Below are 55,522 nucleotides of genomic sequence, written 5' to 3'. Positions count from 1 at the left end.
AACAGCCGTACCTGGCGGTTGTAATTCGAGATGTTGGTATCCACCAGACTCCGATAAGGCAACCGTCAAGATACCCGATCAGGCCCTTCACGTGATATGTCATCGGAAAGATGTCGCAGAGAGCGGGGACTGGAGAAAGCACAGGTCGGAGGTCCTATACCTGCCTCATCGGCGACCGGTGAGACCGCCCGAGCGTCAGATGAGCGTCAAGAGAGCCGGATCCACGCCTCTGCTGGTTGGGCTCGGCATCCATATACACCCGTGGCCAACCTCGGCGCGAAGGGTTCGGGGAATTGGCCCCGAAGTGTGAGGGGGTGGCGCTGCCAGGTTGCAGATCGCCCCATCTTGGCGGTCCACACACAGCCCTTCGAGGCGGAGTCCGCAGCCGTGAAGTACTCATTGACGGAGCGGTAGGCTGAGTTGCTCGGTCAGATCGCTGCAGTGTCCAGCGGCATGCCTGGCGGTCCCAGGGGTTCGAACACGGCTTGGGCTCTTCAGCAGCGGGGGCCTGATCATGCAGAGCCGGCATGGTGCGGTGGTGACCACGGACGGCTGGTACTTCCTCAAGCATGGCTAGCATCCCAATCTGAACTGGGGCGCCGGGCGACCCTCGACTAACTCACTGGTCTTTACACGGAGTCGGAGCTACGGATCCGCCTGCCCCGCGCGTTGTGCGACACACCGGACGCGGCCCTCGGGGCGAACGGTCCATACGGCCTCGAACCGTACCCGCCCCACCAGCACCGGAGCCTGCCGATCGGCCCGAACCCCACACTCGCCGTGCTGCACCTGGGCATTGACGGGTTCAAGCCGTACAACGTGCGCCACGGCCGGGGCCACCGAGGACGCCGCGGTCGTGGAGATCGCCAGCCGGCTCCGGAGTGAGCTGGAGCGCGAGCGGAGTGAGGGCAGGCCAGGAGCCCGCGTTCCTCGCCCGGATACAAGAAGACGAGTCCGTTGCCCTCACCCCGGACCTGGACAAGGCTCCCGCCGAGACGCTGGTGGCCCGACTGCACCAAGCTCTCCGTACTGGCCCCTGGAGGCGACCGGCATCCTGTGCTGGGCGACCTGCGGCACAACCGCCGACCAGGTGCTGGGGCGCTCGGGTGAGCTGCTCCACGGCAGGAAGCTCCTCCGCGGACCTGCCCGGACGTGACGCATGGACTCTCGCGACGGCCTGTAGGCCCTGTCTCCTAGACCATCTGCAGACTGGAGCGTTTGCGAGTGGTCCATGGTTGTGCCGTCAGGATTCCGCCCAACGCTGCCTCTAGCTCCGTACTACGCGGGTCACTCATTTGCGCGGCACCCGAGCTTGATCACGATCCTCAGGTGATCGTGCTTCGGCAGGTCCTACAACGGCCGGCGACGAGGATCCGCATGCCGTGCGGGGGAACGCGTGGCAGCAGCCCCGCGATGCTGTGGCCGTCGGGACCGGTGGTCACGCCGCGGTCCTCGTCCAGCCCATCCACCACGAGCACGAACCGTCGGCCGCGCGCCGCCCACCCCTGTGCGGCCCGGTGCAGCGCGAGCAGCATCTGCTCGTCGCGCGTGGCGGGGGTGCTCAGCGGCTCCGCCTCGCCCAGCATGGCGTACACCTGCCGCTGGACGACCTCGCAGCAGGCCGCCGCGTCGTTCTGTGCGGCCATGCGGGAGGTGATGAAGAACGACACGGCATCGACGCCGGGTGGAGGGTGCAGGACGAAGTGCGCCAGCAGGGCGGTCTTTCCCGACCACGCCGGGGCCACCCAGCGCCAGTAGCTGGCGCTGGGGCAGTCCGCGGAGACATCGTGCGCGCTGAAGGCGGCCAGCTGGGCGAGTTCGCTTTCACGCCCCTGGAAGTCGGTCGCGGCGAGGGCCTGTTCCACCTGCAGGAGATGGCCGGAGACGGCGGCGCGCCCGGCGAACACCTGCACGGAGCTGTCAATCATCACGCCACTGTTGGCGAAGGCCCCGGCTCCCTCGGCGGAGGATCCACCCGACTTGCGCACCACAGCGCGGCTGCGGAAGAACATCGGATGCGCCGCTACTCCTGCCCCTGGTAACCGGTATTCGCGCTGCCACCGTCCGCCCGCGCCTCGTCAGTCTCCCCGACGGAGACCACACCGTCGGACGGGGAGGCGACGGCACCCGTGTTGGCGTCCCCGCAGCCTGTGGCCGTGGCACTCCCAGTCCTGGACACCTGTACGGACACACTCCCGGACGGGGCCAGCAACGCGCAGACGCCGACCACCGCGGAGACCACGCCAGCAACCTGATTCGCCCGGTCCCAGCTCCGGGCAAAATCGCAGGTCAGAGCCCCTACTTCACCGGCTCCAAAATAACCACGCACTCCACATGATGCGTAACCCGGAATCACATCAGAGCGGACGAGCGCGAGAGACCTCACAAGTCATGGCCCATCTTTCGACCAGGGTCCACACAGGTGCGGCGACAGCGCAGCCCCAGGGCCGTGGCGGAGCAGACTCATCGCTGCTCCAGAAACGGCGCCAGATGGTGTAGGCGCGTGTAATGGTCGGGGTGCGAGGACAGGAGCTTGCCCGAAATGCTCCCCCTACCGCCGCGAGCGGCGGTTCCCGGGTGAATCGCAGCCGTTTTGCCGCACCCGGACAGAGCGGAAACCGTCGCATGCCCGCCCTCCCGTTCCGCCGCCTGCATCATGTGCAACACCTCGGCGAGCATCGGCCCGAAACCAGCCGCTGCCGCATGGTGATCCGCCCTCAGTTCGGTCCGACGGGTCACGGCGGCGAGCAGATACGGAGCGGCCACCAGCGTCAGGGTGAGGAACCAGTACTCCCACGCGACCGCCAGCACGACTGCGCCCACCGCAAGGAACAGAACTGCCGCCCAGAAGCTCATGCGCCCACGGCCCACGACGATGACCAGCCGGATCAGCCTCCGCACAGCGGTCCACGCAACCCGCCCCGGAGCCGCATACCACTGCCCCAGAGTCAAGGACCACGCGTGACCGCGGACGTGGTGCCCCAGCTCATGAGCGAGGACGGCGGCCAGCTGACCATCAGAGAGACGCTCCAGTGAAAAGCGGGTGACGCCCACGATGTGGCCCGCCGCTGCCAGAGCGTTGAGGTGATCGCTGTCCTCGATCCACAGCTCGTAGGCGCGGCCCTCTACACCCGTCCGCGCCGTCACTTCCCGCCACAGTGGTTCCAGCCGCTTCGATTCCCCCGGGGTGGGGTGGCGGAGGTCCAGCAGATGACGGGCCAGGACTCTCTCGGTGGGCCGGTGAAACGCCATGGCACCTGAAGCGAGCCAGAGCAGGACCCCCAACCAGCCCATGCCGGGGAAAAGGAGGTGGGAAAGTGTCGCCACGATCACCAGGCTGACGAGGAACGAGGGAAGCTGCAGCAGCAGTTGGCCCGCAGCCGTGGCGTCGATGCCCCGCTGTCGCTTGGCGAGGTGCACACGCCCACGGCGACCGAGACCCTCCTGCGGCGCGCACTTCTCGGAACCTGACCGCTGTTCCGGCTTCCCGGCGGGGTGAGCGGCCTCGGACGGCGTCGCGCTGCCCGGGTAGGGCGGTGCATGCGGAATTGTCTCGTCCGGAGACTGCGGGGAGGGAAAGGGAACAGCAGCCGGATAAGCCGGAGCTTCGGGCAGGATAATGCGGTCGGGATGGGCGGAGTCGAAGGGGGTGGTCATGAGAGATTCCTGTCTCGGCATACGGCCGGATCACGACGACGCGGTAAGAAGCATGCTGGCGCGCGGTGTGTTCAGCCGACGAGCCCCGCGATGGGCAGAAGCACCACGCCCGCGCAGTAAGCAGCCAGACCGGCGCGGATCCACCGGTGTTTGGAACCGACGATGCGGCTGTTCTGAGCCAGCGCCTCCAGTACTCCGTCGGCCTGGTGTGCCTCGGTGACGGCGAGGGCCTCGGCGAGCCGGCCGCCCTCCGCGGCACGGCGGATGTCGTCGAAGTACGTCAACGGCCGCCCCGGAGACCACCGACTGGTGCCGTACCGGGGCAGGACGGCGAGGAGCAGGCATCCCAGTGCGCCGGCCAGAGCGGCCATGGCCACCCACAACAGCACGCTCGCGGGGGCGGAAAGCCCGGATAATGACCAACCCCGAGCCGCGAACAGACCACCGAGCAGGCTCACTGTCATACTCATGGCCCCCAGGAGCAGCGACGCCTTGCTGTCCGCACGAGCTGTCTCGGAGCGCAGCTCCGAGAGCAGACGGGCTCCCACCGTCGGAATGTGCAGACCATCACCGCTCATCGCCCCTCCTCGGTGCTGTCGGCGGACGACCCGCCCCGCTGCTTGTGGAAATGCACCGGAGTGCCGGGGGGCCCGGCCCAGGGCAGGGAGCCCGGTGCGGAGGGAGCAGAATCGATACCGGGCAAGTTACGTGCGAGGAGCCCCTCAAGGATCTCCACGGCCTGCTTGTTCAGTCCCGCACGCTGGTAATCCTCCGGATTCCCTTCCTTCAGCACCTGCAGGGCGACCTCTGACTGGCTCCGGATCAGCTGCAGTTGGTCCCTCTGCAGGTTCTCCATGACCAGCCGGGAATCATCCGGGTGCTGTGCCAGGTGCAGGGCCCACATCGCCACACCGCCGTGCTGGAGGTAGTACTCGTAGTAGTCGACCTTCTTCGCCTCCAGCTCCCTGGCTTCCTCCTCCTGACGCCCCTGCAGCATGACCAGTTCGTGATCGTGCCGGGCCTGCTCCACATTCCGCTCCGCCCTGAGCCGGTCTTCCCGCATCGCCACGTCGTGCGACAGTCCCAGCTGTTCGTCGCTGTACCGGATCCGGCGGAGCTCCCGCTGGTGGCCGATCGCCGATTCGTCCAGCCTGAGCCGCACGGCGTACGACGTGCGCAGCCCCGCCTCCTCCCCCACATCGCCCGCTCTGGCGAGGACTTGGTACACGGCGCGTTCGGCGTCCGCGCTCCGGTCGAGCGGGAAACCGCGGCTGACCGGGTACATCAGCTGTTCCAGCCGGCGCCTCAGGAGAGCGGGCACGTCCCGCTCTCCGCTGGCCACGAACCGTTGCGGCCGGGACACCTGCCACGTCAGCTCGACCTCGGCGGTGAAGTCGAAGGCGTCATTGTCGCTGGGCAACAGCAGGGACACGGTGCAGGCGTGCACCCCCATGTCGACCTCGTAGACCGCGGTGTACCGCGTCGCGGTGAACAGGGAGCGCGTCGGCCGGTGGGGTGGCAGGTAGGCCTCGAACTCCCCCTTGTCCGTAGCGAATACCAATGCGTTGTCGATCCGGCTGTATCCTCTGCGGTGGTCGAACCGGGACAACTGGCGCACGGTCAATACCGGGTCGATCAGCTCGCTGTGCCGGTCTGCGCCCTGGTCCCAGTCGGGTTCGCGACGGAAGTCCGCCATGGTTCCTCTCTCCTCACTCCGTGGTTTCCGAAACTTCGCGGCCCGTGACCGCAGACGAGAGGCGGCACCTCACAGCACGCCCCGCAGACGGTTGGCCACCGCGGGTGGGGCATTCGAACTCCCGCCGCGACCGCGCAGGGTCAGGAGCATGTGATCGAGGCGCTTTCGATCCTCGTCGGAGCCGACCAGCGTCGGAAGCAGCATCGCCAGCTCCCGCTCGGCCTGCGGATCGCCGTTCGCCTCACGAGCCCAGCCGGCCAGCGCCTTCAACGTATCGGCGGTGTACCTCAGATCGCCCAAGGCGGTCCGCCACAGCAGGGACAGCTGATGCGCCTCCTCGGCCGGGCCCGCTGAGGAGGCGGCCGCGTACCACCGCAGCATCAGCCGGCCGTCGGCGCGGGTGCAGGCCAGGACGAATGCGTGCAGCGTCAGTCGGCGGCCGGAAGGCCCGTCCCGGAGGATGTCGAGCAGGCCCCGCAGCAGCCGGCTGCGCACCGGCGCCGATTCGTCGCTCAGCAGCAGCGCGGCGGACTCGGCGATGTGCTGCGCCTCCTGCTCGTCGTCCCCGGTGCGAGCGGCTTCCGCCAACGCCTTCAGCGCTTCGTCGGGCATCCTGGCGCCCACCAGGGCGTAGGCCCGGATGGCTGTCCAGCGAAGCCGTGGTCCGGCCTTCTCGTCGCACCAGGAGCGGAGGATCTGCGGGATGTTCGGCGCACCGATGGCATGCGCCGTCGCGAGGGCGTTGGCGGCGACGAGGCAGTCGCGATACACCTTCGACTTCGCCCAGCCCTCGATGAGCAGTGCCATCGCTGACGGCAGGTCGGTCTGGACGAGCACCGCGGCCGTCACCGCGGCGCGGGTGCGCACCAACGGCCGGCCGTCCTGTGCGAGCTTCCGGAGCCACGCGAGCAGAGCAGGCCGCGCGGAGGGGTGACTCGTCCAGACCTCGCGGAGGATCTCGACAGCGGCTCTGGGCTCCTGGAATCGGGCCATGCGCTGGAACACGGGGCCCCACTCGGTGTGCTCCTCCTTCCGGTACTCGACGGCTCGGGCCAGGCTCAGGCGTTTGGTGATGGACGTCCCGAAGATGCCGACCTGGGGCTCCCTCCCGGCGTCCTCGGTTCTCTGGAACTCTGCGTACAGGGTGTCGCTGAGCTCCGCGGTCAGGGCGTACGCGGCTTCGTCGAACGCCGCCAGGGAGATGAGGAAAGCCCTGTCCCGGAGAAGGGTCTCGTCGTCCCCGAACCATTCCCTGACCTGCTCGCGGACCAGCTCCGGGCCGACGCCCGCCAGCTTCTCCCGGGTGATCGCGCCGTCCGCGTGCCCGGCCAGGGCCTTCGCGAACTGTGCCGCCTCCCGCAGCTGGTGGTCGTCCCGGGCGAGGAACTCCCGGGAGAGGTCCAGCGCCAGCAGCTCGCGCTCCCTCGGCGGGTCATCTACCAGGGCGTGCAGATGTGACCGGAGCACCGCCTGAGGCGACGGCGGTTGCCACGAGACGGCGTCGACGCCCCGCAGGATCGCGAGCAGGTCGACGGTGATGACCAGATAGGCACCCTTCTTCCGGAGAACGTCCCGCACGGCCCACAGGTCGATGTCGCGCAGCGGGTTCTCCCTGCCCGTCACCAGATCGCTGACGAGGTAGCCGTGCTGATCGCCGTTGACCTCGTCCATCAACGCGGTCGGCCGGGTGTTGGGGTCGATGGCGCGTACGGGCACGGCATCCAGGGAGCGCAACAGCATCAGGGCGGCGCTGCGACGGCCGGTGAAGGGCGCGCCGTACAGCACGAGGACCCGCTCCTCCCGCAGCCGGTCACGCAAGGGGTGCACGAGTTCCTCGTATCCGGCGAACTCCTGGGCCAACTGGTCGAGTTCGGCCGGGGGAATGTTTCCGGAGATGTGGGTGGTGGCGCCGAAGCGGTAGTGGTGCTCCACCTTCGTGCCGAGGACGACGTCGCCTCCTACGCTGCCCCCGCTGACTCCGGTCTGATCGCCGCCGACGAGGCTGCCGCCGATGGCGGCCGGGACGTGTTCGTACAGATCACGCCGAGCCGCCCAGGGGTCCTGCGGGCGGTCATCCTCCGTTTCCGTGTGCTCGTCGTTCGTCGGCTCCTGTTTGCCGTCCGCCGGGTCGGTGTCGTCCTGAGGACGGTCCGATGGCTTGTCACCGGGCTGCTCGCTCATACCTGCTCGCTCCGGCCCTCATGCCGGACCGTGCCCATGATCACGTCGCCCGTGACATGGCCGCCGCTGACCCCGGTCTGACCGCCGTTGACCTGGCTGCCGCCGACAGACACCGTTCCGCCGTTGAAGGCGAATGCCGCCCCACTGCTCGCAGGCGGCCCGGCAGGCGCCGCCGGCAACTGTCCGGCGGCACCCTCGTGCGCACTCCTGCCGTCGCGCCCGGCGGACGCCGGCTCCGGTACAGGGGTGGTGGTGCCGTCCGGCGGCGACCCATGCAACCACAGGTCGAGCCGGTCCTTCTTCACGGATACCGCCGCGTGGTGGAACTCCTCCGGGCGCAGTCCGCGGTGTCCGTGGCGGACCACGCCTTCGTAGACGGGGGACGACACCCCCAGCACACAGTCCGCTTCCCGCCGGGCGAGCGCTTCGCGCAGAGTGTCGGCATCGAGCAGCCGACAGGACTGGTTGAGGTCGTGCCCGACGAGCCCGCCCACCGTGCCCTGCTTCGGATCGAAGGCGACCTCTCCTGCGGCCAGTACCATCCGCAGCCGCATCTGTGCGCTGCTCGATGCCAGCCGGTTGTACTGGCACAGCGCATCCGGGATGGTCGTCAACAGGGCCCGGAGCAGCACCGTTTTCGGGATGTCGGCACTGACCAGCACAATCAGACCGTCCCCGCGGTCCTCTCGGTACTGCATGTTCCGCTCGACACCCGCCGCGGCCAGAGTGTCCTCCACCACGTTGTGCAGTTCCCGACGCAAGCAGGCCTGCACCACGTCGTCCCGTCGGCTGAAGTCCTCAATGTCCAGCAGCAGAATCGTGCGGTTGACGGGTTCCGTCAGGACCAGGGTCATGAGCGCCTCTCGGACGGTTGGGCTCGGTCCGGAGCACTATCTCGTGGGGGTCTGACAATGAAGAAGGAACACTTGCACACAGCATCTGTAACCGATGGCACACAACTCGCCCCGAGTGCACGGCCGTCGGCTATTCGCCGCCCGCTATCCGGCGCAGCTGGTCCGGGCGAACGATGACCAGTCCCCTGCGGCTGGTCCGGACGACGTCGCGTTCCCTTAGTTCCTTCAGAAGCCTGGCCACCGCCTCGCGAGAGGCTCCGACCGCGCCTGCCAGCTCGTGCTGGCTGAGGCCACTGGTCAGGCGCACTCCCTCCGCGTCCTGCACCCCATGTGTGCGCGACAGCTCCAGGAGCAGGAGCGACAACCGCTCACGAACTCCGAGTGCGCCTTGCTCCACGCGTCGCCGGTCGCTGGCCTGTGTCCGGTCTCCGATAAGGCTGAGCAGTTGGAGGGACGAGGCCGGGAATTCCGCGAGATGGACCAGGAACCGGCCACGCTCGATCGTGACGGCCTCGACCTTCCCGAGTGCGGTAACCGTCGCCGAGCGCGGGCGGCCGCTGACTGCGGAGCCCTCCCCGACGACGTCGCCCGGACCTCGCAGGGCAAGCAGCGCTTCATAACCATTGGCTGTGGAGCGGGTGACCTTGGTCCACCCGGCGAGGATGACCACCACGTGGGTGGACGGTTCGTCCTGATGCACCAGTACGGACCGCGGGCTGTACTTCATGGGCCGGCCCAGCTCCAGCAGCGCGACACGTTCCTGGTGTTCCAACCGGGCCAGGAACGGAACTTCGTCGTCGAGCCTGTCGGTTCGTGGTGACGCCGTGGGCCTGCACGGCGCGAAAGCGGCCGCTGGTCCCTGCTGCCCCGGCACAGGGCCGGTTACGCCGTCGGTTTCCACCCGCACCCCCAAAGCCAGTTCGCTCCATGGTATTTCAGCGAAGTCTTTCCCTCACGCTGGGCATCCAGCCCGAGGCACACGGAGCACCCCAGTTGCGCGCTTCCTCCGGGCGCCTTCCACAGTCCTACATGTGGGAAGGCGTGACACCGTCGACGTCGGCCCCACCGATCAAACCGGCGCGGCGGGCGCCCGGCCCTGCAGCCCTGCCTCCCGGGAGCGCGAGGGCCGGCAACCGGGCCAGGCCTGGCTGGGGCGACCGGCTCAAGGTCACCCGAGGAAGCTCAACCGCACCTGGCGATTCGGATTGTCGACGTTCGTGTCGACCAGACACACCGACTGCCACGTCCCCAGCTCCAGCCTCCCCCCGATCACCGGCAACGTGGCATGCGGCGGCACCAGTGCCGGGAGCACGTGGTCTCGGCCGTGGCCCGGGCTTCCGTGGCGGTGGCGCCAGGGGGCGTCGGCGGGGAGCAGGGTCCCGAGGGCGGTGAGGAGGTCGTCGTCGCTGCCGGCGCCCGTTTCCAGGATCGCGATCCCGGCGGTGGCGTGCGGGACGAAGACGTTGAGCAGGCCGTCCCGCCCGTGCGTGACGCGGTCCAGGAACTGCGTGCACTCCTCCGTCAGGTCCATGACCGTTTCGGTCCGTCCCGTGGTGACGCTCAGCATGTGTGTGGCAAAGGTGTCAGACATGGGCCCATTCTCTCGCCGTCGGAGCGGCGTGGCGGCGGGCCGCGCCCGGGAAGATCCGGAGGTGCGCCAGGGTTGGTAGAAGCGTGAACAACTTCGGGACGCGTGAGCTGGACGTGGTCGTCATCGGCGCCGGGCAGGCCGGGCTCTCCGCCGCCTATCATCTGCGCCGCGCCGGCCTCCGCCCCGGCCGGGACTTCGTCGTGCTGGATCACGCGCCCCGCCCCGGCGGTGCCTGGCAGTTCCGATGGCCCTCGCTCACCTACGGCAAGGTGCACGGCATGCACTCCCTGCCCGGCATGGAGCTGACGGGCGCCGACGGCGACCGTCCCTCGTCCGAGGTGATCGGAGAGTACTTCGACGCGTACGAGAGGCACTTCGGGCTGGAGGTGCACCGGCCTGTCGACGTGAGCGCCGTACGCGACGGCGAGGGCGGGCGGCTGCTCGTCGAGACCTCCGAGGGTACGTACGCCCCGCGCGCCCTGATCAACGCCACCGGCACCTGGGACCGTCCGTTCTGGCCGCGCTATCCGGGTCAGGAGACGTTCCGGGGGCGACAGCTGCACACCGCGAGCTATCCGGGCCCGGAGGGGTTCGCCGGCCTCCGGGTCGTCGTGGTCGGCGGTGGCGCGTCGGGCACCCAGCATCTGATGGAGACAGCCGAGGTCGCGGCGGAGACGTACTGGGTGACGCGGCGCCCTCCGGTGTTCCGCGAGGGGCCGTTCGGTGAAGAGGAGGGGAGGGCCGCGGTGGCCCTGGTGGAGGAGCGCGTACGCCGTGGGCTTCCGCCGCAGAGCGTGGTCAGCGTGACCGGGCTGCCGCTCAACGAGGCCGTCCGGCGCGCTCGCGAGCAGGGCGTCCTCGACCGGCTCCCCATGTTCGAACGGATCACGCCGGACGGGGTGGCCTGGTCCGACGGCCGCACCGTCGAAGCCGACGTGATCCTCTGGGCGACCGGTTTCCGGGCGGCCGTCGATCACCTGGCACCGCTGAAACTCCGCGAACCGGGCGGCGGCATCCGCGTCGAGGACACCCGGGCCGTACGGGATTCGCGCGTCCACCTCGTCGGCTACGGCCCGTCCGCCAGCACCATCGGCGCCAACCGTGCGGGACGGCAGGCGGTCCGGTCGGTCACCCGGCTGCTGGACAGCGTTCCGGCCTGATCGGCCTCAAGGTACGACCCCAGGAGCAGAACACGCGAACAGAGGATCGGATGTTCGGTCGAAACGCGTGGCCGTTCCGGATTCGGTTGCTCAAGTGCGGCAGGGGACCCGTACGCCGTCCCTCAGGAGGCAGCCGGGATCGGATGGCTGTCGCGGCGGATCAGGGCCGCATAACGGCCGTCCTGCGCGAGCAGTTCCTCGTGTGTGCCGCGCTCGACCGTGCGGCCGTCGTCCAGGACGACGATCTGGTCGGCGTCCCTGATGGTCGAGAGCCGGTGCGCGATGGTGAGCGTGGTGCGGCCCTTCGACAGGGAGTCGATGGCTTGCTGCACGGCGTGTTCCGTACGGGTGTCGAGGGCGCTGGTCGCCTCGTCGAGGATCAGCACGGGCGGGTTCCGGAGAATCGTGCGGGCGATCGCCAGCCGCTGTTTCTCGCCGCCGGAGAAGCGGTATCCGCGTTCGCCGACGAGGGTGTCGTAGCCGTCGGGCAGCCCGGCGATGTGGTCGTGGATCTGGGCGGCGCGGGCGGCTGCCTCGATCTCCTCGTCCGTGGCGTCCGGTTTGGCGAAGCGGAGGTTCTCGGCGACCGAGGCGTGGAAGAGGTAGGTCTCCTGCGAGACCACCCCGACGGCCCGGGCGAGGGTGTCGAAGTCCAGGTCGCGCACGTCGACGCCATCGATGGTGACCCGGCCCCCTGTGACGTCGTACAGCCGCGGCACCAGGTAACTGAGCGTGGACTTGCCCGACCCTGTGGGGCCGACGACGGCCAGGCCGGTCCCGGCGGGCACGGTCACGTCGATGCCGCTCAGGGTCGGGCCGCTCTTCTCGTCGTAGCTGAAGGTGACGTCCTCGAAGGCGATCTCGCCACGGACCTTCTCCAGCCGGACGGGCTTCTCGGGCTCGGTGATGTCCACCCGGAGGTCGAGATACTCGAAGATGCGCGCGAACAGGGCGAGGGACGTCTGCATCTGCACACCGGTGGCGAGCAGGCTCACCGCAGGCCGGAACAGGCCCTGCTGGAGCGAGACGAAGGCGACCAGCGTTCCGATGGAGACGGCTGGGGCACCCGACTGGAGGGTGAGGCCCGCTGCCCAGTAGATGACGGCTGGCATGGCGGCCATGACGATCCCGATCGTCGACATCCTCCAGCGCCCCGCCATGTTGGAACGCACCTCGAGGTCGACCAGGCGCTCCGACTCCTCGGAGAATGCCTTGGTGAGCGAGTCGGAACGGCCCATGGTCCGGCCCAGCAGGATTCCGCTGACCGAGAGCGATTCGGTGACCGTGGCGGCCATGGCGGCCATCTGCTTCTGGCGCTGGGTGGTGATCTTCTTGCGCTCCCGGCCGACTCGCCGGCTGATCCAGACGAAGACGGGCAGCAGGAGCAGCGAGACGACGGTGAGCCGCCAGTCCAGCGCGAGCATGGCCACCACGGTCGCGACGACGGAGGTGAGGTTGGAGACCAGGGAGGTGGCGGTGGAGGTGACCGTAGCCTGCATCCCGCCGATGTCGTTGGCGATGCGGGACTGCACCTCACCCGTGCGGGTCCTGGTGAAGAAGGCGAGCGGCATCCGCTGCAGCTGGGTGTAGACGGCCGTGCGCAGGTCGTGCATGACGCGCTGGCCGACGGTCGTGGAGATCAGGGTCTGCAGGACGCCGAAGACGCTGGTCATCACCGCGGTGAGGATCATGCCGAGCGCGAGCAGCGTGAGCAGCCCCGTGCGCCCCTGGGGGATCGCGGTGTCAAGGATCTCGCGGAGCAGGAACGGGGAGGCGACCGACACCAGGGAGGATGCGCCCACCAGCAGCCCGACCACAGCGAGTCTGCCGCGGTAGGGCCGGAAGAGCCGGAAGATGCGGCGCAGCTCGGCGGGCGGCTGCCCCCCGTCTGCGGCTGGAGGTGTCCAGAGGGGTTCGTCGGGTTTCATGGGCTCCTTCGAGAGCGTGCGGCTGACGGGGTGTTTCTGCGTCCGGCAGCCGGCGCGGAGGCCCGGGCCGAGCTGACGGGAGAATGGACTTTTGGGAGCTTAGCTCATTGTTACCTCTATTCACAATGAACAAGGTCCTGATATTGTTCCCTCATGGACTCCCCCGACTCCGACGGCATGCTCGCCGAGCAGCTGCTGCGGCTCACCCGCCGCCTCCAGCGCATCCAGAGCCGGCAGCTGGAGCCGATCGGCATCACCCCGGCCCAGTTCCGCCTGCTGCGCACGACAGCGCACTACGACGGCGCGCCCCGCATGGCCGATCTCGCCGAGCGGCTGGACGTCGTCCCGCGCGCCGTGACCACCCTGGTCGACGGCCTGGAGACGAGCGGCCGGGTGCGGCGCGCCCCTGATCCGGCCAACCGCAGGGTGGTCCGCATCGAGATCACCGAGGAGGGCCGGGCCGTGCTCCGTTCGATGCGTGCCGCGCGCAAGGCCGCCGCGGAGGAGATCCTGGCTCCATTGACCGCCGAACAGCGTGAGGTGCTCGGCGGACTGCTCACCGCTCTGGTCGACGGAATGCCGGAGCGCCGCCGCTGCTGAGGCATGCGGTGCGGTCCCCGCACCGCAGCGTCGAGGGGACCTGACATGCCGCTGCTGGAGCCGAAGCCGGAAGCACTGCGCCCCGGGACGGCACGCCCGCCGTCCCCCGATCGGGTGCCCGGCTGGAAGGCGTCGGGGGCGCCGGCGGACCTGCGGGCCGGCCTGACCGCCCTGCTCGGCGAGGAGAAGGTCCTCTGGAAGATCTCCGACCTGGTGCGTTACGCCTCGGACGCCAGCCCCTACCGCTTCCTTCCGCAGGTCGTCGTGGTTCCCGAGGACATCGACGACATCTCCGCGATCCTCTCCTACGCGCACGGCAAGGGCCGCGACGTCGTCTTCCGGGCGGCGGGCACGAGCCTCAACGGCCAGGCGCAGGGCGAGGACATCCTCGTGGACGTGCGCCGGCACTGGACGGGTATCGAGGTCCTGGACGACGGGGCACGGGCCCGTGTCCGCCCGGGCACCACGGTCATGCGGGCGAACATCACGCTGGCCCGGCACGGCAGGCTGCTCGGCCCCGATCCCGCCAGCGCGATCGCCTGCACCGTCGGCGGTGTCGTCGCGAACAACGCCTCGGGGATGACCGCGGGGACGACGCGCAACTCGTACCGCACGGTCTCCTCCCTCACCTTCGTCCTGCCGAGCGGCACGGTGGTCGACACGGCCGGGTCCGACGCCGACGAGCTGCTCCGCCGCGCCGAGCCACGCCTGTGCGACGGACTGATGGCGCTCAAGGCGGAGATCGAGGCGGACGCCGCGCTCACGGCCCGGATCCGTGCCAAGTACGAGATCAAGAACACCAACGGCTACCGCCTCGACGCGTTCCTCGACGGATCGACCCCCGTGGAGATCCTGCGGGGGCTGATGGTCGGCTCCGAGGGCACCTTCGGCTTCATCTCCGAGATCGTCTTCGACACCCTGCCCCTGGACCGGCACGTCTCCTCCGCGCTGCTGTTCTTCCCTTCCCTGACCTCGGCGGCGGCAGCGGTGCCCCGGTTCAACGAGGCGGGCGCGATCGCCGTGGAGCTGATGGACGGCAACACTCTGCGCGCCTCGGTCAGGGTCCAGGGCGTCCCCGCGGACTGGGCGGGCCTCCCCCGGGCCACGGCGGCGCTCCTGGTGGAGTTCCGCGCCCCGGACGAGGCCGCGCTGGAGGCGTACGAGCAGACGGCGGCCTCGGTCGTCAGCGGTCTCGACCTCGTCGTGCCGGCCGTCTCCGTCACCAACGAGTTCACCCGGGACGCCGGGACCGTAGCGGGTTACTGGACGGCCCGGAAGGCGTTCGTCACGGCCGTCGGCGGCTCCCGCCCGTCGGGCACGACGCTGATCACCGAGGACTTCGCCGTTCCGCCGTCCCGGCTCGCGGAGGCCTGCGAGGCACTGCTCGAGCTCCAGGCGGTGCACGGCTTCGACGCCGCCGTCGCCGGCCACGCGGCACACGGGAATCTCCACTTCCTGCTCGCCTTCGACGCCGCGAAACCCACCGATGTCGAGCGGTACGCCGCGTTCATGGACGACTTCTGCACGCTGGTCGTCGACCGTTTCGACGGGTCGCTGAAGGCGGAGCACGCCACCGGCCGCAACATCGCTCCGTTCCTCGAGCGGGAGTGGGGCCCGAAGGCGACCGAGCTGATGTGGCGTACGAAGCAGGTCATCGACCCCGAGGGGGTGCTGGCGCCGCGGATCGTCCTGGACCGCGACCCGAAGGCACATCTGCGCGGGCTGAAGACGATCCCCACGGTTGAGCCGGTCGCCGACCCGTGCATCGAGTGCGGTTTCTGCGAACCGACCTGCCCCAGCGAGGACCTGACGACCACTCCGCGCCAACGCATCGTGCTGCGCCGGGAGATGATGCGCCAGCCGGACGGCTCCCCCGTGGAGGCCGGTCTGCTGGACGCCTACGGTTACGACGCCGTGGACACCTGCGCGGGCGACTCCACCTGCAAGCTGGCCTGCCCGGTCGGCATCGACACCGGCGCGATGATGAAGGATTTCCGCCACCATCGGCACTCCCCCCGCGAGGAGCGGGTCGCGGTGCTCACCGCGAAGTACTTCACGGCGGTGGAGACCACGGCGCGACTCGCGGTCGCCGCGGCCCACACCGTGCCCGGAGCGGCCGGTGACCGGGTGCTCGGGGCCCTGACCAGGCTCGCCCGCCGGGCGGTCCGTCCGGATCTCGTGCCGGAGTGGCTGCCGGAAATTCCTGGCGCCGCGTCGCGCAGGCTCCCCCCGACCGCGCGGGCGGGGGCGCGTGCCGTCTACTACCCGGCCTGTGTGAACCGCATCTTCGCCGGACCCGAGGACCAGGGCGCGCTGTCACTCGCCGACGCGGTGGTCTCCGTGTCGGCGCGGGCCGGAAAGCCCGTATGGATCCCCCAGGACGTCGCGGGGACCTGCTGCGCGACGATCTGGCACTCCAAGGGTTACGACGCGGCCAACGCGGTCATGGCCAACCGCATCGTGGAGGCCGCCTGGGGCTGGACCGCGGGCGGCAGGCTGCCGCTGGTGGTCGACGCATCCTCGTGCACGCTGGGCCTGGCGCACGAGGTGGTGCCGTATCTCACCGCGTCCAACCGGGAGTTGCACCGTGAGCTGTCCGTCGTCGACTCGCTCGTCTGGGCGGCCGAGGAGTTGCTTCCCGCCCTGACCGTGTTCCGCAGGACGGGCTCCGCCGTGCTCCACCCGACCTGCTCCATGCAGCATCTCGGCGATGTGGCACACCTGCGTACGGTCGCCGAGGCATGCGCCGAGGAGGTCGTCGTCCCCGACGACGCCGGCTGCTGCGCCTTCGCGGGCGACCGAGGCATGCTGCACAAGGAGCTCACGGACTCGGCGACCGCCAAGGAGGGTGCCGAGGTGGGCGCCCGGGAGTACGACGCCTATCTGTCGGCCAACCGGATGTGCGAGATCGGCATGGACCGGGCCACCGGCCACCCCTACCACTCGGCGCTGATCGAGCTGGAGCGGGCCACCCGCCCGGTCCTCTGAGAACCGGGCACGCCCGTACGTCCGAACCGGGCACGCCCGTACGTCCGAACCGGGCGCATGACCGCTCGTCTGGGGCCGGGCGCATGTCCGCACGGCTGTACGTCGCCCCCCGTCCCGTGCGCCACCGGCCCTCCGCCGCGACGTCGGCCGCAGCAAAGTCCATGGTTTACGCGCGAGAGTCCAATCCCATCCCTTGCACAACAACAGCCCCACCGTTCAAGGTCCTTACCAAGGTCCGGGCACCCGCCTCCTCGCGGGTCCCCGGATTCGTCTGCGCACCGTCGGATCGCCCTTTCTGGAGGCTCGATGAATGACGACGCACCACAGGACCTGGACCCTCTGACCACGGACGACGGCTCGATGAGCCGTCGTTCCGTGCTTCGCACCACAGCCGGGGCAGCCGGAATCGCCGGCGTCGGACTCGGCTTCGGGGCACTCGGCAGCGGCTCCGCGGCTGCGGCGGAGAACGCGCCCGCCGCCCACTCCGACGCCGCCGCCTCCCCCGCCCGCAAGGGCGCCACCATGGCCGGCGTCCCCTTCGACCGGCGCTCCACCGTGCGGGTCGGCATCGTGGGCCTCGGCAATCGCGGCGGCAGCATGATCGATCTCTTCCTCGCCGTGGCCGGGGTGCGGGTCGTCGCCGTCTGCGACCCGGTGAAGGACAAGGCCGAACAGGCCGCCGCGAAGGTCACGGCGGCCGGCCAGCCGGCCCCCGCCGTGTACACGAACGGCGAGGACGACTACGAGAACCTCTGCAAGCGCGGCGACATCGACTTCGTCTACGTGGCCACGCCCTGGGACTTCCACTTCGAGATGGCGAAGACCGCCATGCTCAACGGCAAGCACGTCGGCGTCGAGTGTCCGGTCGCGCTGCGGCTCGACCAGCTCTGGCAGCTGGTCGACCTCTCCGAGCGGACCCGGCGGCACTGCATGCAGCTGGAGAACTGCTGCTACGGCCAGAACGAGATGCGGGTGCTGCGGATGGCGCACGCCGGCCTCTTCGGCGATCTGCTGCACGGCGCGGGCGCGTACAACCACGATCTGCGCGGGCTGATGTTCGACCCCGACTACTACGAGGGCCCATGGCGACGGCTGTGGCACACCCGGCTGCGCGGTGATCTCTACCCCAACCACGGTTTCGGGCCGGTCGCCAACTACATGGACGTCAATCGCGGCGACCGCGCGGTGTCCATCACCAGCGTCGGCTCCCCCTCGCTCGGCCTCGCCGAGTACCGCGAGCAGCACATGCCCAAGGGCGACCCGAGCTGGAAGGAGACCTACATCGAGAGCGACCGGACGATCAGTCTCGTCCGGACGGCCAAGGGCCGGGTGATCCGCCTGGAGCACGACGTGTCGACGCCCCACCCCTACTCACGGATCAACAGCCTCGGCGGCACGAAGGGCGTCTTCGAGGACTACCCGGCCCGTATCTACCTGGAGCCCGATCACACCGACGACCAGTGGGCGGACTTCTCCGCGTACGCCGACTGGGACCACTGGCTGTGGAAGGAGCACGCCGACCCGCCCGGTGGACACGGCGGGATGGACTACATGCTGGTGTTCCGGCTGATGCAGTGCATGCGCCTCGGGCTCGTACCCGACTTCGACGTGTACGACGCGGCCACCTGGACCGCGCCGGTCCCGCTGAGCCACCTCTCCATCAAGGCCGGGGGCGCCCCGCAGCAGATCCCGGACTTCACCCGCGGCGAGTGGAAGAAGGCACGGCCGGGCATGGACTCCCAACAGCCCGACGAGTAGGCCGGATCGGGCCCCGGCGTCCGGACTCGGGGCGGGGGACCGGGCCCCGGCGCCGGGGCCCGGTCCCCCGCCCCGAAATAATCGGTTGCCCCGGACGGGGTCAGGAAGCGAACCTTGCACGGTTTGGTCCCCCACTGTTCCACGAGGTCCTCCACGGATCTCCGCTTCCGATCCTTGGGACGTCATGCAGATTCGCGATCTTCCGTATTCGGATCCCGGCGATCCCGATGTGAGGTCAGGCCCCCGTTTCCTCCTCTGGCTCGGGCGGAACCAGCTCGCCGGCCAGCTCAAGTCCCTCGCCTGGGGGCTGCTCCACCACTGCGCGATCGCGGGCCTGCCACTCGCCGTCGGTCTGGCGGTGGAGGCCGTCATCGACCGTTCCGGCCGGGACCTGGCGAGGGCCGGCCTCCTCCTCACCGTCCTCGGCGTCCTCATCGCCCTCGGCGACACCATGCTCCACCGGACGGCGGTCACCAACTGGATCACCGCCGCCGCGCGGGTCCAGCAACTGCTGGCGCGCCGGACCGCGGAGCTCGGCTCGGCGCTGACGCGGAGGGTGGCGGCCGGAGAAGTGGTCGCCGTGTCCACCGGCGACGTCGAGAAGATCGGATGGTTCGTCGAGGCGCTGTCGCGCTTCCTGGCCGCCGCGACCGCGCTCGTGCTGATCTGCGTCGGGCTGGTCCTCTACCTGCCCTCGCTCGGGGTGCTGGTCGCGATCGCCACCCCGGTCCTCGCGCTGACCGTACTGCCGCTGCTCCCCCGGGCCACCCGCCGGGCGGATCTCCAGCGCGAGAAGGCGGGCCGGGCCACGGAGCTGGCCTCCGACACGGTCGCCGGACTGCGGGTGCTGCGCGGCATCGGCGGCGAGGAGCTGTTCCTCGGCCGCTACCGGCGTGCCTCCCAGGAGGTCCGCGAGGCGGCCGTCCACAGTGCCCGGATGTGGGCGCTCATCTCGGCGATCCAGGTGTTCCTGCCGGGAGTTCTGCTGATCTCGCTGGTCTGGTACGGCGCGACGCTGGCCCGGGACGGCCGGATCGACGTCGGCCAACTGGTCACCGTGTACAGCGCGGCGACCCTGATGCTCTTCCCTCTTCGCAACGTGGAGGAGATCGCCATGGCGTACTCCTTCTCGCGGCCGTCCGCGCAGCGCGCGGTCCGGGTGCTGTCGCTGCGTCGCAGTACCCGCCCCCCGAGCGCGGACACCACCGTGCCCCAGGGCGATCTGTACGACCCGGTGACCGGACTGATGGCCCCGCAGGGCCTGTTCACCGCTGTGGTCTGCGGCGATCCCGACGAGGCGGGACGGCTGGCGGAGCGGCTCGGCGGCCACACCGAGCCGGACGACGACGCTTCCGTGCCGGCCCCCTCGGTGCTGCTCGGCGGTGTGCCGCTGGACGAGTTGCCGCTCGACACGGCACGTGCCGCCGTGCTGGTGCAGGACAAGGACCCCGTGCTGCTCTCCGGGACGCTGCGGGAGCTGCTGGACGTCCCGTCCTCAGGCGACGTGTCGGCCGGGGACGCGCTCGACGCTGCCCGGTGCGGGGACGTGCTGGACGCTCTCGCGCAGGCGTCCGTCGACACGGACGGAGATCCGATGGACACCCGGATCACCGAGCGGGGCAGATCCCTGTCCGGCGGTCAGCGGCAGCGGCTGGCGCTGGCCCGGTCGCTGGTCACCGACCCGGAGGCGCTCGTGCTCGACGAGCCGACGTCCGCCGTGGACTCGCACACGGAGGCCAGGGTCGCCGCCGGTGTCGAGCTGCTGCGCAGGGGCCGTACGACGGTGGCGTTCGCGTCGTCGCCGCTGCTGCTGGACGTCGCCGACCGCGTCGTGCTCCTGCACGGGGGCACGGTCGTCGCGGCGGGCACGCACCGCGAACTGCTGCGGGACGACCACCGGTACCGCGCGGTCGTGACCCGTGAGACCGAGGACGAGGCCGCCGCACGGGACGGGATCACCGCGGCCGGCGACGTCCGCCCGGCCCGGACCGCCCCCCGGACGGCCGAGGAAATCGAGGAGACAGCATGATCGGCCTGGCCCCACCGGAGTACGACCCGGCCGCACCGCAGTCGGCGACGACTCTGCCGGTCGGTACGCCGACGACCGTACGGACGTATGTGCGCGCCCTGCTGAGGCGCCACCGCAGGCCGTTCGCCGTGCTGATCGGCGCCAACGCGGTCGCGGTGATCGCGTCGATCACCGGGCCCTACCTGCTCGGCGGGCTCGTCGAGGACCTGTCGAGCGGTGTCACCGACCTCCATCTGGAGCGCACCGCAGCGGTGTTCGCCCTGGCGCTGATCGTGCAGACCGTGTTCACACGGGCGATGCGGCTGCGCGGGGCGATCCTCGGTGAGGAGATGCTGGCCGATCTGCGCGAGGACTTCCTCGTACGCTCGGTGGGCCTGCCGCCCGGCGTCCTGGAGCGGGCCGGTACGGGTGATCTGCTGTCCAGGATCACCACGGACGTCGACCGGCTGGCGAACGCGATGCGTGAGGCCGTGCCGCAGCTGGCGATCGGGGTCGTCTGGGCGGGGCTGCTGCTCGGTGCGCTGACCGTAACCGCCCCGCCGCTGGCGCTCGCCGCCCTGATCGCGCTTCCGGTGCTGGTCGTCGGCTGCCGCTGGTACTTCCGGCGGGCGCCCTCGGCATACCGCTCGGAGGCGGCCGGGTACGCGGCGGTCGCGGCCGCGCTCGCCGAGACCGTGGACGCCGGGCGGACCGTGGAGTCCCACCGGCTGGGATCCCGCAGGGTCGCGCTGTCGGACCAGCGGGTCGCGGAGTGGACGAAATGGGAGCGGTACACCCTGTTCCTGCGCTCGGTGCTCTTCCCGGTCATCAACACCACGTACGTGACGATTCTCGGCGCGGTGCTGATACTGGGCGGCTGGTTCGTGATCGAGGGCTGGATCACCGTCGGGCAGCTGACGACGGGGGCGCTGCTGGCGCAGATGATGGTGGACCCGATCGGTCTGATCCTGCGGTGGTACGACGAGCTGCAGGTCGCCCAGGTGTCGCTGGCGAGGCTCGTAGGCGTACGGGAGATCGAGCCGGACGCCGGTGACGACCTCGTCGGTCCCGAGGGCCGGATGGTGAAGGCCGAGGAGGTGCACTTCGGCTACCGCGCGGGCGTGGACGTCCTGCACAAGGTGACCCTGGACGTCGCCCCGGGCACACGGCTGGCACTCGTCGGGCCGTCGGGTGCGGGCAAGTCCACGCTGGGGAGGCTGCTCGCGGGGATCTACGCGCCCCGGGCGGGTTCCGTCTCGCTGGGGGGTGCCGAGCTGTCCCGGATGACGGCCGAACGGGTACGGAGCCATGTGGCTCTCGTCAACCAGGAGCACCACGTGTTCGTGGGCTCGCTCCGGGACAACCTCCTGCTCGCCCGTACGGCCGCCGAGGACGCGGAGCTGTGGGCGTCGCTCGCCGCGGTGGACGCGGACGGCTGGGCGAAGGCCCTCGACGCGGGTCTGGACACGGAGGTCGGCTCCGGCGGTCTGGCCCTCACCCCGGCTCAGGCGCAGCAGATCGCCCTGGCCCGCCTCGTCCTGGCGGACCCGCACACGCTGGTGCTGGACGAGGCGACGTCGCTGCTGGACCCGCGGGCGGCCCGGCACCTGGAGCGGTCGCTGGCGCAGGTGCTGGACGGCCGCACGGTGGTGGCGATCGCGCACCGGCTGCACACCGCGCACGACGCGGATGTGATCGCGGTGGTCGAGGACGGCCGGATCAGCGAACTGGGCAGCCATGACGAGCTGGTGGCCGCGGAGGGCGCGTACGCGGCCCTGTGGCGTTCCTGGCACGGCTGAGCGGTGGTTCCGGTCGCTCGCCGTCCGGGGCGGGGCCTGCCGCTTGTCACCGTCCGGCGGAGGGCCCCGCCACACAAGAGGCGAACTCGGTCCCCTCCGGTGAGGATGAGGGAGTGACTGGCCTCGGATACGGGGCAGGCGAGCGATGACCGCGTAAACCCGAGAAGGGACGCACACCGTGGCACGACCCAGGATTCTCGTTGTCGGCGCCGGCTTTGCCGGGGTCGAGTGCGTGCGCCGGCTGGAGCGCACTCTCGCCCCCGGCGAGGCGGACATCGCGCTCGTCACCCCGTTCTCGTACCAGCTCTATCTGCCGTTGCTCCCACAGGTCGCCTCCGGGGTGCTCACCCCCCAGTCGGTCGCCGTCTCCCTGCGCCGCAGCCGGCGCCACCGCACCCGGATCGTGCCGGGCGGGGCCATCGGGGTGGACACGAAGGCGAAGGTCTGCGTGGTCCGCAAGATCACGGACGAGATCGTGAACGAGCCGTACGACTACATCGTGCTGGCCGCGGGCAGCGTCACCCGGACCTTCGACATCCCGGGACTGGTCGACAACGCCCGGGGCATGAAGACCCTGGCCGAGGCCGCCTACATCCGGGACCACGTCATCTCCCAGCTCGATCTGGCCGATGCAAGTCAGGACGAGGCGGAGCGGGCGTCCCGGCTGCAGTTCGTGGTGGTGGGCGGTGGGTACGCCGGCACGGAGACGGCCGCGTGTCTGCAGCGGCTCACCTGCAACGCCGTCAAGCACTACCCCAGGCTGGATCCCAAGCTGATCAAGTGGCATCTGATCGACATCGCGCCGAAGCTCATGCCGGAGCTCGGCGACAAGCTCGGTCTCAGTGCCCTGGAGATCCTGCGCAAGCGCGGGATCGAGGTCTCGCTCGGTGTCTCCGTGGCCGAGGCGGGGCCGGACAAGGTGACGTTCACGGACGGCCGGGTGCTCCCCTGCCGCACGCTGATCTGGACCGCGGGCGTCGCGGCGAGTCCGCTGATCGCCACGCTCGACGCCGAGACGGTGCGGGGCCGGCTCGCGGTGACACCGGAGATGACGCTGCCCGGCAGCGACGGTGTGTTCGCGCTCGGCGACGCGGCGGCGGTGCCGGACCTGGACAAGGGCGACGGGGCGATCTGCCCGCCCACCGCTCAGCACGCCATGCGCCAGGGCCGCAAGCTCGCGGACAACATCATCGCGTCGCTGCGCGGCCGTCCGCTGCAGCCGTACGTCCACAAGGACCTCGGTCTGGTCGTGGACCTCGGTGGCCGGGACGCGGTGTCCAAGCCGCTGGGCATCGAGCTGAAGGGCATGCCGGCGCAGGCCGCGGCGCGCGGTTACCACTGGGCGGCGCTGCGGACGAACGTCGCGAAGACCCGGGTCATGACCAACTGGCTGCTCAACGCGATCGCCGGTGACGACTTCGTGCGGACGGGGTTCCAGGCCCGGAAGCAGGCCACCCTGCGCGACTTCGAGTACACCGACGCCTACCTCACGCCCGAGGAGATCCGCGCGCACACGACGGGCGCCGGCATCGGCGGCTGAGCCGCCCGCCCGGCCCCTGTCCCCGACCCGGGGCGGGGGCCGGTGTCATGTCCGGCGGGAGAGCACCGTGTCGACCGTGTCCGCATCCTCGGCCCGTTTGTCCTCTCGGTAGCGCAGGACACGGGCGAACCGCAGCGTGACGCCCGCCGGGTAGCGCGTGGAGGTCTGGAGTCCGTCGTAGGCGATCTCCACGACGAGTTCCGGGCGCACCGTCACCACGTGCCCGTCGTCGCCGGTGGCCAGCTCCTGGAGCCTTTCGGTCTGCCACGCGAGCAGGGCGTCCGTGAGCCCTTTGAAGGTCTTGCCCAGCATCGCGAAGGAGCCGTCCTCCCGGCGCGCCCCCAGGTGGAGGTTGGAGAGCTTCCCGGTGCGCCGGCCGTGGCCCCATTCGGCGGCGAGCACCACGAGGTCCAGGGTGTGCACCGGTTTCACCTTGAGCCAGGAGGCACCCCTGCGGCCGGCGCTGTAGGTCGCCGTGTCGCCCTTGACGACGACGCCCTCGTGCCCGCGGGCCAGTGTGGCCTCGGAGAACGCCACGGCCGCCTCGCGCTGCGCCTCGTCCGCCGGGTCCTCGACGACGACGCGGCGCACGCGCATCGGTTCGGGGACCAGAGCCGCCAGTTCCCGGTGGCGTTCGGCGAAGGGGAGGTCGAGGAGCTCACGGCCGTCGACGGAGAGCACGTCGAAGAAGACGGGGACCACGGGGACGGCGCCCGCCGCGGTGGCGACGTCGCGCCGGGATCCGACCCGGCCGGCGGTCTCCTGGAAGGGCCGTGGCCTCCCGTCGTCCCCGAGCGCGATCACCTCGCCGTCGAGGACGAACCGGTCTGCGGGGAATCCGGTCACCGCTGCCGCGAGTTCGGGGAGCCGGTCGGTGATGTCGTCGAGGGTGCGGGTGTAGACGCCGACCCGCTCGCCGTCGCGGTGCACCTGTACGCGGATGCCGTCCAGCTTCTCCTCGACTGCGCAGGCCCCCAGCCGGTCGATCGCTTCGGTCACCGATCGGGCGGTGTGCGCGAGCATGGGCTGGACCGGCCGGCCGACGGTGAGCCGGAAGGAGGCGAGGCTTCCGGGGCCTTCCGCGAGCAGCGCACGGGCGACGGGGCCGAGCGACCCGGCGAGCATGACGGCGCGCCGCACGTCGGCGGGCGGTGCCCCGGCGGCGTCGGCCAGGGCGTCGACGGCGACGGCGTCCAGCGCGCCCTGCCGTACCTCACCGGTGAGCAGTGCGCGCAGGAAGCGCTGCTCGTCGGCGGTGGCGGCACCCAGGAGGCCGGTCAGGCGTTCCTTGCGGGCTGCCTGCGAGCCCGGACCTCCGAGGGCTCCGATGGCCGTCAGTTCCGCGTCGGTCTCCGTGACGGTCAGCGTGGGCGCGTCCGCGGGCGTCACGTCGTGGCGCAGGGCGCTCCAGCCGATCCCGAGCCGCCCTTGCGGCAGGCGCCCGGCGAGGTACGGGATGACGACCGGGACGTCGTCCGGCTCCACCTCACGGAAGAGCCCGGCCAGCAGGGCCGTCTTCCGGGTGCGGGCCGAGGTCGCGGCGACCTCCAGGGACACATGGGCGAGCCTGGCGAGCAGCATGCCGCCATGGTGCTACGGCGGCGGGCTCGCCGCCCACCGGAAAGAGACGTCAGATGACGTTGAGCGCCGCCGCGCCGCCCACTCCCCCGAGGATCATGAAGAGGGGCATCAGCACCTTGAGCTCCACCCAGCTGCCGGCCCGGAAGCGCATGGCCTTCGGCGGTCCGAGCGGATACCAGCGCTTACGGCCCAGCGGGATCGGCCACAGGATCGGGCAGCCCGAGACGGTCAGGGCGTCGCCGATGTCGTGGACGAGGGCGCCGAGCACGATCGGGAGCCCGAGCCAGAGGTACTCCTGGCCGGGCGCGCCGAACAGCCAGTCCGAACCGTTGCCCGGCTGGTCGAGCACTCCCGCGAGGATCCAGGCGCTGGTCGCGCCCAGCAGCCATACGAGGACGTCGCTGGAGACCCTGGCCGCCCGCCACAGCAGGCCTTCCACGGCGAGCACGAGATGGACGAAGAGGAGGCCCAGGACCGCCCACCGGCCGCCGAAGACGGCGGCGGCCGAGGCTCCGGCGCCGATCAGCACCGCCCACAGCCAGGTGTGGGTGAGGGTGCGGTGGCCGCCGGTCCTGCGCGGGTCACCGGGGCCCCGGGTCGCCTTGTAGACGGAGTACGAGAGCTTGTCGACTATCTCGCAGACGGCCTTGGAGACCGGTCCGAAGGCCCGGGAGATGGTGGCCGACTTGTGGTCGAGGTCCGGGGCGAGGGCCGCGCCGGCGGTGATCAGGGCTCCCACGACCAGGACGGGCCAGGGCATCGTGTGGCCCATGGCGGCGGCCGCGGCACCCACCCCCAGCCAGGCGGCTGCCCCTGACAGAGAGTGTGCCGGTCCCATCATGGCTGTTTACGCCCCCATCGTGGTTCGGCCGTGTGTCCAGGCCGGGCCGCCATCGTCTGTGTGCGGCAGCCGAGTTGAGTGGGAAGCGTATCGTCCGTGATCTTCGCGGGATCCTCCGGTTCCCTCATCCGGGCCGGAGGCATGCAAGATGGGGGCGTGACCCTTATCGATCAGCTGCCCCCGACCGCAGACCCGGACGCCCTCTTCGAGGCCTTCTCGTCATGGACCGAATCGCAGGGCATCACCCTCTATCCGGCTCAGGAGGAGGCGCTGATCGAGGTGGTCTCCGGGGCCAACGTGATCCTTTCCACCCCCACGGGATCCGGAAAGAGCCTGGTCGCGGCGGGTGCGCACTTCACGGCGCTGGCCCAGGACAAGGTCACGTTCTACACGGCTCCCATCAAGGCGCTGGTCTCGGAGAAGTTCTTCGACCTGTGCAAGCTCTTCGGCACGGAGAACGTCGGCATGCTGACCGGGGACGCCTCGGTCAACGCCGACGCCCCGGTCATCTGCTGCACCGCCGAGGTCCTCGCGTCGATCGCGCTGCGTGACGGCAAGTACGCCGACATCGGCCAGGTCGTGATGGACGAGTTCCACTTCTACGCGGAGCAGGACCGCGGCTGGGCGTGGCAGATCCCGATCCTGGAGCTCCCGCAGGCACAGTTCGTGCTGATGTCGGCGACCCTCGGTGACGTCAAGATGTTCGAGGAGGACCTGACCCGCCGGACCGGCCGCCCGACGTCCGTGGTGCGTTCCGCGACCCGGCCGGTGCCGCTGAGTTACGAGTACAGGCTGACGCCGATCACGGAGACGCTCACCGAGCTCCTGGACACCCGGCAGTCTCCCGTCTACATCGTGCACTTCACGCAGGCCGCGGCGGTGGAGCGGGCGCAGTCGCTGATGAGCATCAACATGTGCACGAAGGAGGAGAAGGAGAAGATCGCCGACCTCATCGGCAACTTCCGCTTCACCACCAAGTTCGGCCAGAACCTCTCCCGTTACGTGCGGCACGGGATCGGGGTGCATCACGCGGGCATGCTCCCCAAGTACCGCCGCCTCGTCGAGAAGCTCGCGCAGGCGGGCCTGCTGAAGGTCATCTGCGGCACGGACACGCTCGGCGTCGGTGTCAACGTGCCCATCCGCACGGTGCTCTTCACCGCCCTCACCAAGTACGACGGAACCCGGGTCCGGACCCTCCGGGCGCGTGAGTTCCACCAGATCGCGGGCCGGGCCGGGCGGGCCGGGTTCGACACGGCCGGCTTCGTCGTCGCGCAGGCCCCCGAGCACGTCATCGAGAACGAGAAGGCCGTCAAGAAGGCGGGCGACGACCCGAAGAAGAAGCGCAAGGTGGTCCGCAAGAAGGCCCCCGAGGGCTTCGTCGCCTGGTCGGAGACCACCTTCGACAAGCTGATCCAGTCCGAGCCGGAGCCGCTGACCTCCCGCTTCCGGGTCACGCACACGATGCTGCTCTCGGTGATCGCCCGCCCGGGCAACGCCTTCGAGGCGATGCGTCATCTGCTGGAGGACAACCACGAGCCGCGCAAGGCGCAGCTGAGGCACATCCGCCGGGCCATCGCGATCTACCGCTCGCTGCTCGACGGCGGTGTGGTGGAGCAGCTCGGCACACCCGACGCCGAGGGCAGGATCGTACGGCTCACCGTCGACCTCCAGCAGGACTTCGCGCTCAACCAGCCGCTGTCGACGTTCGCGCTGGCCGCCTTCGACCTGTTGGACGACGAATCGCCGTCGTACGCCCTGGACATGGTCTCCGTCGTCGAGTCGACGCTGGACGACCCGAGGCAGATCCTGGCCGCCCAGCAGAACAAGGCGCGGGGTGAGGCCATCGGGCAGATGAAGGCGGACGGTGTCGAGTACGAGGAGCGGATGGAGCTGCTCCAGGAGGTCACGTACCCCAAGCCGCTGAGCGAGCTGCTCTGGCACGCGTACGACGTGTACCGCACGAGCCACCCGTGGGTCGGCGACCACCCCGTGTCGCCGAAGTCGGTGATCCGCGACATGTACGAACGGGCCATGACGTTCACGGAGTTCACCTCGAACTACGAGCTGGCCCGCACCGAGGGCATCGTCCTGCGGTATCTGGCGAGTGCGTACAAGGCCCTTGAGCACACCATCCCCGACGACCTGAAGTCCGAGGACCTGGAGGACCTGATCGCCTGGCTGGGCGAGATGGTGCGTCAGGTGGACTCCAGTCTGCTGGACGAGTGGGAGCAGCTGGCCAACCCGGAGGTGGAGACCGCCGAGCAGGCGCAGGAGCGGGCCGACGAGGTCAAGCCGGTGACGGCCAACGCCCGCGCCTTCCGGGTGCTGGTGCGCAACGCGATGTTCCGCCGGGTGGAACTGGCCGCGCTGGACCGGGTCCGTGATCTGGGCGAGCTCGACGCCGACTCCGGCTGGGACGAGGACGCGTGGGGCGAGGCGATGGACGACTACTGGGAAGCGCACGAGGAGCTGGGGACGGGCCCGGACGCGCGCGGCCCGAAGCTGCTGAAGATCGACGAGGACCAGGAGCACGGCCTCTGGCGGGTGTGGCAGGCGTTCGCCGACCCGGCCGGGGACCACGACTGGGGAATCCGTGCGGAGGTCGATCTCGCGGCCTCCGACGAGGAGGGCCGGGCCGTCGTCCGGGTCACGGCCGTGGGCCAGCTGTGACGGCGAACCGACCGGAAAAGTGGAGAAGAACCGCATGAAGAACCCCGCCGACAGCCTGGTCGATCTGCTCGACCTGGAGCGGATCGAGGTCAACATCTTCCGTGGCCGCAGCCCCGACGAGTCCCTGCAGCGGGTCTTCGGCGGGCAGGTCGCGGGCCAGGCACTGGTGGCGGCCGGCCGCACCACGGACGGGGACCGTCCGGTGCATTCGCTGCACGCCTACTTCCTGCGTCCGGGCCGTCCCGGCGTGCCGATCGTCTACGACGTGGAGCGGGTCCGGGACGGCCGGTCCTTCACGACGCGCCGGGTCACGGCCGTGCAGCAGGGCCGGACGATCTTCAATCTGACGGCGTCCTTCCACCGCCCGGAGGAGGCGGGCTTCGAGCACCAGCTCCCGCCGGCCCGCGTCGTGCCAGGCCCGGAGGAACTGCCGACGGTCGCCCACGAGGTGCGCGAGCACCTGGGTGGTCTGCCGGAGGCGCTGGAGCGGATGGCGCGGCGCCAGCCGTTCGACATCCGCTACGTCGACCGGCTGCGCTGGACGGGCGAGGAGGTCAAGGACGCCGATCCGCGCAGCGCGGTGTGGATGCGCGCGGTGGGCCCCCTGGGCGACGACCCGCTCGTGCACACGTGCGCGCTGACGTACGCGAGCGACATGACACTGCTGGACGCGGTACGGATCCCGGTCGAGCCGCTGTGGGGGCCGCGCGGCTTCGACATGGCCTCGCTGGACCACGCCATGTGGTTCCACCGGCCGTTCCGGGCGGACGAGTGGTTCCTCTACGACCAGGAGTCACCGATCGCCACGGGCGGCCGTGGACTGGCCAGGGGGCGGATCTACGACCGTCAGGGGCAGCTGCTGGTCTCCGTGGTGCAGGAGGGGCTTTTCCGCCGTCTCGACGGCGCGTAGGGCCCGCGTCCGCGGCCGGTCAGGTTCCGGGCAGCGGGTCCTGGTCGACCTCGTGGCGGCGGGTCCGGATGTCCGGGCCCGCCGGGTGCAGTTTGGCGTCGCAGGAGGGACCCAGCCCGGTGCGGCGTGATTCCGCGCCGGTGAGGGGACGCCCGCAGAGGGCGCAGCGCACGGGGCGGCGGACGGCCTGCCGGTCCTGCGCGGCCGGCGGTGCGGGAAAATCGGGAAGGGGTTCGGGGGTCTCCACAGGAGGATCTTCGCAAACCACGGCGCCCGTCACCGAAGTGGCCGCGCCGTGCACCGCTGCTCATGGGCGGAGGGACGCCCCGGTGCGCCTCTCCCCCGCGGCCTACTGCTGTTCGGCCTGTGACCCGCCGTCGAGCGGCCGGAGGAAGCGGCGTTCGTACCGCTTGATGCAGCGGGTGCGACGAGCCAGTTCGAAGGCGTCCTGGCATTCGGGATCCGACATGCTGTCCGTGCGGTACTGCTCGTACTCGGCGAGTCCGGGGAACGAGAAGAGGGCGTACGCGATGTCGCTGTCACCCTCGCTCGGCAGGAAGTAGCCGTGGTGTGTCCCGCCGAAGCGGTTGACGAGCCCGACCCAACGGCGGCCGTACTCCTCGAAGTCCGCCAGTTTGTCGGCGTCGATCTCGTACTTCAGGTGAATGGTGATCATGCCTACATGATGCAGTGGCCGGGTGCGGGCCCGAGAACGGGTGGCGCCTGGAATCGTCACCGCCGACAGCGGGTACATCACGGACATAAGGCCACATCATGGTATATCCGTGGATCCCGGCTGGACAGCGTGTTTCAGCGGGGCCCGACGCTGAGGAGACCATGACGATGTCGGCCGAACCCGGGGCGGCACCCGGGACCGAACAGCCGGATCCTCTCGCCGTGGTGCGCACCCGGGGATACGCCGTGCTGCTGGTCATGGTGGCGCTCCTCGGAGTCCCCGTCTCCGCGGCGGCGTTCGGCTTCCTGGCGCTCGTCCATGAGCTCCAGTCCCTGACCTACGAGGAGCTGCCCCACGCGCTGGGCTTCGGGAGCACGCCGTCGTGGTGGCCGGTCCCGCTGCTCGCCGTGGCGGGCCTGCTGACGGGGCTGGCCGTCCGTCACCTGCCGGGGACGGGCGGTCACAAGCCGGCCGAAGGGTTCGTGAACACGGGGGCACCGGCGGCCGCGGAGCTGCCGGGGGTCGCGCTCGCCGCACTGGCCTCCCTGGGTCTCGGCGCGGTCCTCGGGCCCGAGGCCCCGCTCATCGCGCTCGGCGGTGGACTGGCCGTCTGTGCGGTGCGCCTGCTGAAGCCGGGCATCCAGCCGAGCGCGGCCGCGATGGTGGCGGCGGCGGGGAGCTTCGCCGCCGTCAGCGCCCTCCTGGGTTCACCGCTGCTCGGAGCGTTCCTGCTGATGGAGGCGTCGGGCCTCGCCGGGATGATGCTCGGCCTGGTGCTCGTGCCGGGACTGCTCGCCTCCGGCATCGGGTCGCTCATCTTCATCGGCCTGGGCTCGTGGACCGGCCTGGGGACGTACTCCCTGGCCCTCCCCCACGTCCCCCACACCCCTCAGCCGACCGTCGCCGAGTTCGGCTGGGCCGTCGCACTCGGGGCCGCCGCCGCGCTCGTGGGCACGGGCGTCAGGAGACTGTCCCTGGCCTTGCAGGAGCGGGTCGAACGGCGGCGGGTGATCGCGGCCGTCGCGATGGGCCTGACCGTCGGCGTACTCGCGCTCCTCTACGCCGAGAGCACGGGAAGAGAGGCGTCCGAGGTGCTGTACTCGGGCCAGGACGCCCTCGGCGGCCTGCTCGCCGAGGACGCCACGTACACCGTGGGGACACTCCTCGTGCTGATCGTCTGCAAGGCGCTCGCGTACTCGGCGTCGCTGAGCGCCTTCCGGGGCGGCCCCATCTTCCCGTCGATGTTCCTGGGAGCGGCGGGCGGGCTCGCCCTGTCGCACCTGCCGGGCCTGAACGCCACCTCGGGTTTCGCGATGGGAATCGGGGCCATGTGCGTGGCGATGCTCAGGCTGCCGATGACCTCGGTACTGCTCGCCACGCTGTTGCTGGGATCCGAGGGGATCACGGTCATGCCACTCGTGATCGTCTCCGTGGTGGTCTCCTACGTCCTCACGCTCAGGCTCGGACGCTCTTCCGAGGACCGACACACAGCGCCCAGATGACGAAGACGTTGATGGCGATGAGCACCAGCGACCAGAACGGGTAGTAGGGGAGCCACAGGAAGTGGGCGACCACCAGGAGCCCCGCGAGCAGGACGCCGACGGCGCGCGCCCACAGGGCCCCGCTGAAGAGCGCGAAACCGGCGAGGACGACGACGACCCCCAGGATGAGGTGCACCCAGCCCCAGCCCGTGAGGCTGAACTTGAACACGTAGTCGCGTGTCGCGACGAACAGGTCGTCCTTGGCGATGGCGGCGATGCCTTCGAGGACGGCCATGGCCCCACCGAAGATCATCATCACCGCCGCGAACACGGTCCAGCCGGACCGGGCTCCGTGCCCCTCGGCGGTGTCCTGACGCGCACTCGTCCCGGTCGCACTTCCAGCCATGTCGGTCTCCTCGGATCTCCGGTCGACGATCGACTCGCTCTGCCCGCTTTGCGGCTTATATTCCGTTCAACAGCCTGACACGGCATCACCTCATGGGCATACTTCTCCAGATGGAGATAGGCTCCCGGATATGAGAGATCCCGAGGTCTCCGACAGCGTCGACGACCGTCTCGCGGCACGGCTCGGCGTGCTCCGCGCCGAGCGCGGCTGGTCGCTGGACGAGCTGTCCCGCCGCGCCGGCGTGAGCCGCTCGACCTTGTCCCGGCTGGAGCGTGGGGAGCTGAGTCCCACCACCGCCGTGCTCGGACAGCTGTGCACGGTGTACGGGCGCACGATGTCGCGGCTGCTGATGGAGGTGGAGGCGGAGCCGCCGCAGCTGGTCCCGGCCGCGCGGCAGCCGGTGTGGCGGGACGAGCCGTCCGGTTTCGTGCGCCGCTCCGTCTCACCGCCGCACCCCGGCCTGCGCGCCGAGGTCGTCGAGGGCACACTCGACGCCGGCGCCGCGCTGTCGTACGAAAACGCGCCGGTGCCCGGTGTGGAGCAGCACATCTGGGTACTCGAGGGCACGGTCGAGATCACGGTCGGCGGAACCACGCACACCGTGCACGAGGGCGACTGCCTGCGCTTCCGGTTGCGCGGCCCCTCGCACTTCCGCTGTCCGGGCCCGCTACGCGTCCGCTACGCCCTGATGATTGTCCTGCCGTGAACGTGAAAGGACCCGCTTCATGACCGAGATCGTCCCCGTGTCCGGCCCCGCGCTGGTCACGTACGCCGATGAGCTCGCCACCCTGCTGATCGAAGCCGTGGAGGGCGGGGCCTCGGTCGGATTCCTCGCCCCTCTGGACCGGGAGGCGGCAGCCGCCTGGTGGCGGCGGCGGGCCGCCGCCGTGGAGGCCGGGGACCACCAGGTCTGGATCGCCCGCGACGCCGAGCGGGCGGTGGGCACGATCGGCCTGGTCAGGACGTCCCTGCCCAACGCACGCCACCGCGCGGAGGTCTCCAAGCTCATGGTCAGGCCCTCCGCCCGGGGCCGGGGAGTCGGCAGGGCCCTGCTCACGGCCGCCGAGCGGTCCGCCGCCGCCGAGGGGCTGACCCTGCTGGTCCTGGACACGGAGACGGGGAGCGACGCCGAGCGGCTCTACCGTTCGGCGGGCTGGACGCCGTGCGGCTCCGTCCCGGACTACGCGACGGACCCGTACGGCACGCTGAAGGCGACGACGTTCTACTACCGGAATCTCGACCCGCGGCAGGCTCCCCCGGAGGGGCCGTCACAATGAGAGGGACGCCACGCCACCGAGGAGACAACCATGACGCTGCATGACATCCCGCTCCGTACGCTCGCCGGCGAACCGACCACCCTGGGCGCCTACAAGGGTTCGGCGGTCCTGCTGGTGAACGTCGCTTCCCGATGCGGGCTCACTCCGCAGTACGCAGGCCTGGAGAGGCTCCAGAAGGAGTACGCGGACCGCGGTTTCACCGTTCTCGGGGTGCCCTGCAACCAGTTCGCGGGCCAGGAGCCGGGCACCGCGGAGGAGATCCGGACGTTCTGCTCGACGACGTACGGGGTCAGCTTCCCGCTGTTGGAGAAGATCGACGTCAACGGCGAGAACCGGCACCCTCTCTACGCGGAGCTGACGAAGCTGGAGGACGCCGAGGGCGCGGCGGGGGACGTCCAGTGGAACTTCGAGAAGTTCCTGATCTCCCCGGCCGGTGAGCCCGTCGCCCGGATCCGCCCCCGTACCGAGCCGGAGGCGCCCGAGGTCGTGGCGGCCGTCGAGGCGCAGCTGCCGCGGTAGCGGTACGGACAGCACGCGGGGCCGGCCCGGCATCGGGCCGGCCCCGCTGCCTGTGCCTAGCGGATCGGCATCCCCGACAGGGTGCGGGCGATGACCAGGCGCTGGATCTCGCTCGTGCCCTCGAAGATGGTGTAGATCGCGGCGTCCCGGTGCATGCGCTCGACCGGGTACTCACGGGTGAATCCGTTGCCGCCGAGGATCTGCACGGCCTGGGCGGTGACCGTCTTCGCCGTCTCGCTCGCATAGAGCTTCGACATCGAGCCCTCGGCCGCGGTGAACGGCTTGCCGGCGCTCGCCATCCAGGAGGCGCGCCAGACGAGCAGCCGCGCCGCGTCGATCTGCGTACGCATGTCGGCCAGCTGGAAGGCGATTCCCTGGTTGTCGATGATCGGGCGGCCGAACTGGGTCCGCGTCTTCGCGTAGTCGAGGGCGACCTCGTACGCGGCGCGGGCGGTGCCGACGGCCATCGCGCCGACGGCGGGGCGGGAGGCTTCGAAGGTGGCCATCGCCGCGTTCTTCAGGCGCTCCCCACCTCCGGACCTGGCGCGCTCGCGGGCCCGGGCGAGGCGCTCGTCGAGCTTCTCCTTGCCGCCGAGCAGGCAGTGTCCGGGGACGCGGACGTCCTCGAGGACGACCTCGGCCGTGTGCGAGGCGCGGATGCCGTGCTTCTTGAACTTCTGCCCCTGCGAGAGGCCGGGAGTGGCCGGCGGGACGATGAAGGAGGCGTGGCCCTTCGAGCCCAGCTCGGGGTCGACGACCGCGACGACGACATGGACGTTGGCGATACCGCCGTTGGTCGCCCAGGTCTTGGTCCCGTTGAGGATCCACTCGTCCTTGGCCTCGTCGTACACCGCGCGGGTACGCATCGAGGCGACGTCGGAACCGGCGTCCGGCTCGGAGGAGCAGAAGGCGGCGACCTTCACGTCGTCGGCGTCGCCGTACATCTGCGGGATCCAGGTGCCGATCTGCTCCTCGGTTCCGTTGGCGAGGACGCCGACGGCCGCCAGGCCGGTGCCGACGATCGACAGGGCGATACCCGCGTCACCCCAGAAGAGCTCCTCCATGGCCATGGGGATGCCCAGGCCCGTAGGGTCGAAGAACTGCTGGGCGTAGAAGTCGAGGGAGTAGATACCTACCTTGGCCGCCTCCTGGATGACGGGCCAGGGCGTTTCCTCACGCTCGTCCCACTCCGAAGCGGCCGGCCGGATCACTTCGGCGGCGAATCCGTGCAGCCAGTCACGGACCTGCTTCTGGTCGTCGTTGAGCTCGAGCGTGAACTCGGCCATGTTCCCTCCATGCACTTCCGGAAAACCCGTTACTAGCGGTAACAACAGTCTGTTACCAGCAAGTAGCCTCTGTCAACCAGTCAGCTGCGGATCCGCGCACGGCGGAGGCAGGGTGTTACGTTGCCCGGGCGTGACGAGATCGCAGGACAGCCGGGTGGGGCGGGAGAAACGACATGGAGACCACAAGAGGGGCCGAACGGCAGCGGACGGCGGCCGAACGCCGCCGCCGGGAGCTGCTGGAAGCCGCGGACCGCGTGGTGCTCAGGGACGGCCCGAAGGCGTCGATGAACGCGATCGCCGCGGAGGCCGGGATCACCAAGCCCATCCTCTACCGGCACTTCGGCGACAAGGGCGGCCTCTACCGTGCGCTCGCCAAACGCCACACCGATGCCCTGCTGAGCGCCCTGCGGGCCGCGCTCGACGCGCCCTCCCAGCGGCGCGAACGGGTCGAGGCGACCCTGGACACCTACCTCGCGGCGATCGAGGCGCGCCCCCAGGTCTACCGCTTCCTGATGCACCCGTCCGACGACGCGGCCCCCTCGCCGGAACAGGGCTTCGACGTGGGCCGTCACTCCGCGCCGCTGCTGCGCCGCCTCGGCGAGGAGCTGGGGAAGGTGATCGCGGAGCGGGTCGATCTCGGTCCCGACAGCCAGCAGATGGCCCGCATCTGGGGTCACGGCATCGTCGGCATGATGCACGCGGCCGGCGACTGGTGGCTGGGCGACCGGCCGTGCTCGCGGGAACAGCTCGTACGCAGCCTCGCCGACCTGCTCTGGGGCAGGCTCGCCGACGCCGGCGACCTCCCCGGCGGCCAGGGCTTCTGAAGCCCCGGGCGCGCCCGGGGCTCAGCCCTCGGCAGCCGTACGCGCCCAGGACGCCCGCCGGGCCGCGCGCAGCGCCCTCGCGCGGCGCAGCCCCGTCAGCCGGTCCGTGTAGACCGTGCCTTCGAGGTGGTCGCACTCGTGCTGCAGGCAGCGGGCGAACCAGCCGGTGCCGACGATCCGTACCGGCTCCCCCGTCACCGTCCGGCCTTCGACCACCGCGCGGTCGAAGCGCGGGGTGGCTGCTTCGAGCCCTGGAAGTGAGAGGCATCCCTCCGCTCCGCGTACGGTGATGCCGTCAGCCTCGACGAGTACGGGATTGACGACGTGGCCCAGGTGCCGGACCTCGTCGTCGTCCGGACAGTCGAAGACGAACACCTTGAGGGGGAAGCCGATCTGGTTCGCGGCGAGCCCCACACCGTTCGCGGCGTACATGGTGGCGAACATGTCCTCCACCAGCCGGGCGAGCGACGGGCCGAACTCGGTGACGTCGTCGCACGGACTGTGGAGGACCGGAGCGCCGAGCAGAGTCATGGCGCGAACGCGTCCGGTACTGCCGGGGATCGGGCGGTTTCGCATGGGGAGAAGCGTACGTTCCACGTGACCTCCACCTTCCCCGTGGTGCCGAGGTGCGGTCGCCGCGCCGGACATCGATAGGCTGGGCGCGGACTTACGCAAGGAGGATCTAGGACGATGGCAGGCAACACGGAGCCGTTGTCGCCGCGGGCCAAGCTCGCCGTGACGGCGGGCAAGGCCGCGGCGGCGGTGTCGCGCGCTGCGGGGCGCGGCAGCGGATCGGTGATCGGCGGCCGGGTGGCGCTCAAGCTCGACCCCGACCTGCTCGGGCGGCTGGCGCAGCACCTGGATGTGATCCTCGTGTCCGCGACGAACGGCAAGACGACCACGACACGGCTGATCGCGGAAGCGCTCACGGCCGCCGGTCCCGTCGTGTCGAACGCGCTCGGAGCCAACATGCCCGCGGGGATCACCTCCGCGCTGGCAGGGGGCTCGGACGCGCAGTACGGCGTGATCGAGGTCGACGAGAAGTACCTCGCCGGTGTGGCGCGCGACACGACGCCGAAGGTGATCGCGTTGCTCAACCTCTCCCGCGACCAGCTGGACCGCGCGGCGGAGACCCGGATGATGGCGGAGCAGTGGCGTGAGGGCCTGTCGGGCTCGAAGGCCGTGATCGTGGCCAACGCCGACGACCCGCTGATCGTCTGGGCCGCTTCCTCCTCCCCCAATGTCGTGTGGGTCGCGGCGGGGCAGGCGTGGAAGGACGACGCCTGGTCCTGCCCGTCCTGCGGCGGTGTGATGCAGCGCCCCGGTGACGACTGGTTCTGCGGCGAGTGCGGCTTCCGCCGCCCCGCTCCGAGCTGGGCGCTGAACGGCGACTACGTCCTGGACCCGCACGGTTCCGCGTGGCCGATCCACCTCCAGCTGCCGGGGCGGGCCAACAAGGCCAACGCCACGAGCTCGGCCGCGGTCGCCGCGGTCTTCGGCGTGCCGCCGCAGGTCGCCCTGGAGCGCATGTACCAGGTGCAGGCCGTGGCCGGCCGCTACGACGTCGTCTCCTTCCTCGGCCGTGAGCTCCGGCTCCTGCTGGCGAAGAACCCGGCGGGCTGGCTCGAGACGTTCTCCCTGATCGACCCGCCGCCCACGCCGGTGATCCTCTCGGTGAACGCGCGTGGCGCCGACGGTACGGACACCTCCTGGCTGTGGGACGTGGACTACACCCAGCTCTACGGTCACCCGATCTTCGTGCTCGGTGACCGGAAGCTGGACCTCGCGGTCCGGCTCGAGGTGGCCGGACTGGACTTCCGCGTCTGCGAGACCCTGGACGAGGCCGTCCAGATGGCTCCGCCCGGCCGCATCGAGGTCATCGCCAACTACACCGCCTTCCAGGATCTGCGCCGTCGTGTCGGCAACTGACCCCCGCGCGGGCAACCCCCGGAGAGGACGAAGCATGAGCAACAACAGCCTGCGGCTGGTGTGGGTCTACCCCGACCTCCTCAGCACCTACGGCGACCAGGGCAACGCCCTGGTGGTGGAGCGCCGGGCCCGCCAGCGCGGCCTCGACGTGGCGCGCGTGGACGTGCGCAGCGACCAGCCGATCCCGACGTCGGGCGACATCTATCTGATCGGCGGCGGTGAGGACAGGCCGCAGCGGCTCGCCTCGGAGCGGCTGCGCCGCGACGGCGGGCTGAACAGGGCCGCGGCGAACGGCGCGATCATCTTCTCGGTCTGCGCCGGCTACCAGATCCTCGGCCACGAGTTCATCAACGACCTCGGCGAGCGCGAGCCGGGCCTCGGGCTGCTCGACGTCGTCTCGACCCGTGGTGAGGGCGCCCGGTGCGTCGGCGACGTGCTCGGCGACATCGACCCGAACCTGGGGCTGCCGCCGCTGACCGGTTTCGAGAACCACCAGGGCATCACCCACCTCGGCCCCTCGGCGCGGCCGTTCGCCCGGGTGCGTCTCGGCCGGGGCAACGGCACGGGTGACGGCACGGAAGGCGCGTACAACGACACCGTCTTCGGTACGTACATGCACGGGCCTGTCCTGGCGCGGAACCCGCTGATCGCGGACCTGTTGCTGAAGCTGGCCCTGGACGTCAACGCCCTGCCACCGAGCGACGACCGGTGGTACGAGGCGCTGCGCGCCGAGCGGATCGCCGCGGCGACCCAGCCCGCCTGAGTCGTTCCCGTACGGACCGGCGCCTCCGAGGGAGCCGGTCCGTACGCATATGTGCGGGTGGTGTACATCCGGTGGACGTCCAGCAGTCGGACAGTGGGTTCGGTCACGCCACCCCGCGCCGGTAGGGTGGCGGGGATCCAACCGGACGACGTGGTCCGGCGTCGGCCCACGTTGCAAAGGTTTCCCGGGCAATGCGAATTGGTGTGCTCACCTCCGGCGGCGACTGCCCCGGCCTCAACGCCGTCATCCGTTCCGTCGTGCACCGCGCGGTCGTCGACCACGGCGACGAGGTCATCGGCTTCCACGACGGGTGGAAGGGCCTCCTCGAGTGCGACTACCGCAAGCTCGACCTCGACGCGGTCGGGGGCATCCTCGCGCGTGGTGGCACGATCCTCGGCTCCTCCCGTGTCCAGCCCGCGCATCTGCGTGACGGCGTGGAGCGTGCCAGGGGCCATGTCGCCGATCTCGGTCTGGACGCGATCATCCCGATCGGCGGCGAGGGCACGCTGAAGGCGGCCAATCTGCTCTCCGAGGCGGGGCTGCCCATCGTGGGTGTGCCGAAGACCATCGACAACGACATCGCCTCCACGGATGTGACCTTCGGTTTCGACACGGCCGTCGGTGTCGCGACCGAGGCGCTGGACCGGCTGAAGACCACGGCGGAGTCGCACCAGCGTGTGCTGATCGTCGAGGTCATGGGCCGCCACACCGGCTGGATCGCGCTGCACTCGGGCATGGCGGCCGGCGCGCACGCCATCGTCGTACCCGAGCGGCCCTTCGACATCGACGAGCTGACCACGCTGGTCGGCAAGCGCTTCTCTGACGGCAAGAAGTTCGCGATCGTCGTCGTCGCGGAGGGCGCGAAGCCCCGGGAGGGCTCCATGGAGTTCAACCAGGGCACGAAGGACATCTACGGCCATGAGCGCTTCGCCGGCGTGGCGACGCAGCTCTCCGGTGAGCTGGAGCAGCGCCTCGGCAAGGAGGCCCGCCCGGTGATCCTCGGCCATGTACAGCGCGGCGGCACCCCGACCGCGTACGACCGCGTCCTGGCCACCCGCTTCGGCTGGCACGCGGTGGAGGCCGCTCACCGCGGTGAGTTCGGCATGATGACGGCGCTGCGCGGCACGGACATCACGATGGTTCCCCTGGCGGCGGCCGTGGAGACCCTGAAGACGGTTCCGGCCGAGCGCTACGCCGAGGCGCAGGTCGTGCTCTGAACGCCACGACACCCGCTGAACCGCCCCCGGCCGCACCCGCGACCGGGGGCGGTTCTAGTCTGGACCGGACAACCGGCACGAAACGGGGACGTCCCCAGCGGGAGTGAACAGATGGATCACAGCGGGCACGGCATGAACATGGATCTGCCGCCGTTCACGCTGGGACGTGGGCTGGAGTTCTCCGCGGACCCGTTCTTCCTGGTCGGCTGCGTCGCCGCCCTCGCGTTGTACGGCTACGGGGTCGCGCGGCTGCGTGCCCGGGGCGACGGCTGGCCGGTGAACCGGACCGTGTTCTTCGTCATCGGCGTGCTGTCCATCGCCCTGGTGATGTGCACGGGCCTGAACGACTACGGCATGGTCATGTTCAGTGTGCACATGGTGCAGCACATGGTGATCAGCATGGTGTCGCCGATCCTGCTCCTGCTGGGCGCACCGGTGACGCTGGCCCTGCGGGCGCTGCCCGTGGCCGGGCGGGACCGCACAGGACCGCGCGAGCTGCTGCTCAAGCTGCTCCACAGCCGCTACATGAAGATCATCACGCATCCGGTCTTCACGATCCCGCTCTTCATCGCGAGCCTGTACGGCCTCTACTTCACTCCGCTGTTCGACTTCCTCATGGGTTCGAAGACGGGCCACATCGCGATGATGGTGCACTTCCTGGCGGTCGGCCTGGTGTTCTTCTGGCCGATCATGGGCGTCGACCCGGGTCCGCACCGCCCCGGTTACGTGATGCGGATGCTGGAGCTCTTCGCGGGGATGCCGTTCCACGCGTTCTTCGGGATCGCGCTGATGATGGCGAGCCAGCCGATGGTGAAGGCGTACGAGAACCCCCCGGCCTCGCTCGGTATCGATGCCCTGGGCGACCAGTCCGCGGCCGGCGGGATCGCCTGGGCCTTCAGCGAGATCCCGTCCGTGCTGGTGCTGATCGCGCTGGTCTTCCAGTGGTACCGCTCCGAGCAGCGGACGGCCAAGCGCTCCGACCGTGCCGCCGACCGGGACGGCGACCAGGAACTGAAGGCGTACAACGCCTATCTCGCCTCATTGCAGGCGCGCGGCCAGTAGCGGTGGGCGCCCCCGAGGGGTGACCATGGCTTCACCGGCCGTGCGGCCGGGTGAGGAGCGTGCGCTCATGCCTGGATCCACGAAAACCATGGGAGTGCTCACGGTCGGCGCGCTGGTCGCGGTGACGGCGTACACCGTGGCACTGGGGAGCAACGGCTGGCTCTGGTTCGGCTGGGTGGTCCTCGGTCTCGCCACTCTGGGGATGCTCGCCGCCCGCGACACCTGAGGTGTGAGTGCCCGCGCTGTCAGGGCCGGGCGGCACCGACAGCGCGGGCATCCCGGTCACGAGACCTGAACGGCGCGAGGATCAGGTGGGGCACCAGGCTGACCGGTTGGCCTGCGGACGATTCCCTGCTGGGCCTCAGCCCGTGGGCTTGCTGCGCTCCCAGGCGTCCCGGCCCCCCAGGGGGATCCGTCCCCGGTGCGGCACTGCACAGCCGTGGGCCCGTACCCGGGAGCGGATTGAACTGGTGTCGACGGGCCGGGAGCCGGCGAGGGGGACCGGCTTCCGGGAAACGGGGCGTGCGTGTGCGAAGCGGGCGGACGGCTCGACGAGGTCGGCCGGGAACGATCCAGTCCTGGACCGTGATCATCCAGCCGGCGGCGTCGTCGGGGCGCCGACTCCTCGGCCCAGTGTGACGGATGGACGCAACTGATAACTCTCCCCCGCCTCCGGCCATGGTCTGGAGGCCGTGACACCGGTGCACGCGCGGGGCCCGCACCTGCGCCACCCGCCGCGCGGGGCCTCCCGGAGGCCCCGAAAACAGAGCTACGATCGATCGCCCGAGCCGAGATACAGGTTCGCCATACGGACCATCGGCCTGCGTACGTCAGATGAGGCGGGAAGGAGTGGGTACCAGTCCGAACGGGCCGAGCCGCAGTCGGCCGCTCCGTCGAGTCGGCCGACAGCGACGACACCGCGTGTGACCTGGCAGAACGCGGCCAACAGCCCGGTCCGGAAGGCTAGGAGAGAAACTGTGTTCTATCACGTACTGAAGTACGTCGTGCTGGGCCCCCTGCTCCGGCTGGTATTCCGGCCTCGCATCGAGGGGCTGGACCACATTCCCGACGACGGCGCCGCCATCGTCGCGGGCAACCATCTCTCCTTCTCCGACCACTTCCTGATGCCCGCGATCCTCAGGCGCCGCATCACGTTCCTCGCGAAGGCCGAGTACTTCACCGGCCCGGGGATCAAGGGCAAGCTGACGGCGGCGTTCTTCCACAGCATCGGGCAGATCCCCGTGGACCGGTCCGGCAAGGAGGCCGGGCAGGCGGCCATCCGCGAAGGGCTGGGAGTGCTGAGCAAGGGTGAACTGCTCGGCATCTATCCGGAGGGCACCCGCTCGCCCGACGGACGGCTGTACAAGGGCAAGGTCGGGGTCGCGGTGATGGCGATCAGGGCGGGCGTACCGGTCATCCCCTGTGCGATGGTCGGCACGTTCGAGATCCAGCCGCCCGGCCAGAAGGTGCCCAGCGTCAAGCGGGTCACGATCAGGTTCGGGGAGCCGCTGGACTTCTCCCGCTACGCGGGCATGGAGGACCAGAAGGCGGCGATCCGGGCCGTGACGGACGAGATCATGTATGCCATTCTCGGCCTCTCCGGTCAGGAGTACGTCGACGAGTACGCGGTCAAGGCGAAGGTGGCGCAGGCCGAGGAGACCAAGAAGTTCCCACGACGGCAACGCTGAGCGGGGAATCTGCTGAGGGCCGATTTCGCCGGCCCGGCCGCTGGGGCCGCCGTAGCGTTGCCCCCATGAGCAGAGGACGAGCGTTCGTGCTGGGAGCCACGGGACAGATCGGCCGTCCCGCGGTGCGGGCTCTGGCCGAGGACGGCTGGGAGGTGATCGCGGCCTCACGTGGAGGCGGCAGGGACAGCGGCTGGGACGAGGGGGTCCGCTCCGTCGCGGTGGACCGCGAGAAGGACGGGGAGCTGGAGGGGGCGCTGGGCGACGGCTGTGACGTCCTGGTCGACATGGTCGCCTTCGGCCGGGACCACGCAACGCAGCTCGCCGGGCTCGCGGGCCGGGCCGGCTCGGCGGTCGTCATATCCAGCGGCGCGGTGTACGAGGACGACCGGGGCCGCGGTTTCGACACACAGGGCGAGCCGGACGGCTTCCCGGAGTATCCGGTGCCGATCCCGGAGACACAGCGCACGGTCGCCCCGGGGGACGCGACGTACGGGCCCCGGAAGGTCGCGCTGGAGCGGGAACTGCTCGCGGCCGGCGACGCGTTGCCGGTCACGCTGCTCCGGGCGGGCGCGATCCACGGGACGCACTGCCGGACGCCGCGCGAGCTGTACTTTGTCAAGCGGCTGGTGGACGGGCGCCGGCGGCGGGTCCTCGCGCACGACGGGGCGAGCCGCTTCCATCCGGCCCATGTGTCCAACATCGCCGAGCTGATACGCCTCGCCGCTCGGCGCCCGGCTTCCCGGGTGCTCAACGCGGCGGACCCGCAGGCGCCGACCGTCGCCGAGATCGGCGCGGCCGTGGACGCGGTGCTCGGTGTGGAGACCGAGACGGTGCTGGTGGCGGGTGCGCCGCCCGAGGGCGGTGTCGGGGAGACGCCGTGGAGCGGTGCGTATCCCGTCGTGTACGACATGACCGCCGCCGAGCGGGAGCTGGGCTACCGCCCGGTCACGGGATATGCCGAGTCGCTGCCGCAGACCGTCGAATGGCTGGCCGCGGAGCTGCACGGACGCGACTGGAAGCAGGCCTTCCCGAAGATGGCCCGCAACTACGGCGAGGCCCTCTTCGACTACGCGGCCGAGGACGCCTGGCTGGAGCGGTACGACCGGGGAGCGTGAGCGGCCCCGGGAGGGGTGAGCGGACGGCCGCCGGATAGACATCGGCCGCCCGCTCACGTCAGGTGGTGATCACGGAGTCGGTGTGGCGTGCGGGGTGCACGTCACATCGCGCCGGTCGGTCTTCCCCGTGAGCAGGTAGGTGTCCACCCGCTCGTTGACGCAGGGGTTGACCAGGCCCGTGACACCGTGCGAACCGGCGCCCTTCTCGGTGATGAGACGGGAGCCCTTGAAGCGCTTGTGCAGCTCGACGGCGCCCTCGTACGGGGTGGCGGCGTCGCGTGTGGACTGCACGATCAGCACCGGAGGCAGGCCCTTGCCGGTGCGGACGTCCAGCGGGGTCTGCTGCTCGGACGGCCAGGTCGCACACGGCAGGTTCATCCAGGCGTTGGCCCAGGTCATGAACGGGTGGTCCCTGTGCAACCGGGTGTTGTCGCGGTCCCACTTCTTCCAGCTGGTGGGCCACTTGGCGTCCGCGCACTCGACCGCCGTGTACACGGCGTTGCTGTTCTCCGAGCTGATGTTGCCCGCGGTGTCCGACATGTCGGGTGCGGCGGCGTCGATCAGCGCCTGGGTGTCGCCGCCCAGGTAGTCGCTCCAGACCTGGGCGGTGGGCGCCCAGGCGGAGTCGTAGTACGGCGCGCCCTGGAAGAAGCCGATGAGTTCGGCGGGGCCGAGGACGCCACCGATCGGGTTCTTCTTGGCCGCGGCGCGCAGGGTCAGCCAGGCATGCTCGACCTTCTCGGGCGTGTCACCGATGTGGTAGGCCGCGTCGTTCTCGGCGACCCAGGCCTTCCAGTCGTTCCAGCGGGTCTGGAAGGCGATGTCCTGGTTGAGGTTGGCCTCGTACCAGATGTTGTCCTTCGCCGGGTTGACCACGCTGTCGACGACCATGCGGCGTACGTGCGACGGGAAGAGCGTGCCGTAGACCGCGCCCAGGTAGGTGCCGTAGGAGACACCCAGGAAGTTGAGCTTCCGCTCACCGAGCGCGGCTCGGATGACATCCAGGTCGCGTGCGGTGTTGGGCGTCGTCATGTGCGGCAGCATGTCGCCGCTGCGCTCGGCGCAGCCGTCGGCGTACTCGGCCGCCAGCTTGCGCTGGGCCCGCTTGTCGGCCTCGCTGTCCGGCACCGGATCGGCCTTCGGGGCCTTCACGAACTCCTGGGGATCGATGCAGGAGATCGGCGCGGAGTGGCCGACGCCGCGCGGGTCGAAGCCGACGAAGTCGTACGCCTTCGCGGTCTTCGCCCAGAGGGGGTTCTTGGTGACGATCCGCTTCGGGAACGCCATGCCCGAGCCGCCGGGGCCTCCGGGGTTGTAGACGAGTGCGCCCTGGCGTTCGTCCTTCGTGCCCGTGCTGACGTGCCGGTCGACGGCGAGCTTGATCTGCTTGCCGTTCGGCTCGGCGTAGTCGAGCGGAACGCTCACCCAGCCGCACTGGATGGGTGCGGCGATCGCCCAGTCGGCCGGACAGTCCGTCCAGTCGATTCCGGCCTTCGCGGCCCGGGCCGCGGCGATCTGGACGCCGCGCGCCTCCTGGCCGCCGTGGTGCCGGCTGTCGGCACCGGCCGCCGGTGCGGCTATCGCCCCCGCTATGAGCGTGCCCGCGATCAGAGTGCCGGCCGAACCCAGCACCGCAGTGCGCCTCACGTGGAACCTCCCCCTGTGTGATGCGCCGCCGGTGACGGCGCGTTCGTTCACATGTTCAGGAGGATCCTTTCGTCTGTGAGGTGGCTGAGAACAGGGCGTACGCGTGTTTCTTTACCGAACCAATAACCGGGACTCCCTGTCCCGGTGAGCGAACTCACGGCTTCCGAAGGGCTTTCACGTCCTTCAGCAGACCCTCCAGCGCCTCGTCCAGCACCGCGCGCAGCAGCCGCGCGTCGGCGGCGAGCGCCGTCACCAGGACGGCGGGCCCGGCCAGCGGGGTGAGCGCGGCGGCGGGGCCGAGCAGCCGCGGGGCGGGAGGACCGTCGTCGAACGCGGGGTCGACGACGAGCAGCTGCCCGACGGCGCGGTGGCCGCCCAGGACGGCCGGGCCGTCCCAGCCTCCTGGCGCTTCCGGCCCGTAGGACAGCTGCTGGTCGAGCAGCGGGCGGCCGGCTCTCCGTACGGTCAGACGCGTCGTGAGCCGGCCGGTGGGTTCGCCGTGCCGGCCCAGGACCTGTTCCTCGCGCAGCACCAGGCGCGCGGTTCCGGCGAGTTCGGCCCGGGTGGTCATGTCGAGACCGCTGCCGTGCGCGGAGACGATCTGTTCGGGAAGCCAGTGGAGCTCGGCCCCCTCCCCCACGCTCAGCCGCACGTCGTACGAGGCGGGGCCGGCGTCCGGCCCGGCCCCCGGGAGCGCCACGGTGGCGGCGGCGGAGTCCACCCTCACCCGTGCGCCGTCCTCCGTCCGTGCCTCGATCGCGAGCCGGTCACCGCCGAGGGGAGCGCTCATGGCGCCGACCACGGTGACACGCGCGTACGCGGGATCCGGGGACCGGGTCCGCCGCAGGGCGAGCGGGCCCTCGCTCTCGAGGACCGGCAGCACGGTGGATCCCCGTCCGTCGGCGCGTGCCGTCAGCCGGGCGGTGGCCGTGACGCTCATGCGGTCCAGGCCGCGAGCCGGGCCCGCACCCAGTCGGCGACGGGCCCGACACCGTCGGCGCCGGTCAGGGAGGTGAACACCACGGGGAGTTCACCGCGCTGCTCCGCGGCGTCGCCGGCCATCCTGCCCAGGTCGGAGCCGACGTACGGGGCGAGGTCGGTCTTGTTGATGACGAGCAGGTCGGCGGTGGTGACGCCGGGGCCGCCCTTGCGGGGGATGTCGTCGCCGCCCGCGACGTCGATCACGAAGATCTGTGCGTCGACGAGGCCCTTGGAGAAGGTGGCGGTGAGGTTGTCGCCGCCCGACTCGACGAGGATGAGGTCGAGGGAGCCCAGTGAGGCCTCCAGGTCCTCGACCGCCTCGAGGTTGGCCGAGATGTCGTCACGGATCGCGGTGTGCGGGCAGGCGCCGGTCTCGACGGCCTGGATGCGCTCGGGCGGCAGCACCGCGTTGCGGAGCAGGAAGGCGGCGTCCTCGCGGGTGTAGATGTCGTTGGTGACGACGGCGATGGAGACGCGGTCGCGCAGTGCGCGGCAGAGGGCTGCGACGGTGGCCGTCTTGCCCGAGCCGACCGGTCCTCCCAGGCCGATCCGGAGCGCGCGGCGGGTGCCGTCGGGGCGGGTGGAGTCGGCGCTGACGGCGGCCGGGCCGTTGTGCGTGTGGTCGAGGTGCATGGGTGCGGCTCCAGGTCTGCGGTTGTGGGAGTCAGGAAGCGAACAGGCGGACCGGCCAGGACGCGTGGGCCTCGGCGGAGATGTCGAGCAGCGGGGCGGAGGCGGCGGGCAGGGCGTCGATGCCGTGCCGGGCGGCCTCCGCGGCCTGTTCGGCGACCCGGTCGAGGTCGGGTGCGAGCCGGGCGAGGACCGCGGTGGCCTCGAAGGGGTCCAGGGACAGCAGACGGACCACCGCCGTGGCCGGGCCACTGACCGCTTCGTAGGCGACGCAGTGTGCGGCGTCGGCGGGTTCGAGGCCTGCTGCCCGTGCCGTGAGTCCGAGGACGACGGGCTGGTGGGCGCCGCGCGGGCGGGCTGCGGCGAGCGCGGCCAGGTCGGTGCTGGGCCAGGTGGCTCGCGCCGCCCTCATCAGCTGCCGGCCGAGTTTGCGGGCTACTTCTCTGAGTGCCGGCGAGGGCGTCCGGGCGTCGGCGGCCTCGTCGAGGGCGAGTGGGTCCAGGCCGTGGGCGGCCGCGGCGGCCAGGGCGGCGGAGGTGAGCCCGGTGGTGTGGAGCCGGCCCAGGCAGAAGTCCGCCAGGTCCTCGGCGTTCCGGATACGTCCCGCCTTGACGGCCGGTTCGGCACCGCCGGAGTGGGCGTGCCCGCCTGCGGGGAACCGGCCGTCGGCGAGGACGAGCAGGGCTGCGCGCGTCGTCATGAAGTGCTGTCCTGCCTTCAGAAAAGGAAGTAGCGCTGGGCCATGGGGAGTTCGGCGGCGGGGGCGGGTTCGACCGGATCGCTGTCGATGGTGACGGCGAAGCTGTCGGGGTCGACCTGGACCCGGGGCAGGGCGTCGTTCTCCCGCATGTCCGCCTTGGTGACTCCGCGGGTGCTGGTGATCGGCACGAACTCCTTGCCGAGTCCGAGCCGTTCCGGCAGACCCGCCTCGACGGCGGCGGAGGAGACGAAGTTGAGGGAGTTGGCCGAGGGCGCGCGGCCCACGGCGCCGAACATCGGGCGCGGCATGACCGGCTGCGGGGTGGGGATCGATGCGTTGGCGTCGCCCATCTGCGCGTAGGCGATCTGGCCGCCCTTGATCACGGTCTGCGGTTTGACGCCGAAGAACGCCGGGTCCCACAGCACGAGATCGGCGAGCTTCCCGCTCTCCACGGAGCCGATCTCCCGGTCCAGCCCCTGGGCCACCGCGGGGTTGATCGTGTATTTGGCGACATAGCGACGTGCCCGGTGGTTGTCGGCGGGGCCGTCGCCCGGCAGGGGCCCGCGCCGCCGTTTCATCACATGGGCGGTCTGCCAGGTACGCAGGATCACCTCGCCGATGCGGCCCATCGCCTGGGAGTCCGAGGAGATGATCGAGATGGCCCCGAGGTCGTGGAGGATGTCCTCGGCGGCGATGGTCGAGGGCCGGATCCGGGACTCGGCGAAGGCGAGGTCCTCCGGCACCGTGGGGTTGAGGTGGTGGCAGACCATCAGCATGTCGAGGTGTTCCTCGATGGTGTTCAGGGTGTGCGGCCGGGTCGGGTTGGTGGAACTGGGCAGGACGTAGGGCTCCGAGACGACGCTGATGATGTCGGGAGCGTGCCCGCCGCCCGCACCTTCGGTGTGGTATGCGTGGATGGAGCGCCCCGCGATGGCGGCCAGCGTGTCGGCGACGAACCCTGCCTCGTTGAGCGTGTCCGTGTGGATGGCGAGCTGGGCGCCGGTCTCGTCGCACACACTCAGGCAGGCGTCGATGACGGCGGGGGTCGCACCCCAGTCCTCATGGATCTTGAATCCCAGCGCACCGGCGCGCAGTTGGGAGTGCATGGCCTCCCGGGACATCGTGTTGCCCTTGCCGAGCAGACCGATGTTGACCGGGTACGCCTCGAGCGCCTCGAACATCCGGGCAAGGTGCCAGGGGCCCGGGGTGATCGTCGTGGCCTTGGTCCCCTCGGCCGGGCCCGTGCCGCCGCCGACGAGCGTGGTGATCCCCGAGGAGAGCGCCTGGTCGAGGAGGGTCGGCGATATGAAGTGGACGTGCGCGTCGATGGCACCGGCGGTGACGAACTTGCCGTTGCCCGCGATGATCTCGGTCTCGGGGCCGATGACCAGTTCGGGGTGGATGCCGTCCATCGTGTCCGGGTTGCCGGCCTTGCCGATCCCGGTTATCCGGCCGTCACGGATGCCTATGTCGGCCTTGACGACGCCCCAGTGGTCGATGATGACGCCGCCGGTGATGACGGTGTCGGGTGCCCCTTCGGCGCGGGTGGTCCGTGCCTGCCCCATCGATTCGCGGATCACCTTGCCGCCGCCGAACACCGCCTCGTCACCGGCCAGTCCGGGGCCGCCGGAGCGGTCCTCCTCGATCTCGACGACGAGGTCGGTGTCGGCGAGCCGGACGCGGTCACCGGTGGTGGGCCCGAACAGGTCGGCGTACACCGGGCGGCTGAGCTCAGGCATCGAGGGAACCTCCGGTGTCGCCGCGCAGCCCCGGGACGGTGCGCAGACCTGCGAGCGGGACGAGTTCGACATCGACGGGGATACCCGGCTCGAAGCGCACAGCGGTCCCGGCGGCGATGTTCAGCCGCAGACCGTGGGCGGCGCCGCGGTCGAAGTCCAGGCCGGGGTTGGCCTCGGCGAAGTGGTAGTGGGAGCCGACCTGGACGGGGCGGTCAGCGGCGTTGAGGACGGTGAGACGGGTGGTGGGGCGCCCCTCGTTGAGCGCGATCCGCCCGTCCGCGAACAGGATCTCTCCGGGAATCATCGGCCGTTCCCCCGTCAGACGATCGGTTCGTGGACGGTGACCAACTTGGTGCCGTCCGGGAAGGTGGCCTCGACCTGGACGTCGTGGATCATCTCGGGGATGCCGTCCATGACGTCGTCGCGGGTGAGGATCTTCCTTCCGGAGGCCATCAGTTCGGCTACGGTCCGGCCGTCGCGTGCGCCCTCCAGGAGGTGCGAGGTGATCAGCGCGATCGCCTCGGGGTGATTCAGCCGCAGTCCGCGCGCCCTGCGCTTCTCGGCGACGTCGGCCGCCACGTGGATGAGCAGGCGTTCCTGTTCGTGCGGAGTCAGTTGCACGCTTCCACCCTCTTCGTCTCCCGCCCGGTACCTGCCCCGGACGCAGCGGGACCCTATCCCGCCTTCAACACTCTGTTGAACGGTGAAGAGGATTCCGCGACCAGGTATTGCACGTTAGGGCGGAAGTTTTTCCGGCGCGTTAACTGATCTTTGACCGGTCCATGGACATCAGCCCGCGCAACCCGTTCTCCAGGACGGCGGGTTCGGCTCCGCCGAACAGAGCCTCCTGGGCCATGAATCCCTGAGCGGTGGCGATCATGGTGCGGGCGACGTCGTCGGCGGGAACGTCGGAGTGCATGAGGCCCGCCGCACGGTACGCGTCCACCAGCTTCGCCCAGGCCCCACGCATGCCGTCGTAGCCCTCCTCGAGCGTCCTCGCCAACTGGTCGTTGCGCAGGGTCTCGGCCCACACCTGGACGATGAGCGCGGCGCACGCGCGGCGCTCCATCCCGTACACCTGCCCCTCGAAGACCCCGCGCAGCACCCTGCCGAGCAGCACGTCGGGAGTGGGGGGCGGGGTCAGCTCCGCAGCCTCCTCGAAGGCACTCCGGATGGAGCGGAACGCCTCGTCGGCGATGGCCGCGATCAGATCCTCCTTGCCCGCGAAGTAGCGGTAGACGGCTCCGGCCGACAGTCCGACCTCCTTCAGCACGTCCTGCATCGAGGTGCCGTGGAAGCCGTTGCCGGCGAAGCAGCGCGCGGCGCCGGCGAGAATCTGCCGGCGGCGGGCGTCGAGGTGCTCCTGGGATACACGTGCCATGACCCCAACCTAAAACGAACGTTCCTTCTTGACAAGCGTCAGAGCCGGGGAGACAGTGGCCGTACATCGTAAAACGAACGATCTTTCTCTTTGAATCGAGGCAGTCGTCATGCCTGCTGCGCCGAACCGCCGCGCGATCGCCGTCATCCTCCTCGTCCCGCTGATCGTGACACTCAGCCTCTGGTCGTTCTCCTGGCCCGCCGCCCGGATCGCCCCGCGTGATCTGCCCGTGGGAGTCGCAGGCCCCGCGGCAGCGGCCGGCCAGCTGCAGAAGCAGTTCGAACAGCGCGCGGGAACCTTCGAGATCCACCGTTACGACGACGAGGCCGCGGCCCGCGACGCGATCGAGGAGCGGGTCGTGTACGGCGCCGTCGTCGTCACCGAGGAGGGTCCCCGGCTGCTCACCGCCTCGGCGGCGAGCCCCGTCGTCTCCCAGCTGCTGACCGAGGCGGCCAAGGGGGCGGCTCCCCCGGGAACGGCCGTACCGGTCACGGATGTCGTCGCCGCACCCGAGGCCGATCCGCGCGGCGCGGCGCTCGGGGCGAGCATCCTCCCGCTGGCACTCGCCGGTGTCGCCGCCGGGGCGCTGGTGACCGTCCTGCGGCTGCGCGGCACCAAGGCGGCCGTGGCGCTCGTCGGCGCGGCGGGACTGGTGGGCGTCGCCGCCACGGCCCTCACCCACAGCTGGCTGGGCGTGATGGCAGGTGACTGGTGGACGGAGGCCGGCGTCGTCGGACTCACCGTGCTGGCCGTCTCCTCCGGCGTCGGAGGGCTCGCGGCACTGTTCGGCTCGAAGGGCATCGGCGTGGGCGCGCTGCTGATGGTGCTGCTCGGCAATTCCTTCTCGGGCGTCACGAGCGCGCCCGAGCTGCTCCCCGAACCGGTCGGCACGATCGGCCAGTGGCTCCCACCGGGCGCGGGCGGCTCACTGCTGAGGTCGGTGGCCTTCTTCGACGGCGCCGCGGCGGGCGGGGCCGCGCTGACCCTGGCGGTCTGGGCCGTACTGGGCCTGGCAGCCGTACTGACCGGCGGCCGCCGCCGGCAGCCGGACGCGGACAACCCGGCCGGCCTCCCCGGCCGGCGGCGCGAACCGGTCCTCACGGACTGAAGGGAACTCCCGGACGAGCCGAGCCCCCGCCAGGACAGGCGGGCGCTCGGCCGTTTCGCGGTTCCACGGCAGCGCGGGCTTCCGTGGACGGCGTCAGCGGTCCCGGTCCTCGTGGCCGCGGTGCTCCGCCGCGAGCCCGAAGCGGTGCTGTTCGCCTTGAGCGGACGACACGGAGCGGAACGAGGAGACCGAACTGATCACCTGCTCCTCGGCGGCCACCTCCCGCGCCGCCTCCTCGTCGCTCTCCAATCGTTGCAGGTCAGCGGCCGAAACCAGGGCCACCAGGGGCTTGCCGTGCCGCGTCACCACGACTCGTTCACCCCCGTAGACGACGCGGTTGATCAGTTCGGCGAGCTCCGCCCGGGCTTGCGTCACCGGAATCTCGTAGGCCATACCCCCATCTTAACCTCCTGTACGTCCTGTACATTTTTTACGTACTGCGATTCGCTGTGGTCCGAGGAGAGGCATCGCCATGTTCCGTCCCGCCGCCCGCTACGTCCTGCCCGAGTTCACCGAGCGCACCGCTTACGGCTCCCGGAGCATGGATCCGTACTCGAAGTTGCTGTCCGAGCGGATCGTCTTTCTCGGCACACCGGTCGACGACACCGCGGCGACCGACCTGATCGCGCAGTTCATGTATCTGGAGCACGCCGATCCTGACCGGCCGCTCTCCCTCTACATCAACTCGCCCGGCGGCTCCTTCAACGCCATGACCGCGATCTACGACACCATGCGCTTCCTCGCATGCGAGGTGGAGACCTTCTGCCTCGGCCAGGCGGGTTCGAGCGCCGCGGTCCTGCTCGCAGCCGGCACGCCCGGACACCGACATGCCCTGCCGGGCGCCCGGGTAGTCATCCAGCAACCCGCCCTGGACGAGCCGGTGCAGGGCCAGCCCTCCGATCTCGCGATCCAGGCCCGCGAGTTGGAGCGGGAGCGCGAGGTGGTCACGGCCATGCTCGCCCGTCACACCGGGCGTACCGCACGGGAGATCAGCGCAGCCATCGAACGGGACACCATCCTCGACGCCCCGGCCGCCCTGGCGTTCGGGCTGGTGGACCACGTCATGGAGAACCGCACGCCGTCCCAGCCGCCGCATCCCGCGAGGTGAACGCCCGATGCTCACCCCCCAGTTCCCGCCGCTCCCCGCCCTGACCCGCGCGGAGGCCGAGTTCATCGACTGCTATCTGGAGGTGCTCGACCAGCTGGGCCGCATCAACCCCGCCCGCGGCAGCGACACGTACGGGGCGCTCCGGGCGGCTCAGGCTCTCGCGTCCCGGGCCACCGCCCTCCGTGACGCGCTCGTCCTGATGCACGAGCGGGGTGAGTCACAGATCCACGCGGACACCCTGGCCAGGGCACTGCGACTGCTGGACGGTGAGCGGCGCGCCGGGCGGGTCGCCGTGCCTCCCGCGTCGTCGAGTTGAGCGCTCCGGCGCCCGGCTCGGCCGCCGCACCGCTTTTCGGCACCACTTTTCGACACGCCCGGCGGCCTGACGAGTTTTCCTCCCTCGATCGGCGTAGAAGGTCCCCCGCGCGAGGGACAGCCCAACTTGCGCGACAAGCGCGGACACTGAGCGGAATCAGTTGTTCCGCCGCTGGTGCGCGGCTGGTCCGGTGCGGCCGTTCCGACTCGGGACCGACTTCGTCCACCCGATCGGATCAGTCGTGACGACTCTCACATATCGCCACTTCAGCGAGGAAATCCGGCGGCGCGTGCGTAAAGATCCCTGGGACGACAAGCCCCCGCCACCGCGGCGGGGCGGTCCGGGCGGACGCCGAGTCCTGCCGCCGTCCGGATGCCTGGTCGACAGGAGTGGATCGGCAGGAGTGGAGGACCCGAGCACAACGGGCCGACCGGAGTTCCGGACGGCCCTCGGGGTGAAGCCGCTTCGCGCGGCCGGGCAACTTCGCCAGCCCGAACCCGACAGGTCATCCTTCACAGGCGGCTGACGAAGGGTTGCGCATGACTGCGCAGGTTCATGTCCCGTCTCTGTTCGCCCGGGTCGGCACGGCCTCGGTTCTGACATTCGCCGTAGGCACCACCATGATGGCCCCAGGTCTCGTGAACGACGCCGAGGCCGCCGCCCACTCGACGAAGGCACTCAAGATCGCGGCCTCGAAGAAGGGTGCGCCCTACAGATGGGGCGCCACGGGCCCCCACAGGTTCGACTGCTCAGGGCTCACGCTCTACTCGTTCAAGAAGGCCGGCAAGAAACTCCCCCGCACGGCGCAGCAGCAGTACAACAAGACCCGCCATATCACCAGGTCGCAGCGGAAACGCGGCGACCTCGTCTTTTTCCACTCCGGCCGCAGTGTGTACCACGTCGGTATCTACGCCGGCAGCGGGAAGATCTGGCACTCGCCGAAGACCGGCGCCGTGGTCCGGCTGGAGAAGATCTGGTCGGGCAACGTTCTGTACGGGAGGGTCCGCTGAGGGCCCTCCCTTCTCCGTTCAGTGCAGCAGAGGACCCGTCACCAGCACGAGTCCCAACGCGGTGAGCGCCGTGCCGCTGCCACCCTCGATCACCCGGGTGGCACGCGGCCGGCGCAGCCACCGGCCCAGGCGGTCCACGAGCAGGGCGACGGCCGGGAACCAGACGAGCGCGAGCAGGACGACCACCGAGGCCAGCAGGAGTGTCCTGGGCAGCGGCGGCTGCCCTTCGGGGACGAACTGGGGCAGCAGGCTGAGGAAGAGTACGGGCGCCTTCGGGTTGAGGGCGTTGGTCAGGAACCCCTGGCGCAGTGATCTGCCGGCCCCCGGCAGCGTCCTGTCCTCGCTCTCCTCCCCGGCAGCGGTGGCGGCGGTGGTCCGCCGGCGCATCGCGTACAGGCCGCTGAGCCCGAGGTGGAGGACGTACGCGCCGCCGAGCAGCTGGACGGTGCGGAACAGGGCGGGCATCGTCACGAGCACGGCGGCGAGTCCGGCCGCGGCCAGCGCGGTGTGCACCACAAGCCCTCCGGCGACTCCCAGGGCTGTGGCGAGCCCGGACCGCCGGGATGCGAGCGCGTTGCGTACGACCACGGTGAAGTCGGCGCCGGGGAGGGCCACCATCCCCGCGGCCACGGCGACGAAGGCGAGTAGTTGTGCGTCCATGGGTCCACCCTGACCGACGGCAGCCCTTAGCATGTACTTGCAATCTCCTGGGTCTGCCAAAAGGAACGCTTAATGTACGACCCGACACGGCTGGCCGCGCTGGTGGCGGTGTCCGAGGCCGGATCGATCACGCGTGCGGCGGCGCGGCTGGGGTACACCGCGCCCGCCCTCTCGCAGCAGCTGGCCAAGCTGGAGAAGGAGACCGGAGCCGCGCTCCTCGTCCGCCACCACCGCGGC

The 55,522-nt window shown here is 70.4% G+C and carries 52 protein-coding genes and 1 riboswitch (1 of these 53 cut by a window edge); of the genes, 26 read left to right on the top strand and 26 right to left on the bottom strand.

All coding sequences use genetic code 11. The annotated features are described in order from the left end of the window. Positions 1 to 1,325: 1,325 nt before the first annotated feature. The 8 genes from AB0P41_RS20545 to AB0P41_RS20510 form a co-directional block, all read right to left on the bottom strand. Positions 1,326 to 1,928, bottom strand: a complete 603-nt coding sequence (locus AB0P41_RS20545; protein ID WP_365933342.1) for a hypothetical protein — start codon at positions 1,926 to 1,928, stop codon at positions 1,326 to 1,328. 535 nt (positions 1,929 to 2,463) lie between these two features. After that, positions 2,464 to 3,657, bottom strand: coding sequence for a M48 family metalloprotease (locus AB0P41_RS20540; RefSeq protein WP_365933340.1), 1,194 nt, complete (start codon positions 3,655 to 3,657; stop codon positions 2,464 to 2,466). 71 nt (positions 3,658 to 3,728) lie between these two features. After that, positions 3,729 to 4,235: a Pycsar system effector family protein gene (locus tag AB0P41_RS20535; RefSeq protein WP_365933338.1), complete on the bottom strand. Its 507-nt coding sequence runs from the start codon at positions 4,233 to 4,235 to the stop codon at positions 3,729 to 3,731. Continuing rightward, the gene (locus tag AB0P41_RS20530; RefSeq protein ID WP_365933335.1) at positions 4,232 to 5,353 is read right to left on the bottom strand and encodes a PE-PGRS family protein; all 1,122 of its coding nucleotides are present in this window, start codon (positions 5,351 to 5,353) and stop codon (positions 4,232 to 4,234) included. Before AB0P41_RS20530 ends, AB0P41_RS20535 begins: the two co-directional genes overlap by 4 nt. Before the next feature lie 69 nt (positions 5,354 to 5,422). After that, complete coding sequence (locus tag AB0P41_RS20525) at positions 5,423 to 7,534, bottom strand: hypothetical protein (protein ID WP_365933332.1); 2,112 nt, start codon at positions 7,532 to 7,534, stop codon at positions 5,423 to 5,425. Next, positions 7,531 to 8,388, bottom strand: a complete 858-nt coding sequence (locus tag AB0P41_RS20520) for a hypothetical protein (RefSeq protein WP_365933329.1) — start codon at positions 8,386 to 8,388, stop codon at positions 7,531 to 7,533. Before AB0P41_RS20520 ends, AB0P41_RS20525 begins: the two co-directional genes overlap by 4 nt. A gap of 130 nt (positions 8,389 to 8,518) precedes the next feature. Beyond that, a complete protein-coding gene (locus tag AB0P41_RS20515) occupies positions 8,519 to 9,160 on the bottom strand; it encodes a Crp/Fnr family transcriptional regulator (protein ID WP_256073485.1) in 642 nt (213 codons plus the stop codon). Between the two features lie 396 nt (positions 9,161 to 9,556). Further along, complete coding sequence (locus AB0P41_RS20510) at positions 9,557 to 9,979, bottom strand: secondary thiamine-phosphate synthase enzyme YjbQ (protein ID WP_365933327.1); 423 nt, start codon at positions 9,977 to 9,979, stop codon at positions 9,557 to 9,559. An 83-nt stretch (positions 9,980 to 10,062) separates the two neighbouring features. Between AB0P41_RS20510 and AB0P41_RS20505 the strand changes: the two genes are divergently transcribed. After that, positions 10,063 to 11,139 carry an FAD-dependent oxidoreductase gene (locus AB0P41_RS20505; RefSeq protein ID WP_365933325.1) on the top strand — a complete coding sequence of 359 codons (1,077 nt, stop codon included), beginning with the start codon at positions 10,063 to 10,065 and terminating at the stop codon, positions 11,137 to 11,139. Between the two features lie 122 nt (positions 11,140 to 11,261). On the opposite strand, the gene AB0P41_RS20500 is transcribed toward AB0P41_RS20505, so the two are convergent. Further along, a complete protein-coding gene (locus AB0P41_RS20500) occupies positions 11,262 to 13,067 on the bottom strand; it encodes an ABC transporter ATP-binding protein (protein WP_356714056.1) in 1,806 nt (601 codons plus the stop codon). Between the two features lie 153 nt (positions 13,068 to 13,220). Here AB0P41_RS20500 and AB0P41_RS20495 point away from each other — a divergent pair, with 153 nt between their 5' ends. The 6 genes from AB0P41_RS20495 (at position 13,221) to AB0P41_RS20470 (ending at position 23,760) form a co-directional block, all read left to right on the top strand. After that, positions 13,221 to 13,667, top strand: a complete 447-nt coding sequence (locus AB0P41_RS20495; RefSeq protein ID WP_356714055.1) for a MarR family transcriptional regulator — start codon at positions 13,221 to 13,223, stop codon at positions 13,665 to 13,667. A 45-nt stretch (positions 13,668 to 13,712) separates the two neighbouring features. After that, positions 13,713 to 16,655, top strand: coding sequence for an FAD-binding and (Fe-S)-binding domain-containing protein (locus AB0P41_RS20490; protein WP_365933323.1), 2,943 nt, complete (start codon positions 13,713 to 13,715; stop codon positions 16,653 to 16,655). Between the two features lie 306 nt (positions 16,656 to 16,961). Then, positions 16,962 to 18,413 (top strand): Gfo/Idh/MocA family oxidoreductase, encoded by a 1,452-nt coding sequence (locus tag AB0P41_RS20485; RefSeq protein WP_365933321.1) that lies wholly within the window; start codon positions 16,962 to 16,964, stop codon positions 18,411 to 18,413. A gap of 184 nt (positions 18,414 to 18,597) precedes the next feature. Next, on the top strand, positions 18,598 to 20,442 hold the full coding sequence (locus AB0P41_RS20480; protein WP_356714909.1) for an ABC transporter ATP-binding protein: 1,845 nt from the start codon (positions 18,598 to 18,600) through the stop codon (positions 20,440 to 20,442). Beyond that, positions 20,439 to 22,220, top strand: a complete 1,782-nt coding sequence (locus AB0P41_RS20475; protein ID WP_356714911.1) for an ABC transporter ATP-binding protein — start codon at positions 20,439 to 20,441, stop codon at positions 22,218 to 22,220. The genes AB0P41_RS20480 and AB0P41_RS20475 overlap by 4 nt, the downstream gene beginning before the upstream one ends. Positions 22,221 to 22,398: 178 nt before the next feature. Continuing rightward, on the top strand, positions 22,399 to 23,760 hold the full coding sequence (locus AB0P41_RS20470) for an NAD(P)/FAD-dependent oxidoreductase (RefSeq protein WP_356714913.1): 1,362 nt from the start codon (positions 22,399 to 22,401) through the stop codon (positions 23,758 to 23,760). A 45-nt stretch (positions 23,761 to 23,805) separates the two neighbouring features. Here AB0P41_RS20470 and AB0P41_RS20465 read toward each other — a convergent pair whose 3' ends face one another. Both AB0P41_RS20465 and AB0P41_RS20460 read right to left on the bottom strand, forming a co-directional pair. Next, entirely contained in the window at positions 23,806 to 25,341 is a 1,536-nt protein-coding gene (locus AB0P41_RS20465) for an ATP-dependent DNA ligase (RefSeq protein WP_365933319.1), read from the bottom strand. Between the two features lie 49 nt (positions 25,342 to 25,390). Then, a complete protein-coding gene (locus AB0P41_RS20460) occupies positions 25,391 to 26,182 on the bottom strand; it encodes a metal-dependent hydrolase (protein ID WP_365933318.1) in 792 nt (263 codons plus the stop codon). 156 nt (positions 26,183 to 26,338) lie between these two features. On the opposite strand from AB0P41_RS20460, the gene AB0P41_RS20455 reads away from it, so the two are divergent. Next, complete coding sequence (locus AB0P41_RS20455; RefSeq protein WP_365933316.1) at positions 26,339 to 28,852, top strand: DUF3516 domain-containing protein; 2,514 nt, start codon at positions 26,339 to 26,341, stop codon at positions 28,850 to 28,852. A gap of 34 nt (positions 28,853 to 28,886) precedes the next feature. After that, complete coding sequence (locus AB0P41_RS20450; RefSeq protein WP_356714920.1) at positions 28,887 to 29,762, top strand: acyl-CoA thioesterase II; 876 nt, start codon at positions 28,887 to 28,889, stop codon at positions 29,760 to 29,762. Positions 29,763 to 29,781: 19 nt separating this feature from the next. On the opposite strand, the gene AB0P41_RS20445 is transcribed toward AB0P41_RS20450, so the two are convergent. Both AB0P41_RS20445 and AB0P41_RS20440 read right to left on the bottom strand, forming a co-directional pair. Continuing rightward, positions 29,782 to 30,009 carry a DUF6011 domain-containing protein gene (locus tag AB0P41_RS20445; protein WP_365933314.1) on the bottom strand — a complete coding sequence of 76 codons (228 nt, stop codon included), beginning with the start codon at positions 30,007 to 30,009 and terminating at the stop codon, positions 29,782 to 29,784. A gap of 102 nt (positions 30,010 to 30,111) precedes the next feature. Next, a complete protein-coding gene (locus AB0P41_RS20440; protein WP_356714924.1) occupies positions 30,112 to 30,438 on the bottom strand; it encodes an NIPSNAP family protein in 327 nt (108 codons plus the stop codon). Positions 30,439 to 30,605: 167 nt separating this feature from the next. Between AB0P41_RS20440 and AB0P41_RS20435 the strand changes: the two genes are divergently transcribed. Next, positions 30,606 to 31,940, top strand: coding sequence for a chloride channel protein (locus AB0P41_RS20435; RefSeq protein WP_356714926.1), 1,335 nt, complete (start codon positions 30,606 to 30,608; stop codon positions 31,938 to 31,940). On the opposite strand, the gene AB0P41_RS20430 is transcribed toward AB0P41_RS20435, so the two are convergent. Next, entirely contained in the window at positions 31,894 to 32,325 is a 432-nt protein-coding gene (locus AB0P41_RS20430) for a hypothetical protein (protein WP_356714928.1), read from the bottom strand. The two genes, AB0P41_RS20435 and AB0P41_RS20430, sit on opposite strands and share 47 nt — an antisense overlap. 130 nt (positions 32,326 to 32,455) lie before the next feature. Between AB0P41_RS20430 and AB0P41_RS20425 the strand changes: the two genes are divergently transcribed. From AB0P41_RS20425 to AB0P41_RS20415, 3 genes are read left to right on the top strand one after another with little or no spacing between them, the layout of a single operon-like run. Then, a complete protein-coding gene (locus AB0P41_RS20425; protein WP_365933312.1) occupies positions 32,456 to 33,031 on the top strand; it encodes an XRE family transcriptional regulator in 576 nt (191 codons plus the stop codon). A 19-nt stretch (positions 33,032 to 33,050) separates the two neighbouring features. Further along, entirely contained in the window at positions 33,051 to 33,602 is a 552-nt protein-coding gene (locus AB0P41_RS20420) for a GNAT family N-acetyltransferase (protein ID WP_356714932.1), read from the top strand. Positions 33,603 to 33,632: 30 nt separating this feature from the next. Beyond that, positions 33,633 to 34,121: a glutathione peroxidase gene (locus AB0P41_RS20415; RefSeq protein WP_356714934.1), complete on the top strand. Its 489-nt coding sequence runs from the start codon at positions 33,633 to 33,635 to the stop codon at positions 34,119 to 34,121. A 56-nt stretch (positions 34,122 to 34,177) separates the two neighbouring features. Here AB0P41_RS20415 and AB0P41_RS20410 read toward each other — a convergent pair whose 3' ends face one another. Continuing rightward, positions 34,178 to 35,407 (bottom strand): acyl-CoA dehydrogenase family protein, encoded by a 1,230-nt coding sequence (locus tag AB0P41_RS20410; protein WP_365933310.1) that lies wholly within the window; start codon positions 35,405 to 35,407, stop codon positions 34,178 to 34,180. A 173-nt stretch (positions 35,408 to 35,580) separates the two neighbouring features. On the opposite strand from AB0P41_RS20410, the gene AB0P41_RS20405 reads away from it, so the two are divergent. Beyond that, complete coding sequence (locus AB0P41_RS20405; RefSeq protein ID WP_365933308.1) at positions 35,581 to 36,231, top strand: TetR family transcriptional regulator; 651 nt, start codon at positions 35,581 to 35,583, stop codon at positions 36,229 to 36,231. Positions 36,232 to 36,252: 21 nt separating this feature from the next. On the opposite strand, the gene def is transcribed toward AB0P41_RS20405, so the two are convergent. Then, complete coding sequence (gene def / locus AB0P41_RS20400; RefSeq protein ID WP_356714940.1) at positions 36,253 to 36,807, bottom strand: peptide deformylase; 555 nt, start codon at positions 36,805 to 36,807, stop codon at positions 36,253 to 36,255. Positions 36,808 to 36,921: 114 nt separating this feature from the next. On the opposite strand from def, the gene AB0P41_RS20395 reads away from it, so the two are divergent. From AB0P41_RS20395 to AB0P41_RS20365, 7 genes are all read left to right on the top strand, one after another. Next, positions 36,922 to 38,160, top strand: coding sequence for a MurT ligase domain-containing protein (locus AB0P41_RS20395; protein WP_365933305.1), 1,239 nt, complete (start codon positions 36,922 to 36,924; stop codon positions 38,158 to 38,160). Between the two features lie 34 nt (positions 38,161 to 38,194). Next, the gene (locus tag AB0P41_RS20390) at positions 38,195 to 38,923 is read left to right on the top strand and encodes a glutamine amidotransferase (RefSeq protein ID WP_356714945.1); all 729 of its coding nucleotides are present in this window, start codon (positions 38,195 to 38,197) and stop codon (positions 38,921 to 38,923) included. Between the two features lie 191 nt (positions 38,924 to 39,114). Beyond that, entirely contained in the window at positions 39,115 to 40,140 is a 1,026-nt protein-coding gene (locus AB0P41_RS20385) for a 6-phosphofructokinase (RefSeq protein ID WP_356714947.1), read from the top strand. A 111-nt stretch (positions 40,141 to 40,251) separates the two neighbouring features. Then, a complete protein-coding gene (locus AB0P41_RS20380; protein ID WP_356714949.1) occupies positions 40,252 to 41,202 on the top strand; it encodes a cytochrome c oxidase assembly protein in 951 nt (316 codons plus the stop codon). 67 nt (positions 41,203 to 41,269) lie between these two features. After that, a complete protein-coding gene (locus AB0P41_RS20375) occupies positions 41,270 to 41,428 on the top strand; it encodes a hypothetical protein (protein ID WP_356714951.1) in 159 nt (52 codons plus the stop codon). A 751-nt stretch (positions 41,429 to 42,179) separates the two neighbouring features. Further along, positions 42,180 to 42,890, top strand: coding sequence for a lysophospholipid acyltransferase family protein (locus tag AB0P41_RS20370; RefSeq protein WP_356714953.1), 711 nt, complete (start codon positions 42,180 to 42,182; stop codon positions 42,888 to 42,890). Between the two features lie 86 nt (positions 42,891 to 42,976). After that, positions 42,977 to 44,005, top strand: coding sequence for an NAD-dependent epimerase/dehydratase family protein (locus AB0P41_RS20365; RefSeq protein WP_356715117.1), 1,029 nt, complete (start codon positions 42,977 to 42,979; stop codon positions 44,003 to 44,005). A gap of 69 nt (positions 44,006 to 44,074) precedes the next feature. Here AB0P41_RS20365 and AB0P41_RS20360 read toward each other — a convergent pair whose 3' ends face one another. The 8 genes from AB0P41_RS20360 to AB0P41_RS20325 form a co-directional block, all read right to left on the bottom strand. After that, positions 44,075 to 45,652, bottom strand: coding sequence for an alpha/beta hydrolase (locus AB0P41_RS20360; protein ID WP_365933302.1), 1,578 nt, complete (start codon positions 45,650 to 45,652; stop codon positions 44,075 to 44,077). A 154-nt stretch (positions 45,653 to 45,806) separates the two neighbouring features. Further along, the gene (locus tag AB0P41_RS20355; RefSeq protein WP_356714957.1) at positions 45,807 to 46,592 is read right to left on the bottom strand and encodes an urease accessory protein UreD; all 786 of its coding nucleotides are present in this window, start codon (positions 46,590 to 46,592) and stop codon (positions 45,807 to 45,809) included. Then, positions 46,589 to 47,266 carry an urease accessory protein UreG gene (gene ureG, locus AB0P41_RS20350; protein WP_356714959.1) on the bottom strand — a complete coding sequence of 226 codons (678 nt, stop codon included), beginning with the start codon at positions 47,264 to 47,266 and terminating at the stop codon, positions 46,589 to 46,591. The genes AB0P41_RS20355 and ureG overlap by 4 nt, the downstream gene beginning before the upstream one ends. A 31-nt stretch (positions 47,267 to 47,297) precedes the next feature. After that, entirely contained in the window at positions 47,298 to 47,963 is a 666-nt protein-coding gene (locus tag AB0P41_RS20345) for an urease accessory UreF family protein (RefSeq protein ID WP_356714961.1), read from the bottom strand. A 17-nt stretch (positions 47,964 to 47,980) separates the two neighbouring features. Then, positions 47,981 to 49,702, bottom strand: coding sequence for an urease subunit alpha (locus tag AB0P41_RS20340; RefSeq protein WP_365933300.1), 1,722 nt, complete (start codon positions 49,700 to 49,702; stop codon positions 47,981 to 47,983). Further along, entirely contained in the window at positions 49,695 to 50,006 is a 312-nt protein-coding gene (locus AB0P41_RS20335) for an urease subunit beta (RefSeq protein WP_356714965.1), read from the bottom strand. Before AB0P41_RS20335 ends, AB0P41_RS20340 begins: the two co-directional genes overlap by 8 nt. A gap of 14 nt (positions 50,007 to 50,020) precedes the next feature. Then, positions 50,021 to 50,323: an urease subunit gamma gene (locus AB0P41_RS20330; protein WP_356714967.1), complete on the bottom strand. Its 303-nt coding sequence runs from the start codon at positions 50,321 to 50,323 to the stop codon at positions 50,021 to 50,023. Between the two features lie 139 nt (positions 50,324 to 50,462). Next, positions 50,463 to 51,083 carry a TetR/AcrR family transcriptional regulator gene (locus tag AB0P41_RS20325; RefSeq protein ID WP_365933298.1) on the bottom strand — a complete coding sequence of 207 codons (621 nt, stop codon included), beginning with the start codon at positions 51,081 to 51,083 and terminating at the stop codon, positions 50,463 to 50,465. Positions 51,084 to 51,192: 109 nt separating this feature from the next. Between AB0P41_RS20325 and AB0P41_RS20320 the strand changes: the two genes are divergently transcribed. Continuing rightward, positions 51,193 to 52,191: an ABC transporter permease gene (locus AB0P41_RS20320; RefSeq protein ID WP_365933296.1), complete on the top strand. Its 999-nt coding sequence runs from the start codon at positions 51,193 to 51,195 to the stop codon at positions 52,189 to 52,191. A 93-nt stretch (positions 52,192 to 52,284) separates the two neighbouring features. Here AB0P41_RS20320 and AB0P41_RS20315 read toward each other — a convergent pair whose 3' ends face one another. After that, a complete protein-coding gene (locus AB0P41_RS20315) occupies positions 52,285 to 52,584 on the bottom strand; it encodes a type II toxin-antitoxin system Phd/YefM family antitoxin (protein ID WP_356714973.1) in 300 nt (99 codons plus the stop codon). 79 nt (positions 52,585 to 52,663) lie between these two features. Between AB0P41_RS20315 and AB0P41_RS20310 the strand changes: the two genes are divergently transcribed. From AB0P41_RS20310 to AB0P41_RS20300, 3 genes are all read left to right on the top strand, one after another. After that, positions 52,664 to 53,299, top strand: coding sequence for an ATP-dependent Clp protease proteolytic subunit (locus AB0P41_RS20310; RefSeq protein ID WP_356714975.1), 636 nt, complete (start codon positions 52,664 to 52,666; stop codon positions 53,297 to 53,299). A gap of 7 nt (positions 53,300 to 53,306) precedes the next feature. Beyond that, entirely contained in the window at positions 53,307 to 53,615 is a 309-nt protein-coding gene (locus AB0P41_RS20305) for a hypothetical protein (RefSeq protein ID WP_356714978.1), read from the top strand. Between the two features lie 339 nt (positions 53,616 to 53,954). Next, a riboswitch (cyclic di-AMP (ydaO/yuaA leader) is annotated at positions 53,955 to 54,151 on the top strand. Positions 54,152 to 54,154: 3 nt separating this feature from the next. After that, the gene (locus AB0P41_RS20300; RefSeq protein ID WP_356714980.1) at positions 54,155 to 54,625 is read left to right on the top strand and encodes a C40 family peptidase; all 471 of its coding nucleotides are present in this window, start codon (positions 54,155 to 54,157) and stop codon (positions 54,623 to 54,625) included. An 18-nt stretch (positions 54,626 to 54,643) separates the two neighbouring features. Here AB0P41_RS20300 and AB0P41_RS20295 read toward each other — a convergent pair whose 3' ends face one another. Beyond that, positions 54,644 to 55,285, bottom strand: coding sequence for a LysE family translocator (locus tag AB0P41_RS20295; RefSeq protein ID WP_356714982.1), 642 nt, complete (start codon positions 55,283 to 55,285; stop codon positions 54,644 to 54,646). Positions 55,286 to 55,357: 72 nt separating this feature from the next. Between AB0P41_RS20295 and AB0P41_RS20290 the strand changes: the two genes are divergently transcribed. Continuing rightward, positions 55,358 to 55,522: the 5' end (the start) of a LysR family transcriptional regulator gene (locus AB0P41_RS20290; protein ID WP_365933293.1), read on the top strand. Its footprint extends 750 nt past the window's final position; only the first 165 of its 915 coding nucleotides appear in the window; the start codon lies at positions 55,358 to 55,360; its stop codon lies off the right edge, out of view.

Source organism: Streptomyces sp. NPDC079167, from assembly GCF_040686735.1.
In the GTDB taxonomy this organism is placed as follows: Bacteria; Actinomycetota; Actinomycetes; order Streptomycetales; family Streptomycetaceae; genus Streptomyces.
This window is presented reverse-complemented; position numbering and strand designations above follow the sequence as displayed.

Excerpts from the sequence above, each read along its gene's own strand:
- AB0P41_RS20545 (WP_365933342.1), bottom strand. The coding sequence starts at position 1,928 with ATGATTGACAGCTCCGTGCAGGTGTTCGCCGGGCGCGCCGCCGTCTCC.
- AB0P41_RS20540 (WP_365933340.1), bottom strand. The coding sequence starts at position 3,657 with ATGACCACCCCCTTCGACTCCGCCCATCCCGACCGCATTATCCTGCCC.
- AB0P41_RS20535 (WP_365933338.1), bottom strand. The coding sequence starts at position 4,235 with ATGAGCGGTGATGGTCTGCACATTCCGACGGTGGGAGCCCGTCTGCTC.
- AB0P41_RS20530 (WP_365933335.1), bottom strand. The coding sequence starts at position 5,353 with ATGGCGGACTTCCGTCGCGAACCCGACTGGGACCAGGGCGCAGACCGG.
- AB0P41_RS20525 (WP_365933332.1), bottom strand. The coding sequence starts at position 7,534 with ATGAGCGAGCAGCCCGGTGACAAGCCATCGGACCGTCCTCAGGACGAC.
- AB0P41_RS20520 (WP_365933329.1), bottom strand. The coding sequence starts at position 8,388 with ATGACCCTGGTCCTGACGGAACCCGTCAACCGCACGATTCTGCTGCTG.
- AB0P41_RS20510 (WP_365933327.1), bottom strand. The coding sequence starts at position 9,979 with ATGTCTGACACCTTTGCCACACACATGCTGAGCGTCACCACGGGACGG.
- AB0P41_RS20500 (WP_356714056.1), bottom strand. The coding sequence starts at position 13,067 with ATGAAACCCGACGAACCCCTCTGGACACCTCCAGCCGCAGACGGGGGG.
- AB0P41_RS20495 (WP_356714055.1), top strand. The coding sequence starts at position 13,221 with ATGGACTCCCCCGACTCCGACGGCATGCTCGCCGAGCAGCTGCTGCGG.
- AB0P41_RS20490 (WP_365933323.1), top strand. The coding sequence starts at position 13,713 with ATGCCGCTGCTGGAGCCGAAGCCGGAAGCACTGCGCCCCGGGACGGCA.
- AB0P41_RS20485 (WP_365933321.1), top strand. The coding sequence starts at position 16,962 with ATGAATGACGACGCACCACAGGACCTGGACCCTCTGACCACGGACGAC.
- AB0P41_RS20480 (WP_356714909.1), top strand. The coding sequence starts at position 18,598 with ATGCAGATTCGCGATCTTCCGTATTCGGATCCCGGCGATCCCGATGTG.
- AB0P41_RS20475 (WP_356714911.1), top strand. The coding sequence starts at position 20,439 with ATGATCGGCCTGGCCCCACCGGAGTACGACCCGGCCGCACCGCAGTCG.
- AB0P41_RS20465 (WP_365933319.1), bottom strand. The coding sequence starts at position 25,341 with ATGCTGCTCGCCAGGCTCGCCCATGTGTCCCTGGAGGTCGCCGCGACC.
- AB0P41_RS20460 (WP_365933318.1), bottom strand. The coding sequence starts at position 26,182 with ATGATGGGACCGGCACACTCTCTGTCAGGGGCAGCCGCCTGGCTGGGG.
- AB0P41_RS20450 (WP_356714920.1), top strand. The coding sequence starts at position 28,887 with ATGAAGAACCCCGCCGACAGCCTGGTCGATCTGCTCGACCTGGAGCGG.
- AB0P41_RS20440 (WP_356714924.1), bottom strand. The coding sequence starts at position 30,438 with ATGATCACCATTCACCTGAAGTACGAGATCGACGCCGACAAACTGGCG.
- AB0P41_RS20435 (WP_356714926.1), top strand. The coding sequence starts at position 30,606 with ATGTCGGCCGAACCCGGGGCGGCACCCGGGACCGAACAGCCGGATCCT.
- AB0P41_RS20430 (WP_356714928.1), bottom strand. The coding sequence starts at position 32,325 with ATGGCTGGAAGTGCGACCGGGACGAGTGCGCGTCAGGACACCGCCGAG.
- AB0P41_RS20425 (WP_365933312.1), top strand. The coding sequence starts at position 32,456 with ATGAGAGATCCCGAGGTCTCCGACAGCGTCGACGACCGTCTCGCGGCA.
- AB0P41_RS20420 (WP_356714932.1), top strand. The coding sequence starts at position 33,051 with ATGACCGAGATCGTCCCCGTGTCCGGCCCCGCGCTGGTCACGTACGCC.
- AB0P41_RS20415 (WP_356714934.1), top strand. The coding sequence starts at position 33,633 with ATGACGCTGCATGACATCCCGCTCCGTACGCTCGCCGGCGAACCGACC.
- AB0P41_RS20410 (WP_365933310.1), bottom strand. The coding sequence starts at position 35,407 with ATGGCCGAGTTCACGCTCGAGCTCAACGACGACCAGAAGCAGGTCCGT.
- AB0P41_RS20405 (WP_365933308.1), top strand. The coding sequence starts at position 35,581 with ATGGAGACCACAAGAGGGGCCGAACGGCAGCGGACGGCGGCCGAACGC.
- def (WP_356714940.1), bottom strand. The coding sequence starts at position 36,807 with ATGCGAAACCGCCCGATCCCCGGCAGTACCGGACGCGTTCGCGCCATG.
- AB0P41_RS20395 (WP_365933305.1), top strand. The coding sequence starts at position 36,922 with ATGGCAGGCAACACGGAGCCGTTGTCGCCGCGGGCCAAGCTCGCCGTG.
- AB0P41_RS20390 (WP_356714945.1), top strand. The coding sequence starts at position 38,195 with ATGAGCAACAACAGCCTGCGGCTGGTGTGGGTCTACCCCGACCTCCTC.
- AB0P41_RS20385 (WP_356714947.1), top strand. The coding sequence starts at position 39,115 with ATGCGAATTGGTGTGCTCACCTCCGGCGGCGACTGCCCCGGCCTCAAC.
- AB0P41_RS20380 (WP_356714949.1), top strand. The coding sequence starts at position 40,252 with ATGGATCACAGCGGGCACGGCATGAACATGGATCTGCCGCCGTTCACG.
- AB0P41_RS20375 (WP_356714951.1), top strand. The coding sequence starts at position 41,270 with ATGCCTGGATCCACGAAAACCATGGGAGTGCTCACGGTCGGCGCGCTG.
- AB0P41_RS20355 (WP_356714957.1), bottom strand. The coding sequence starts at position 46,592 with ATGAGCGTCACGGCCACCGCCCGGCTGACGGCACGCGCCGACGGACGG.
- ureG (WP_356714959.1), bottom strand. The coding sequence starts at position 47,266 with ATGCACCTCGACCACACGCACAACGGCCCGGCCGCCGTCAGCGCCGAC.
- AB0P41_RS20345 (WP_356714961.1), bottom strand. The coding sequence starts at position 47,963 with ATGACGACGCGCGCAGCCCTGCTCGTCCTCGCCGACGGCCGGTTCCCC.
- AB0P41_RS20340 (WP_365933300.1), bottom strand. The coding sequence starts at position 49,702 with ATGCCTGAGCTCAGCCGCCCGGTGTACGCCGACCTGTTCGGGCCCACC.
- AB0P41_RS20335 (WP_356714965.1), bottom strand. The coding sequence starts at position 50,006 with ATGATTCCCGGAGAGATCCTGTTCGCGGACGGGCGGATCGCGCTCAAC.
- AB0P41_RS20325 (WP_365933298.1), bottom strand. The coding sequence starts at position 51,083 with ATGGCACGTGTATCCCAGGAGCACCTCGACGCCCGCCGCCGGCAGATT.
- AB0P41_RS20320 (WP_365933296.1), top strand. The coding sequence starts at position 51,193 with ATGCCTGCTGCGCCGAACCGCCGCGCGATCGCCGTCATCCTCCTCGTC.
- AB0P41_RS20315 (WP_356714973.1), bottom strand. The coding sequence starts at position 52,584 with ATGGCCTACGAGATTCCGGTGACGCAAGCCCGGGCGGAGCTCGCCGAA.
- AB0P41_RS20310 (WP_356714975.1), top strand. The coding sequence starts at position 52,664 with ATGTTCCGTCCCGCCGCCCGCTACGTCCTGCCCGAGTTCACCGAGCGC.
- AB0P41_RS20305 (WP_356714978.1), top strand. The coding sequence starts at position 53,307 with ATGCTCACCCCCCAGTTCCCGCCGCTCCCCGCCCTGACCCGCGCGGAG.
- AB0P41_RS20300 (WP_356714980.1), top strand. The coding sequence starts at position 54,155 with ATGACTGCGCAGGTTCATGTCCCGTCTCTGTTCGCCCGGGTCGGCACG.
- AB0P41_RS20295 (WP_356714982.1), bottom strand. The coding sequence starts at position 55,285 with ATGGACGCACAACTACTCGCCTTCGTCGCCGTGGCCGCGGGGATGGTG.